At 42.8% G+C, this 45210-nt stretch carries 36 protein-coding genes, 2 pseudogenes and 1 other annotated feature; of the genes and pseudogenes, 7 read left to right on the forward strand and 31 right to left on the reverse strand.

The window, feature by feature from the left end; translation table 11 throughout:
- The first annotated feature begins 171 nt into the window (after positions 1-171).
- Together tnpA and AC075J_RS14360 are read left to right on the forward strand one after the other, a co-directional pair.
- Entirely contained in the window at positions 172-582 is a 411-nt protein-coding gene (gene tnpA / locus AC075J_RS14355; RefSeq protein WP_025580237.1) for an IS200/IS605 family transposase, read from the forward strand.
- A gap of 18 nt (positions 583-600) precedes the next feature.
- Positions 601-1857, forward strand: coding sequence for an RNA-guided endonuclease InsQ/TnpB family protein (locus tag AC075J_RS14360; RefSeq protein ID WP_476390458.1), 1257 nt, complete (start codon positions 601-603; stop codon positions 1855-1857).
- Between the two features lie 171 nt (positions 1858-2028).
- On the opposite strand, the gene AC075J_RS14365 is transcribed toward AC075J_RS14360, so the two are convergent.
- From AC075J_RS14365 to cysD, 5 genes are all read right to left on the reverse strand, one after another.
- Entirely contained in the window at positions 2029-3546 is a 1518-nt protein-coding gene (locus AC075J_RS14365) for a 4Fe-4S dicluster domain-containing protein (RefSeq protein WP_022380573.1), read from the reverse strand.
- A 265-nt stretch (positions 3547-3811) separates the two neighbouring features.
- Positions 3812-4594 (reverse strand): hypothetical protein, encoded by a 783-nt coding sequence (locus AC075J_RS14370; protein ID WP_055059736.1) that lies wholly within the window; start codon positions 4592-4594, stop codon positions 3812-3814.
- A gap of 78 nt (positions 4595-4672) precedes the next feature.
- Entirely contained in the window at positions 4673-4927 is a 255-nt protein-coding gene (locus AC075J_RS14375; RefSeq protein ID WP_008705184.1) for a hypothetical protein, read from the reverse strand.
- 669 nt (positions 4928-5596) lie between these two features.
- Positions 5597-7237, reverse strand: a complete 1641-nt coding sequence (locus tag AC075J_RS14380) for a sulfate adenylyltransferase subunit 1 (protein ID WP_070102132.1) — start codon at positions 7235-7237, stop codon at positions 5597-5599.
- Between the two features lies 1 nt (position 7238).
- The gene (cysD, locus tag AC075J_RS14385) at positions 7239-8138 is read right to left on the reverse strand and encodes a sulfate adenylyltransferase subunit CysD (protein WP_026649863.1); all 900 of its coding nucleotides are present in this window, start codon (positions 8136-8138) and stop codon (positions 7239-7241) included.
- Positions 8139-8183: 45 nt separating this feature from the next.
- Here cysD and AC075J_RS14390 point away from each other — a divergent pair.
- Positions 8184-8276, forward strand: a pseudogene (locus AC075J_RS14390) (DUF6783 domain-containing protein); the annotation flags it as partial.
- Here the strand turns inward: AC075J_RS14390 and AC075J_RS14395 are convergent.
- From AC075J_RS14395 to AC075J_RS14470, 16 genes and pseudogenes are all read right to left on the reverse strand, one after another.
- Positions 8244-8330 (reverse strand): annotated as a pseudogene (locus AC075J_RS14395) (DUF6783 domain-containing protein); the annotation flags it as partial. The pseudogenes AC075J_RS14390 and AC075J_RS14395 sit on opposite strands and share 33 nt — an antisense overlap.
- A gap of 57 nt (positions 8331-8387) precedes the next feature.
- Positions 8388-8702, reverse strand: coding sequence for a 4Fe-4S dicluster domain-containing protein (locus AC075J_RS14400; protein WP_008705189.1), 315 nt, complete (start codon positions 8700-8702; stop codon positions 8388-8390).
- Positions 8699-10444, reverse strand: coding sequence for an adenylyl-sulfate reductase subunit alpha (locus tag AC075J_RS14405; RefSeq protein ID WP_055200945.1), 1746 nt, complete (start codon positions 10442-10444; stop codon positions 8699-8701). Before AC075J_RS14405 ends, AC075J_RS14400 begins: the two co-directional genes overlap by 4 nt.
- Positions 10445-10555: 111 nt before the next feature.
- Complete coding sequence (locus AC075J_RS14410) at positions 10556-11614, reverse strand: sulfate/molybdate ABC transporter ATP-binding protein (protein WP_055200943.1); 1059 nt, start codon at positions 11612-11614, stop codon at positions 10556-10558.
- Position 11615: 1 nt separating this feature from the next.
- Positions 11616-12440, reverse strand: a complete 825-nt coding sequence (gene cysW / locus AC075J_RS14415) for a sulfate ABC transporter permease subunit CysW (RefSeq protein WP_055200941.1) — start codon at positions 12438-12440, stop codon at positions 11616-11618.
- A complete protein-coding gene (gene cysT / locus AC075J_RS14420) occupies positions 12440-13276 on the reverse strand; it encodes a sulfate ABC transporter permease subunit CysT (protein WP_055200949.1) in 837 nt (278 codons plus the stop codon). Before cysT ends, cysW begins: the two co-directional genes overlap by 1 nt.
- 70 nt (positions 13277-13346) lie before the next feature.
- Positions 13347-14345 carry a sulfate ABC transporter substrate-binding protein gene (locus AC075J_RS14425; RefSeq protein WP_055200940.1) on the reverse strand — a complete coding sequence of 333 codons (999 nt, stop codon included), beginning with the start codon at positions 14343-14345 and terminating at the stop codon, positions 13347-13349.
- A gap of 353 nt (positions 14346-14698) precedes the next feature.
- On the reverse strand, positions 14699-15187 hold the full coding sequence (locus tag AC075J_RS14430) for a DUF2798 domain-containing protein (protein WP_008705200.1): 489 nt from the start codon (positions 15185-15187) through the stop codon (positions 14699-14701).
- 160 nt (positions 15188-15347) lie between these two features.
- Positions 15348-16064 (reverse strand): microcompartment protein PduB, encoded by a 717-nt coding sequence (gene pduB / locus AC075J_RS14435; protein WP_055153329.1) that lies wholly within the window; start codon positions 16062-16064, stop codon positions 15348-15350.
- Between the two features lie 235 nt (positions 16065-16299).
- Entirely contained in the window at positions 16300-17259 is a 960-nt protein-coding gene (locus AC075J_RS14440; protein ID WP_055058631.1) for an ABC transporter permease, read from the reverse strand.
- A gap of 12 nt (positions 17260-17271) precedes the next feature.
- Complete coding sequence (locus tag AC075J_RS14445) at positions 17272-18768, reverse strand: sugar ABC transporter ATP-binding protein (RefSeq protein WP_055059728.1); 1497 nt, start codon at positions 18766-18768, stop codon at positions 17272-17274.
- An 11-nt stretch (positions 18769-18779) separates the two neighbouring features.
- Positions 18780-19718, reverse strand: a complete 939-nt coding sequence (locus tag AC075J_RS14450; protein WP_055059727.1) for an ABC transporter permease — start codon at positions 19716-19718, stop codon at positions 18780-18782.
- A 158-nt stretch (positions 19719-19876) separates the two neighbouring features.
- Positions 19877-21019, reverse strand: coding sequence for a sugar ABC transporter substrate-binding protein (locus AC075J_RS14455; RefSeq protein ID WP_008705211.1), 1143 nt, complete (start codon positions 21017-21019; stop codon positions 19877-19879).
- 430 nt (positions 21020-21449) lie between these two features.
- Positions 21450-23093: an AraC family transcriptional regulator gene (locus AC075J_RS14460; RefSeq protein WP_476390459.1), complete on the reverse strand. Its 1644-nt coding sequence runs from the start codon at positions 23091-23093 to the stop codon at positions 21450-21452.
- 172 nt (positions 23094-23265) lie between these two features.
- Entirely contained in the window at positions 23266-25071 is a 1806-nt protein-coding gene (locus tag AC075J_RS14465; RefSeq protein ID WP_476390460.1) for a sensor histidine kinase, read from the reverse strand.
- A 413-nt stretch (positions 25072-25484) separates the two neighbouring features.
- Positions 25485-26723, reverse strand: coding sequence for a galactokinase (locus AC075J_RS14470; RefSeq protein WP_022380972.1), 1239 nt, complete (start codon positions 26721-26723; stop codon positions 25485-25487).
- 403 nt (positions 26724-27126) lie between these two features.
- On the opposite strand from AC075J_RS14470, the gene AC075J_RS14475 reads away from it, so the two are divergent.
- The gene (locus AC075J_RS14475; protein ID WP_022380973.1) at positions 27127-28026 is read left to right on the forward strand and encodes an AraC family transcriptional regulator; all 900 of its coding nucleotides are present in this window, start codon (positions 27127-27129) and stop codon (positions 28024-28026) included.
- Positions 28027-28044: 18 nt separating this feature from the next.
- On the opposite strand, the gene AC075J_RS14480 is transcribed toward AC075J_RS14475, so the two are convergent.
- The 3 genes from AC075J_RS14480 to AC075J_RS14490 form a co-directional block, all read right to left on the reverse strand.
- Positions 28045-28980, reverse strand: coding sequence for a LysR family transcriptional regulator (locus AC075J_RS14480; RefSeq protein ID WP_022380974.1), 936 nt, complete (start codon positions 28978-28980; stop codon positions 28045-28047).
- 188 nt (positions 28981-29168) lie between these two features.
- Positions 29169-30290 (reverse strand): glycerate kinase family protein, encoded by a 1122-nt coding sequence (locus tag AC075J_RS14485; protein ID WP_476390461.1) that lies wholly within the window; start codon positions 30288-30290, stop codon positions 29169-29171.
- Between the two features lie 28 nt (positions 30291-30318).
- A complete protein-coding gene (locus AC075J_RS14490; RefSeq protein ID WP_055200934.1) occupies positions 30319-30702 on the reverse strand; it encodes a DUF3783 domain-containing protein in 384 nt (127 codons plus the stop codon).
- Between the two features lie 517 nt (positions 30703-31219).
- Between AC075J_RS14490 and AC075J_RS14495 the strand changes: the two genes are divergently transcribed.
- Complete coding sequence (locus AC075J_RS14495) at positions 31220-32443, forward strand: dicarboxylate/amino acid:cation symporter (RefSeq protein WP_055059720.1); 1224 nt, start codon at positions 31220-31222, stop codon at positions 32441-32443.
- Between the two features lie 166 nt (positions 32444-32609).
- Here AC075J_RS14495 and AC075J_RS14500 read toward each other — a convergent pair whose 3' ends face one another.
- From AC075J_RS14500 to AC075J_RS14530, 7 genes are all read right to left on the reverse strand, one after another.
- Positions 32610-34001, reverse strand: a complete 1392-nt coding sequence (locus AC075J_RS14500) for a GH32 C-terminal domain-containing protein (RefSeq protein WP_025580901.1) — start codon at positions 33999-34001, stop codon at positions 32610-32612.
- A 118-nt stretch (positions 34002-34119) separates the two neighbouring features.
- On the reverse strand, positions 34120-34959 hold the full coding sequence (locus AC075J_RS14505) for a carbohydrate ABC transporter permease (protein ID WP_008705243.1): 840 nt from the start codon (positions 34957-34959) through the stop codon (positions 34120-34122).
- Entirely contained in the window at positions 34956-35840 is an 885-nt protein-coding gene (locus AC075J_RS14510; RefSeq protein WP_025580898.1) for a carbohydrate ABC transporter permease, read from the reverse strand. The genes AC075J_RS14505 and AC075J_RS14510 overlap by 4 nt, the downstream gene beginning before the upstream one ends.
- Positions 35841-35914: 74 nt before the next feature.
- Complete coding sequence (locus AC075J_RS14515; RefSeq protein WP_055057832.1) at positions 35915-37213, reverse strand: ABC transporter substrate-binding protein; 1299 nt, start codon at positions 37211-37213, stop codon at positions 35915-35917.
- Between the two features lie 227 nt (positions 37214-37440).
- Positions 37441-39054: a response regulator transcription factor gene (locus AC075J_RS14520; protein ID WP_008705249.1), complete on the reverse strand. Its 1614-nt coding sequence runs from the start codon at positions 39052-39054 to the stop codon at positions 37441-37443.
- Complete coding sequence (locus tag AC075J_RS14525; protein WP_476390462.1) at positions 39054-40886, reverse strand: cache domain-containing sensor histidine kinase; 1833 nt, start codon at positions 40884-40886, stop codon at positions 39054-39056. The genes AC075J_RS14520 and AC075J_RS14525 overlap by 1 nt, the downstream gene beginning before the upstream one ends.
- A 154-nt stretch (positions 40887-41040) precedes the next feature.
- Positions 41041-41433 carry a VOC family protein gene (locus tag AC075J_RS14530; protein ID WP_055059749.1) on the reverse strand — a complete coding sequence of 131 codons (393 nt, stop codon included), beginning with the start codon at positions 41431-41433 and terminating at the stop codon, positions 41041-41043.
- Positions 41434-41962: 529 nt separating this feature from the next.
- Positions 41963-42234 (forward strand) — a binding site (T-box leader).
- 262 nt (positions 42235-42496) lie between these two features.
- On the opposite strand from AC075J_RS14530, the gene AC075J_RS14535 reads away from it, so the two are divergent.
- Positions 42497-43051: a TRAP transporter small permease gene (locus AC075J_RS14535; RefSeq protein ID WP_008705255.1), complete on the forward strand. Its 555-nt coding sequence runs from the start codon at positions 42497-42499 to the stop codon at positions 43049-43051.
- The coding region (locus AC075J_RS14540; RefSeq protein WP_476390463.1) for a TRAP transporter large permease subunit at positions 43052-45210 on the forward strand (2159 nt) is incomplete at its 3' end.

Here is a 45210-nt window from a genome sequence, read left to right on the forward strand (position 1 = left end):
GAAAGCGCAAACTGTGCATATCTGCACTCATAATAAATAAAAATAACAAAATGATTTTCATTCAATTTCTCCCTTCTCCTCCCTATAAAAAGCTGTATCCAGCATTATAAAAAAAGAAAATATGTTCGATATTTTATTGCGAAATTTTTGATATCATGGTATACTATATGCATGAAAGAAAATCTTATACATTACCGCACTTGTGTGTGTAATATTAATTACCATATGGTATGGTCAGTGAAATACCGGCGGAAGATATTAAATGCGGAGGTCGAGGCATATCTGCAGGAACTGGTGCAGGAGATCGCAGAAGATAAGGGCTTTACGATCCATCTGTTTGAATGTGGGGAAGGAGACCATGTACACTGTTTTGTGTCAGCCCCTCCGAAATTATCCATAACTGCGATCGTGAAATACCTGAAGGGGATCTCCGGCAGGAAGCTTTTCGAACGTTTTCCGGAAATAAGAAACCAGCTTTGGAAAGGGGAGCTGTGGAACCATTCCTATTATGTGGAAACGGTCGGATCTGTATCGGAAGAAAATATCCGCAGGTATATCGAACATCAGAGCAAAGCTTACTGATACGATGGAGGAGAGGAAATGCTGCTGTCAAAGAAAACATCCATAAAGGTCAGCCGGGAATATGCGAACCTCATCGGGCATATGTGCTATGCAGCATCCAAGCTCTGGAATGTCTGTAATTACGAGCGTCAGCATTACAAAGAAACAGGGATGGAGCAGTATCCTGACTGGTACTATCAGAAAAAAGCCCATAAAGAGGATCTGTGGTATAAACAGCTCCCGTCCCAGACTGCCCAGGAAGTCTGCAGGCTGCTGGACAAGGCATGGAAGTCTTTCTATGCCCTGAAAAGATCCGGGGGGATCGAGACTCCCAGACCGCCGCGGTTTAAGCAGGAAAGTATCCCCATTACCTATATGCAGATGGGGATCGTGCATGAGCGGGATACGGACAGAGTCCGCCTGTCCCTTCCAAAGACATTAAAAAAATATATGGAAGAAACATATCAGATCCATGAAAACTTTCTTTACCTTGAAAATAAGATTTTCAGGGGCATGGACCAGATCAAACAGCTGCGGATCTATCCGCCGGAGAAGGGAAGCTGTAAAATTATTGTTGTTTATGAGGTCCCTGACCAGGAAGAACTTCCACAGAACGGACATGAACTGTCTATTGATCTGGGGCTTCACAACCTTATGACGTGTTATGATTCTGAAAATGGGAAGACGTTTATCCTGGGCAGGAAGTACCTTGAATTGGAAAGATATTTCCATAAAAAGATTGCAAGGGTGCAGGCCCAGTGGTATGGGCAGCAGTCCGGAAAGGGAGTAAAGCATCCGGTCACATCAAAACATATCAGGAAGTTATATAAGAGAAAACAAGACTCAGTAACGGACTATCTGCACAAGATCACAAGATATCTTGCAGAATACTGCCGGGAACAGGAGATCACCTGTGTCGTTACAGGGGATATCCGGAACATCCGGAGAGAAAAAGACCTGGGACACAGGACAAACCAGAAGCTTCACAGCCTGCCGTATAACAGGATCTACATCATGCTGGAATATAAGCTGAAAAGATATGGGATCCGTTTTGTAAAACAGGAAGAAAGTTATACCAGCCAGTGCAGCCCACTGTCACCGGAAGTAGGGAAAAGATATGCAGAGCCGTCCAAACGGAAAGAGAGAGGGTTGTACAGAGATGGAAACAGAACCTATAACGCAGATGCCGTAGGCGCATATAATATCCTGAGAAAATATCACTCCGTATCCGGAGTAAAAAGAGAACTGTCCGTAACCGGACTGAAAACACCGGAAATAATAAAAGTAGCTGTATAACTCTAAAGAGCAAACAGTAGTGGTGTCATGGATGCACCCTGAAAAAAGGCGGTATCCCGCCTTAATTCAGATGCTCTGGTAACTCAGTTGCCGAGTAATTCACTCTGCTATATACTGATTGCATTCAAACACTTGCAATCCATATAGGATTTCACTGATTCAGTCAGAATCTCACTCCACATCAAATTTCTCCAGGCTTTCCAGTCTTGCTCTGTATTTGGAGTCATAGGCATCTGTAAACGAAGCCTCTTTCTTCATTTTTTCGAGAGCTGCTGCTGCTTTTTTAACTGTCTGGATAGTACCGGCACCTGCTACACAGCCGCCCGGACATGCCATTCCTTCCAAAAGATATCCATTATATTTACCAATCTTGGCCATCTGGAGCATCTTCTTACAGTTCTGCAGACCTTCTGCATTCATTACCTTTACTTCCCGATCAGGATCAATACGCTTCACCGCATGGACAACCGCTTCTGCCACACCACCGCTGACTGCGAAACCTCTTCCGTCAGCACTGGCATGAAACAGTGGTTCTCCTTCCGGAATATCTTTCCAGTCCACGCCTTTGGCATCAAACATTCCTGCTACTTCCTCGAAGGTCAGCACAAAATCCACATAGCTGCGGATACTCTTACGGCTGGCTTCCAGCTTCTTGGCTGCACAGGGACCTACGAAAACGATCTTACAATCTGGTTCCTTCTGCTTGATCAGCCTTGCAGTGAGAACCATAGGTGTCAGTGCCATAGAGATACATTTCGCCTGTTCCGGGAATAATTTCTTAGCCATCATAGACCAGGACGGACAACAGGATGTAGCCATGAAAGGAAGTTTCTCAGGAACTTCTTCCAAAAAGTCCTTTGCCTCCTCCACTGTGCACAGATCTGCACCGACGGCAACCTCTCTTACATCTGTAAAGCCAAGTGCCTGAAATGCTCCCCGTATCTTATTATTCTCCATACCCGGAAACTGGCCTGCAATGGCAGGCGCCACGATTGCATACACCGGTGTTTCACTTTTTAATGCCATAATAGTCTGGAAAATCTGTCCTTTGTCTACAATAGCACTGAACGGACAACTTACCAGACATTGTCCGCAGGATACACATTTATCCTGATCAATCTCTGCTCTTCCATATTCATCAGAGCCAATAGCATTCATACCACATGCCTTTGAACATGGACGTTCCTGTTTGATGATTGCATTATACGGACAGGCTTCCAGACACTTTCCGCATTTGATACAGGCATCTTCATCAATATGGGATCTGCCGCCTTCCATATGCACTGCTTTCTTTGGACAGACTTCCACACAGGGATGCTCCAGGCACCCCTGACAGCCCTCTGTGATCATTACCCTTTTTTCAGGGCAGGAATTACAGGCAAACTTGATCACATTGATAAGCGGCGGTTCATAATACTTTTCCTCAATAACGCTGGCCTCCACACCTTTGGAAATTGGCGCATGCTCTGTAACCTTTCTCAGTGACATCCCCATTGCAACGCGAAGTCTCTCACCAACTACCGCTCTTTCCAGAAAAATACTGTCACGATAAGTCGCAATTTCACCGGGTACGATCTTGTAGGGAAGCTCTTCCAGCATCTCCGGAGACTGGCCTTCATATGCCATCCTCGCAATTTCTGTAAAAATTTTGTGTCTGATTTCTGTTTTGGATGAATACAGTCCTCTCATTTTTTCCTCCTGATTTTCGATTCGGATAACTGTACGGCAATCCAATGCAGGGACACCGAACAATTTCCATTTATAATTTCATCACTGCTGCAATCAGCACACTCATTTTTCCTCCTGCTGAACTTTCAGCCACTTCACAGAGAAACGAAATTCCGCTCATTTCCGTTTCCTTATCTGCATATCATATCACCAAATGCTTCCAGGCTCAACACAACATCAGAATTTTCGCTGAATTGTCGCCCCCGAAGTTGCTGTTCATATGTTGTTATCCCCAGATTCCACTCATCTGTTCCTCCAGATGGTCCAAGATATAATTATAAATATCTACGGACACACTGTCCGGATAGTGGGTTCCGTCTACGGTGGAAAATCCCTCAGATACCAGATGGGAATATACGTCTATGTAGGTAACTCCACTCAGGCTTGCCTGCATTGCCGCGTTAAAACTTTCAATCTCCGCATTACTGCAATAGGGATCATTCTGCACCGGACCTACAGACACGAAATAAGTCTGCGCTCCTCTGTTCCCCCATTCAGCAGCTTTGGAATTAATATAACTGATGTAGTCATTGACATGATAAAGATCATTAACACCCATCAGGATAATAACCGCTGTATTGTCCTCAATCTGATCTTCTACCTGCGGCACTCCTGTAGATACCATCCAGTCATATCCCATAGAAGAAAGACAGGACCAAATGCTGTCATCGTTTACCGCATCCCTCAATCCCTCTGTTCTGGAATCTCCGATAAATACCAGTTTATCTGCGGAGATAGTGTCCGGATGGTCTGGCTTGCTTAAAGTTCCCTGGTCTGCCGGATTCTGTTTATCTGTCTCAGTTTCCTGCTCCGGTGTTGGAGTAGATGCAGGTATTGGTGTTGCTTCAGGCATTGGTGTTGCTTCAGGTTTTTGTGTCAGTGCCGATTTGGATTTCGGTGCCGGCGGACCTGCCACTTCTGCCCCATGGACATCTGAAAACATACAGACAGCTGCAATACATGCGGTTAATACGATTTGTCCGGTTCTATATTTTTTCGTAAATATCATTCCCTTCTGCAGTAATACTTACGTTACTTTTCACATATCTCAACTCCCTGGAGTGTGTTGCTGTGAACAGTAACATACTTACATCCCAGGCAGCATATCCGGCCATGAGAGGATTTCTCCGGAAATAATTTCCTCGTAATCTCCCTCAATATCCTGGCTTCTGCCTGCTTCGAACACGTTTGTCTCCGCTCCCCAGACACGATCTTCATATTCCCATATATGGAATCTCAGACCGCGAAACATAAAGTCGATGCTTCCGCATCCGTTTTCCTCTGTATATTCATAATGAATTTTCTTTGTTTTTAACGCTTCCTGTACTTTTTCCAAACGCATAAAATACCTCCTGATTATCTGTACAGTACCCTCTGTAATATAATACAGATAACTTTCACTGTAAAAAAATGTTCTCGTGTACACCCATCAAAAGTCAAACAGATATTCGCAATCCGCTTCGCTACACAGCTCTACATATGCTCTTAATCCTGACGCCATTATACAAAACAAATTATATCATACTCTGCTGCATAATATGTAATCTGAATGCCACTTCACAATTGCCGTTACTGTTCACTCCGTTCACAGTAACTTAGCCAAAATTCATTTCAGATTGCCTGTGTCAATGGAATTTTGGCTTGTATGTCTCGGGATTTTGGCATATTCATGCCAAAACACCTCGCGGGATAGTGGTGTGTGAACAGTAACCAATTGCCCATTCTACATTCTGATCGATATTCACTCATCTTTATTTCTGTCTTTTCTTCGTTGGTATCGCCAGGATGATGATCGTAGCAATTACAAACAAAGTTCCAAGCATCATCTCTTTTTTTGGTTTTGTTTACTTTCATTGTTCGTTTGCATATTTCTGTTATCTTTCCTGTCTGTATTATTATGGATTCTGAATATTTGAAAATAAGTATAATCCGCTGTAACGACACTTGTCAAGAAAACAAAATACCGCAGAGACTTTCTTTGTCTCTGCGGCGATTTATAGCCCTGTTATAATCAGATATAATTTCCATCATGTACACTCTGCACTGTAAATGCAGATTTCTTTTTCACGAAATCAATCGCATCTTTCACAGTGATTCCGTCAATCTGCCAGTTCGCATAGAAACCATCCAGAGTCTTTAATGTCTCGTCTTTTGCTGTATTTTCATCAAGAACAAGAAGTACGATCAGACCTGCTGCCTTAAGATGGCGGACAGTTTCTGCATAGTTTTCACTCGCTGCCGGATGATACAGATAGGTATGTTTTCCAAGTACAGTCAGTCCCTTTTCTACCTGTTCTGCAAAATCAAGAGTGATTCCTTCTTTACCGATCGGGAATTCCACTACTACCGGTGTCTGACCTTTCAGTCCTGCACGAACCTGCTCGTCCACTTTTCCGATCTGGGATCTATCCTGAGAAACAAAGGTTTTTCTCACAACACCGCAGGCAGAAGTCATATTTGTGACACGATCTATCAGAATCAGCTCACCCAGTGTTCTGTGCCTGTCAAATTCGTCTACAACGATCTTCTCCGAGAATTCCAGAGTACAGGAAGCAATCTCATTTTTCTTTAAGGTATATGCGCTTTTCTTTTCACCTGTATTAACATCCACAGAATAATTGATCTTTGTAACCAGGCCGGGGATCATCTTTGTACCGATTTTTACAAAGAAGTTTTTGCCATCCGTAAGAGCATTGTCATCCATCCAGAGGATATCTGCTTCCACAGAGTCTGTAAGAACTGCGCCGGAATCAATGGTAAGTACACATCCGCGGGAAACATCTACTTCTCTGTCAAGCTGGATGGTAACAGGCTGTCCCTGTACAGCTTCCTGAACTTCTTTATCGCCAACAAGAATACTCTTTACATGAGCTTCTTCTTTACTGGGAAGAGTAGTCACAAGGTCGCCTGCCCTGATGGCACCATTTTCAATCTGTCCCTGGAATCCGCGAAACTCATGATTTGGTCTGCAGACTCTCTGTACAGGCATATAGAAGCCCTTCTCTGTATCTTCCTTAATGTCTACGGTTTCCAGATGGGAAAGAAGCGCCTCACCTTTATACCATGGCATATTGTCAGATTTGGTTGTAACGTTATCACCTTCTGTGGCAGATACCGGAATAATAGTTACATTGGCAAGTTTCAGTTCTTCTATCAGTGCTGCGATCTGACTCTCAATGTCGCGGAAACGTTTTTCATCATATTCAATAAGATCCATTTTGTTTACTGCAAATACAAAGTAACGGATTCCCATCAATGCGCAGATTCTTGCATGACGTCTTGTCTGTACCAGTACTCCCTGTGAAGCATCCACCAGGATAACTGCCAGATCTGCAAAGGACGCACCCACTGCCATGTTTCTTGTATATTCTTCATGTCCGGGTGTATCTGCAACAATGAAGCTTCTGTTATCTGTTGTAAAATAACGGTATGCAACATCAATGGTGATTCCCTGCTCACGCTCTGCCATAAGACCGTCCAGAAGAAGCGAATAATCAATGGCACCGCCTCTGCTTCCTACTTTGGAATCCAGCTCCAGGGCTTTCTCCTGATCTGCATAGAGAAGCTTTGCATCATAAAGAATATGTCCGATCAGAGTGGATTTTCCATCATCCACACTTCCGCATGTAATAAATTTCAATAATCCTTTCATTCTAGAAATACCCCTCTCTCTTTCTTCTCTCCATGCTGCCTGCTGCCTCGTGGTCGATCACCCTGCTGGTACGTTCAGAAGAAACAGCACTTAACGTCTCATCAATAATCTCATCCAGAGTATCTGCTTCAGATTCAATACCTCCAGTAAGCGGATAGCATCCAAGAGTACGGAATCTGACTTTTTTGTTTTCAATCTTTTCACCCGGACGGAGTTTTAATCTGTCATCATCCACCATAATGATATTTCCGTCTCTGTAGATGACCGGTCTTTCTTTCGCAAAATATAACGGTACAATTTCGATATTTTCACGCTGAATGTACTGCCAGATATCCTTTTCTGTCCAGTTGGAAATTGGGAATACTCGCATACTCTCTCCCTTCTGGATCTTAGTGTTATAAAGCTTCCACATCTCCGGTCTCTGGTTTTTCGGATCCCATGCCTGAGCTGAATTACGGAAAGAAAAGATTCTCTCTTTTGCTCTGGATTTCTCCTCGTCACGGCGGCCGCCTCCAAATGCCGCTGTAAATCCATATTTGGTCAGAGCCTGTTTTAACGCCTGTGTTTTCATGATATCTGTATATGCAGAACCATTGTCAAATGGATTGATTCCTGCCTTTACACCCTCTTCATTGGTGTAAACCAGCATATCAATTCCGTTTTCCTTTGCGATTCTGTCGCGGAATTCAATCATCTCATGGAATTTCCATGTAGTATCAATGTGAAGGAACGGGAATGGCGGTTTCTCCGGGTAAAATGCCTTCATCGCCAGATGGAGCATAACGGAGCTGTCCTTTCCTATAGAATAGAGCATAACCGGCTTTTCACACTCGGCTGCTACTTCTCGCATAATATAAATCGCCTCTGCCTCAAGCGCATCAAGATGAGATAAGTTACTCATTGCATTATCCTCCTCTGTTTGTTTATACTCGGAATCTTTTCGTACTTGAGCAAATACACTAGAGCGTGTCTGAAAAATCATTCCCGCAATCTGCACGCCCCACTTTGCGGTATATTTTGTCCGAATTCGGTTGTCGTAGCCCGCTACGACGCCCTCATCCGAACAAAATCTCCCATAAATTGTGACGCACATCTTGCGTAAAGCATTTTTCAAACACACTCTAAAGACTCTGAGAGTACATACTTATGTTTAATATTTATTAGCGTCTTTCTTATTAACCTGAATAGTGATTTTAGTGCCATCCGGCTTCTCCACTGTCCATGTGGAAATATCCGGTTTCTCTGATACAACCATACTTGCACCTCTGCCTCCCACATCAGCTCCAAGGAAGAAGCGGATGGCATCATGCCTGCATTCCTTAATACAGGAAGTACATCCCCAGCAGTCTCTTACCTGACGGATAAAGGCTTTGTTCTCTTTATCCTTTTTGATCAGATTTCCGGGACAGGCTTCGATACATCTGCCGCATCCTGCACATTTACTTTTCTGAATCCGAATGCTCATCTCTCACCTGCTCCTTTCTCTGCTGTATTCAAACCTGTATTTTCCTTTGTGATCAGGTCACGATATAAGATCTTAATCTCGCCGTTTTCCATACGGGAGTTTACATATTTCATCCACTCTTCGCTCTGCTGCGGGTAGTCTGTATTCTCTCCGAAACTATGCCATCTGGTTTCCTTTCTGGCTGCCAGATGTGCGATCACTGCCTGGCACACGATCAGTCGTTCGCGAAGTTCATAAATCTGCATCAGTTCATAAGTATCTGTTGCTGCCAGAGTGTCAACTACTGGCAACAATGCTGCAATCTTTTCATCTGCCTTTGCAAGACTCATCCCGCTGTATCTGTAGTCTGTACCGATTCCTCCTGCGTACTGATCCATGATCTTCTGCATGGCTTCCTCAAGCTGCTCTGCATTCATCAAAGAACGGGAAGCATTCAAATGTGATTCGTATTCTGCCTTCTTAACTATTGCAGTTTGAGACAGCTCCTGTTCTCCGCCACGCTCTAAAGCCTCTTCCTTATTTTCCGCTGCGATCCGGTCATCATCTTTGCCATTCAGATATTCCAAAATCGCCTCTGCTGCAATCTCACCTTCTGCCAGTGCGCCGGTTACATATTTCTGCGGACATCCTCCTGCTACATCTCCGGCTGCATATAAACCTTCAATAGTTGTAGCTCTGTTATTATCTACCCAGTAACCGCTGGCTGTATGTCCGCCTACAATATATGGCTCTGTGCCCTCAATCTCTACATTCTCTTCGGATGGTCCTTTTCCGGCTTCCATCCATTTCAGAGTCTGGGACGGTGCCATATTCAGGTAAGCTTTGTAAAGGTCCTGCTCCTGTTCTTTGGAAATACCTTCCGTTCTGAGATAACATGGACCGTTTCCTTCTCTGTTCTCCATGACTGTACCGTAAACTCGCTGGGAAGTTGTCAGACCATATTTTGTTTCATAAATATCACCATGTGCATTGACCTGTCTGGCCCCAACACCCTGAGCAATAGTTCCTGTAGGAGCAATCGTGTCCTTACATCTCAATGCAATGAAACGCATCTCAAAGGTTGTCATCTCCGCACCGGAAAGAAGTCCCATTGCATATCCTGCACCTGTGTTAAACGGAGGATACCACATCTTATGTCTGGAAAATCCCGGATTATTCGGTCTGTAAAGTCCCGCTGCACCACCTGTGGCACAAAGAACTGCTTTCGCATCAATGTCATAGAAAATATCCTCATTAACGCTAAATCCAACTGCGCCTGTGACTTTTTTGTTTTCTGTTTTATAATCTGTAATATTTACATGATTGAGAACCGTAACATTCTCCTGTTCAGCTGCCGCCTTTGCAAGGATTGGCTTCATATTTTCGCCATTGATCTTGATGTTTCGATTTCCTCTGGCAACATATTTTCCGTTTTCGTCCTTCAGGATGACCAGCCCCAGATCTTCCATCACCTTTGTCACATGATTCAGTCTCTCTGACATGGTAAGAAGAAGGTCTTCTCTTACGATTCCATGGGCATCCTTTTTGGCATAATCCACATAATCCTGTGGCACTCTGCCTTCTGTAATATATGCATTCAATGCATTCACGCCCGCCGCCAGACATCCGCTTCGCTTAATATTCGCTTTCTCTGCGATCAGAACTTTTCTGCCGCTTTTTTTGCCGATCACATAGGCTGCAAAGCATCCTGCCGTACCGCCGCCGATGATCAGCACATCTGTCCTGATTCTCTCTGTTCTCATTCTCTCTTACCCTTTCCTCCATACCAGTGTGCCAACAAGTTGATTTCCCGATCAGTCTTGCGTCTGAATTTCTTATTTCTTCATTGTCGTCAGTCGCCGCAGCCACCGCTGTCAGATAATTACAAAGTCATCCCTTACAGCCTCATTTTCGATCAGCTGTACACTGTCGCCTCTCAGTGCAAAAATCCTGTAAAGGAATACATTCACAGTCTCACCTTCCCGGATATCTGCTTTCTCCAGGCTTCTTCTGGCAGTTACTACGGAATTGTTGACTCTCACCTGAAGTTCCAGATTATCTCCCCTGAAAGAAACCCGTTCAACCACTCCCCGGGATACGGAAGTTTTGAACTTCTCCACCTCATCCAGTTTGGAGATTTTTACAAATTCCGGGCGGACAATAATCTTGTCTGCTCCTTCTGCCTGAGCAAAGGTATGGAAATCATCCGCATTTTTCAACACAGATGGCTGTCCGAAGAAGGACGCTGTAAAAGCTGTCTCAGGATTTCTGTAAACCCCTATGGGAGTTCCTTTCTGTTCGATCCGTCCTGCATTAGTGATAATAATCTCATCTGCTACTTCAATGGCCTCATCCTGATCATGAGTAACGAAAATACTGGTAATTCCCAGCTTTCCGATCATCTCTTTTAACCAGCTTCGCAGTTCCTGACGGATTTTTGCATCAATGGCTGCAAAGGGCTCATCCAGAAGCAGCACCTGGGGATTTGGAGCAAGGGCTCTGGCAAATGCCACCCTTTGCCTCTGGCCGCCAGATAACTGGCTTGGATATCTTTTTTCCAGTCCTTCCAGCCCCACCAGTTTGATCAGCTCTCTGACTCTGGCATCAATTTTCTTCTTATCAGCCTTCTGAACCTTCAAACCAAATGCAACGTTGTCATAAACTGTCATATAGCGAAACAACGCATAATTCTGAAATACAAATCCAATCCCACGCTGACTGGACGGAACATCATTTACCACTTTTCCATCAATAATGACCTCTCCGCTGTCCGGGGTTTCCAGGCCTGCGATCATTCGAAGAATAGTTGTTTTTCCGCTTCCGCTTGGTCCCAGCAGACCAATCAGTTTACCTTTCTCAATTCCGAAATTCACATTCCTTGATGCCTGGTAAGAACCATATGTCTTATTGATATTTTTTAACTCTACATACATATCAGGCTTCCTTCTTTCCTTTATATTCAATCAGGCTTCTGACTACCAGAATGATAACCGCCATGATCACAAGCAGTGAAGATACGGCAAACGCCGGAACATACTGAAACTCATTAAACAAAATCTCTACATGAAGAGGAAGTGTATTGGTCTTTCCTCTTAAATGTCCGGAAAGTACAGATACCGCTCCAAACTCTCCCATTGCTCTTGCCGTACAGAGCACAACTCCGTACAGTAATGCCCATTTAATATGAGGGAATGTGATCTTCCAGAAAATGGTCCATCCACCTGCTCCCATCAGGGCTGCCGCTTCCTCCTCATCGCTTCCTTCTGCTTCCAGAACCGGAATCAGTTCTCTGGAAATAAAAGGAAAGGTTACAAATACAGTTGCAATAATGATTCCCGGTACAGAGAATACAACTTTAATCCCTAACTTCATGAGAAAAAAGTAAACAGGACTCTGTCGTCCGAAAATCAGAAGAAAGATCAGACCTGCAATAACAGGGGAAATAGTAACCGGAAGGCCGATCAGTGTGGTAAGAAGCTTTTTACCCCTGAACTGAAACTTCGTCAGTGCCCAGGCTGCAAAAACACCAAAAACAGTGTTAAAAACAACTGCAAAGAGTGTTGCCTTCACTGTAAGAAGAAGTGCTTTGATGGTGTACTCATCTGTCACTGCAGCTGCATAGACCTTCCATCCGCTCCGCAATGCTTCTGTGATCACAGTGATCAGAGGAAGAAGGAGCATGATTGCCAGAAACAGAACACTGATCACGACAAGCAGCCATTTTGTAATTTTCTCCGAAGTCTTTTCATTGTTGTCCATCAGGCATTTCCTCCTCTTAAAATTCTTGCATTTCTCTGCTGTATCATACTGTTAAGGAACAGAATAAAAAATGAAACTGCCAACATCACAAGTGCGATTGCCGTTGCACTTGAATAATCAAATTCCTGAAGCTTTGACATAATAACCAGCGGTGTGATTTCTGTATAATAGGGTTTATTTCCTGCGATAAATACAACACTTCCATATTCACCCAGACATCTTCCGAACGCAAGTCCGATCCCTGCAAAGATCGCAGGCTTCAGTTCCGGAAAAATGACCTTCCAGAAGATAGTTGTTTTCTTTGCTCCCAGCACTCCTGCTGCCTCGCTGTAAGAATTATCCATCTTTTCCAGAACCGACTGTACACTTCGCACAACGAACGGTATTCCTACAAATATCATAGCCACTGTAATACCTATTCTTGTGTATGCGATCTTGATACCGAATCCTGCAAAAAAGCTGCCGACAATTCCCGAATCTGAGGTCAGGGATGTCAGTGCAATACCTGCTACCGCTGTGGGAAGAGCAAAGGGAAGTTCGATCACCCCATCCATAAGTCTCTTGCCCGGAAAATCATATTTCACAAGCACCCACGCAAGAATAGTTCCCATAATTCCATTTATTACTGCTGCTGCAAAAGCACATACAAAACTGGTATAAAAGGATGCCAGCACTCTGGCCCTTGTGATGGTTTCGATAAAATCTTTAAAACTCAGCTTCGCTGTGTAGACCACCAGGCTTGCCAGGGGGATCAGAACTACCAGACTCAATATGGAAATGGTAATTCCCATGGAGAGCCCAAACCCTGGAATCACCGGTTTATTTCTTTTTTTCATAATCAATTACCACCTCTCCTGTCTCATATATTCTGTCTGTGCTTATGCTCTTGCTTCATCTTGTCTTCCTTTATCTCTCATAAATCTGATCGAAAATTCCGCCATCTGTGAAATGTTTCTCCTGCACTTTATCCCATCCGCCATAATCACTGATATTTGCCAGATTTATATTCAGATCAAACGTATCACTGTGCTTCTTCAGGATTTTCTCATTGGTGGGGCGGAAATAATTCTCTGCTGCGATCTCCTGTGCTTCGTCGGAATACAGATAATTCAAATACTCTGTTGCCACATCTCTTGTATCTCTGTAATCCACCACTTCATCTACCACCGCCACAGAAGGCTGTGCCAGAATACTTACGCTTGGAGTAACAATCTCATACTCATCCGGATAATCCCGCATGGATAGATAAGCTTCATTTTCCCACGCAACCAGCACATCTCCTTGTCCGTTCTCCACGAAAGAGGTCGTTGCACCTCTTGCGCCTGAGTCAAGAACCACCACATTCCGGTAAAGTTTCTTAATAAATTCCTTCATCTGCGCTTCATCGCCACCATACTTTTTATCTGCGTAAGCCCACGCTGCCATGTAGTTCCATCTGGCACCGCCGGAGGTTTTCGGATTTGGTGTTACTACTCCCACTCCTTTTTTCGTCAGATCGTCCCAGTCTTTGATATCCCTGGGATTTCCTTTCTTCACCAGAAATACGATAGTGGATGTATAAGGAGAACTGTCATTGTCAAATTTATCTTTCCATCCTGCCTTGATCAGCCCTGCATTTTCAATAGACTCAATATCATATTCCAGTGCCAGGGTTACCACATCTGCATCCAGACCATTGGCTACCTCCAGTGCCTGTTTCCCTGAACCGCCATGGGACTGTATCACTTCCACATCTTCCCCGGTCTTCTCCTTCCAGTGGTCTTCAAATATTTTATTATACTGTTCAAACATCTCTCTGGTAGGATCATAGGAAACGTTAGTGATAGACACCGTTTTTCCAAAAGTCTGTACCGGCATCAGTGCCAGTACAACTGCAAGACCAAAGGCAAATAATTTTCTGATCATGTTTTATCTCCTTTAAAGTACCAGTAGTTTTTTGCATTCTCTACTTTTCATAGTTATTCGATATGTTTTATATGATATTACAAGAAATGACAGAATTTGTCAATAGTGTATTAAAATAAGTACAATTTACGTTGTATAGATGTTACTGTTCACACATCACTATCCCGCGAGGTGTTTTGGCATGAATATGCCAAAATCCCGAGACATACAAGCCAAAATTCCATTGCCGCAGGCAATCTGGAATGAATTTTGGCTACGTTACTGAGAACGGAGTGAACAGTAACGTATAGATAAGAACACAAAAAAAGCAGCATCCTGAAATACAGAATGCTGCAGTCAAAATTACATATTTTTTATTCGGCAGAAGCTGCTGCCTTTTCTTTCTCCGGGAAAAGCTTTCCGAAAATAAATCTTACGAATGGTCCGGCATAAAAGATCTGCCAGAAGAATGCCATCGGAAAGTTCATTGCTGTTGTCTGGAGCCATGTGGGAATGATCTGACTTGCCGGTGCATGTTTGATCAGCACAGTTGCCGCAAAGCTCATACATGGACACATAAATGCAACGGATACTGCTGAGATTGCAAGTACAAGGTGGAACGGATTATCTCTTCTCATATCCACAATACCAAATGCAATCTTCTTTGCAAGACCACCGATGATAAAGAAATCAAGAATAAATGCAATCGGTCCCATGAATGTTAATTCATGAAAAGCTAACAGAAATGTCTCATTTGTCATTGTCCCTGTATTCAGTACAATGTTGTAGCAGATCATGGCATAAACCATTACAAACACCATGATAATTGTAAAAATAACTTCCTGAAACTTGTTTTTAGGCATAAAAAATCCTCCTTAGATAGTATGAATAACATCAATTAGAGATTTGTGTTGTTCATAACCATCCAGGAGGATGTACCGTTTCCAATAATACCAAATATCTGTTTCTTAAATTTACCGTTGATTATTATATGGATTCCGGATGCAAAAGTCAAGATTTTTTTTATAAATATGGTACCCCCGGGGTCTCCGGATAGCTGCCCATTGCGATCAGAAGTTCCAGACCGATCTGTCTTGCATTCAGTACCGCTGTTTTCGCAGCACTGGCATCACCTGCAACTGCCAGAATCACTTCATTGGAATGACTGGTTCCCTTATCAGGTGTCATATATTTTGCAATAGAAAGAGAGGCAGACTTCATCGCTGTATCTGCCATTACCAGTCCGATTGCAGCAGGAGAGCCAGCCATAAATCCGAATGCTTCTCCCATTGGTACTCCGAAAGCCTTATTCAGTACCTGTCCTGCACTGGCTGAATAGGCAAACTCCAGATGACCACTTTCACTGATATATACCTCTCCTGCATTTTTATTGGTAAGCTCCAGTGCCATAGATATGGCATGGCGCACATCTGAGACATCAGTTCCTCCAAGAACAATATAATTACCGTGACCGCCCCAGCCCTTTGTATCCCTTGGCAGTTCTATGGAAAGAACCTCTGTGTTGGTTGCTTTTACTGCATCATCAAGAGCAGTCAGCTGCCCTGCTGCCCCTGTACGGGAACTGAATAATCCCAGACAATGATACTTCGTTCCTATGTTCATCTCCTTGAGCAAAGTATCATCAATTCCGGAAATCACAAGTCCTATCGTATCCAGCACTGCTTTACCTACAAATTCACTGCGCGTACAGTGTGTGCTGATATTTTTTATATCTATCATTTGTTACGCCCTCCTGTATATATTACCCCATAATACCAGATTTTATATGTTTAGCTTATCATGCCCTGACAGGATAGGCAACAGAAATATACTATGGTGATCAATGTGACGAGAACACAAAAACGACAAAAATCCCCAACTCCCGCAGACCAATTCTGCGGGAGCCGGGGATTTTATGTAGGTATGAACATAATACACGAATACGCCAGTTATATAATCGATATTATACAATTAATTACTTCACGATCATACCAGTCTTCCTGTCACTGAAGATTGCTACCTCGATCAGGAAGATGATACCAAGGATCAGCTGCTGTAACTGTGTCGGCATCATCAGCATTACCAGACCACTGGAAAGTACTTTGTATGTCATAACACCAAGAATGATGTTATAGAATCTTACTTTAGCACCGCCGTTTACAGGCATTCCGCCAAGTACCAGAGCGATCATGATCTGTGTTTCCAGCTGGTTACCTGCTGTAGATGTAACGGAACCTACTTTGATAGCATTTACAAATGCTGCAAGTCCTGTGATACATCCTGCTGCCACGAATACAAGGATCTTTGTAGTCTCTACACGGATACCTGCGAATCTTGCTGCTGTTTCACCTGCACCGATTGCTTTCAGTCTGGAGCCCAGACCTGTGTAAGTAAATACAAGATATGCCACTACGAAGATGATCACTGTGAAAGTAAGCATAAATGGCAGTGTGTTGTATTTGGAAATATCACTTACTGCGTAAACAGGTGAGTTAGTTGTTGCATATGCACAAACTCCACGGAACAGATACATGGTACAGATTGTAACAATGAAGCTTGTGATTTTTCTCTTAACATTGAAGTAACCATTGATCAAACCGATGAGACCACCTGTTACCACACCACCGAGTGCTGCCAGAACCATATTGTAGTGGGAAAGGTAGCATACTACGATGGAAGCAACACCAAGCATGGAGCCCTGGGAGAAATCCAGACCACCCATTGTCATGACCATGAACACGCCGATGGATGAGATCAGCAGCATGTATGACTGGCTCAGAAGCAGTGATATATTTTTCGGCTGAAACAGTCTGCCGTCTGTGAGGATTGCAAATAATACACAGATGATCACGAATCCTGCAATAGGAAGGATCGTACGCACAATGGGACGTTCCAGAAATGGTACTTGCTCAGTTGATTTTTTTGTTGTACTCATTTTTTTACCCCCTTAAATCATATTGTCAATCAGATCTGTGTCTTTCAGATCCGGAGAGCGAAGGAATTCACCATTGATCTTACCGTCCTTCATGATCAGGATACGGTCTGCCATACCCAGAAGCTCCATGATTTCCTCAGAGATCATAATAATGGATTTTCCTCTTTTTCTCATATCGTCCATCATGGCGTAGATATCAGCTTTAACTTTGACATCAATACCACGTGTAGGGGAGTCAAGGATGATCAGGTCGGAGTCCTTACCAACCCAGCGTGCAAGAACGACTTTCTGTTTGTTACCGCCGGAAAGAGCGGATACAAACTGGTCAACGCCTGTCATTTTTGTACTCATCTGTTTTGCAAATTTATTGGCAAATTCATTCATTGTCTTTGCACGAAGGAATCCATGAGTCTTCAGATCCTCCAGAGATGGAAGACAGATGTTATCGCCAATTGTATCATTGATGACCAGAGATTCATTGTCTCTGTCTTTGGAAGCATAGGCAATACTGTGTTTGATGGCATCCGGAATGGAATTGATCGGTGTGCCGTCTCCCAGAGTTACACTTCCCTGGCGGAAATAGGAAGCTCCGAAGAGTGCCTTTCCAACCTCATGCATACCGCATTCGGAAAGTCCTCCGATACCAAGGATCTCACCTTTGTGAAGATCAAGGTTCAGGTTCTCGATCTGCCCTTTTACTGTCACGTTCTTTGCAGAAAGAACAACTTCGTCAGATACTTTTTCACCGTAGTCTGTACGATAGTAGCTGTCACCGATCTCACGGCCTACCATTAAGGCTTTCAGTCTGTCAGGTGTAGCTTCTTCCTTTGTGATGGAACCGATCTTCACACCATCTCGAAGTACACTGATATTATCAGACTGCTCGATAACCTCCTCAAGGTCATGGGAAATAAAGATTACGCAGTTTCCTGTGTCACGAACCTTGTGCATTACCTTGAAAAGCTCTTCACGGCCTTTCTGTCCAAGTGCTGTTGTTGTCTCGTCTACAACCAGAACCTTCGGATTAAAGTAGGTAGATTTTACGATCTCTACCAGCTTACGATCCTCGAAGTTGTAATCATCGATCACCTTAGTTGCATCAATATAGTTGAATCCGTAACTGTCCAGATATTCCTGGGCTTTCTTGTTCATTGCTGCGGTATTTTTGATACCACATTTAGTAAACTGATCCTCGTTTCCAAGGAAAATATTCTCTGCTACAGTCAGTCCGGAAAGTGTTCCGATCTCCTGTACGATAATGGCTACACCCTGATGGTTGGCTTCAACCTGGTTGGTTGCGGTGATCTCTTTTCCTTCAAGGATAAACTTGCCGGAATCTTTCTGGTAAATACCTGTCAGGCAGGATGTTAATGTAGATTTACCGGAACCGTTTTCACCGATCAGTGCGTGGATCTCACCTTTATTAAAGGTAAAGGAAACGTTGTCCAGGGCGTGTGTGATGCCAAAATGTTTATCAATATTTTCTGCTCTTAATAATATTTCACCCATAATCGTTCTCCTTATTTTACTACAAGACCTTTAACCGGTTTAGTTGTCAGTGCAACGATAACCAGCAGAGCAACACCTGTTACTACGTTCTGGATCGTAGTCGGAGCTCCCAGTGCAACGAAACCGTTGAACATAAGCTGAATGATCATTTCACCGATTACAATAGCGATAACCGGATGGCCATATTTCTTAAATGCCAGTCCAAAGAATGTTCCCATCAGAGGAGTAAAGTTACGGCTCATAGAGGAAAGGTTGGAAGCTGATGTCATGGAAGTACCAAAACTGATTGTCAGGATTGCCTGAAGTCCGAAGAAAAATCCTGCAAGAGTAAATGCTACGATCTTATATTTCGGAACATTTACACCCATGTTCTTGGCTACAACTTCGTTACTTCCGATGGCGTAAGTATAAGTACCGATTTTTGTATATTTCAAAATGAATGCGCAAAGCAGATATGCGATCAGTGCCAGGATCAGGTTGACCGGATAATCACCAAATGCTCTGTAGTCTGCTGAAAGTATTACGTTCTTTCCGTTTGTGGCGTATACACTGAACGCCTCGTATATCAGGGACAGGGCACATGTAACGATCAGGGAAGAGATATGTAATTTAATATAAACAATACCATTGATGAGACCAATGATCGTACCACAGATCAGCGGTGCAATGATAAGACCGGCATAACCGAATTTCTCACTTGCATTGCAGGCGATAATGGATGAAAGTACGATATTGGCACCAACGCTCATATCGAAAGGTCCCATTACGCAGATAAAGTAGAGGCCACATCCGCCAACTGCGTAAATTAATGCTGATTTCATGTAAGTGGCCAGTTTCTCCGGGGAACCGAAAGTAGTCGGTGCAAGTACTTTAAATACTGCCCAGAAAACTACAAGCATAAGAACCAGAAGGCCGATTCCATAATACTGGCTTTGTTTGAGTTTTTTCATAACCATTCTCCTTATCCAATTCATCGCCCGCCAAAAGCAGGAGGTCACACGCTTCATCAGGGTTTGGCCTTTTGCTTCGAGCGGGCACTGACAATTACCTCTTAAAAGTTTCTCCACTGCCCTTTGGAGAAAAGGCAGTGGAGCATAAGTTCATCATATTAGTTGCTGTGACGGGAAATAACATCCTCAATAGAAAGTGATGTAGCTGCTTTGTTCAGATCATCAAAGCTGTATCCTGCTAATTCCACAAGCTCTTCATCTGTGTATGGATCGTCATCTACAAAGTATTTCTTGTAGTTTTCATAGTCTTCGGAAGAAGATACATACAGGTATGGGAACTGGATTTCGTATCCGAAGGATCCTTCATCTTTTACATAGTTGCCTTTGATTGCGTTATATGTGATAAGGAATGCATATAACGGGTCGCAGAAGTGTCCGCCTGATTCAGCAAACATTCCGCCTGATTCAAGCTGCTCGCCAAGGTCATCAAGGAAGTCTGTGGAAACAACGTCGATCTTTCCTGTAAGTCCTTCGTTTGCCAGAGCACCGATAGAACCAACAAGTGGGTCACCGCCGCCGCCCGCAACGATCAGAGCGTCCATATCAGGGTTGGAGTTGTAAAGGGAAAGAGCTGCTGCTGCACCTTCTTCGGAAGATGTGTTAGCATATACAGGCTCTGTGATTGTTGCCTGATCATCCGGGTTAGCTTCATTCCATTCGTCAACTGCCTGTTTGTAACCTTTCCATCTCTGCTGGAAGGTAGCATCACCAACTGTCCATGCCTCAAGGCCGATGTTTCTGTCACCGTTCTCAAGAAGCAGGTTAACCAGTGTATATCCGTTTGTTACTTCGTCTTCATGAACTGCACCAAGATAATACTGTGAGTTGCATGCTGTCTGATATACTTCAGGGCTGTTCTCTTCGGAGATAATACGGTAGAACTGTGTAAGGTAAACCTGATTTGCATCACATGTCTGGATGGCAGATGTCATTTCGGAGTCTGCAGAGTTACAGATTACGATACCGTTACATCCTGCTGCGCAAAGCTGTTCAACAGAAGCTGTAACCTGCTCAGATACGTGGCCCTGGTCAACATACATTACATTAACACCAAGAGCATCTGCTGCTTTGTCAATGATTTTTTTACTCTGGCTTCCAAGTACGTCTGTGGAGCTCCAGATTGATACGCCGATTGTGATGTCGTCATCGGCTGCCTGTGCTGTAACTGCACCTGCCGGTAAAGAACCAACCATTGCTGCTGTTGCTGCGATAGCGACTGCTTTTCTCATTCTTTTTTTCATGTTGTAAAACCCTCCTTGAAAAATCTTAGTTTCTTATTTTTTTGAACGGAAGTTTTTCCGGGCTTTCCGTTCCTCTGTGATTATATTAAACCATACTTTGCCTTTGGTCAGTTAGGACATATTTGGAAAATTTTGTTGCACATTTTTGACCAGTTTATATATAAAAGTTGGATAAAATATGAACAAGTCAGGCAAAATGCCAGTAACTTGTATGTTTTCTCTATTGATTATAGCAATTCCATAAAATAATGCAATCAAGACAGTTCAGCAGAGTGCGAAGGACAAAGAAGATACCTGCAGGCGTGCTGACGCACGGCAAAGATATCTTCCCAAAAAGTCCTCTGTATCCATTCGATTCGATAAGAACCGCCATACAGAGGACTTCCGCTTTCGTTACTGTCCACTCAATTCTACCTGAGTTTCTTCCATATTATAATTGTGTAAACTTATTCCGATACTCCCTCGGGCTGCATCCCACCTTCTTTCGGAACACTCTGCTGAAGTAGTTATAATCATCATATCCCACCAGAAACGAAATCGTCTCCAGCTTCTTGTCCTGATCTTTCATAAGCTCTGCCGCTTTCTCCATCCGGATTCTGGTAAGAAATGCAATAATCGTCTCACCGTATTTCTGACTGAAAATCCTGGAGAGATAGCTTGCATCCATATGATACTGTTCTGCTAGAGCAGTGAGTGTAATATTCTCATGATAGGAACGCTCAATATATTTATGGATCTGCTCTACCTGCTGCATAATAGAACCTGCATCAGAGCTTTTATCTTCTCCGCTCTCCCATAAGCTGTCCAGCAGGATTTTCAGGGAGGCGAGCAGAGACGGCGCATTGAGACATTTCATATAATAATCAATGTTATCCATGGCTTCCTCTGCCTGTGCGGTAAGCTCCGGACATTTCTCCTGAACATAACGGTAAAGGATTCCTGTAATCCTGCCCGCATACTGTTTCACATCCAGGTAAGTCCAGTTTCCATCATCACACTGTCTGAAATTACAGGTCTTAAAGATCAGCTTCTCTGCCTCTGCCTTCTGTCCCGTTGTCAACAGATGGTACAACTCCGTCTCCATATGTGCAGGTGCTGATTTCCCAACCATCTGCGTTTCGCTGTTTCTTGGCAGCTCTCCGGTTTTCTCTTCCGGACAGGAAAGGATACTGTGTTCCCTGTTAAACGGACGGGTAATCAGTGTTGAGATCAGTTCTCTGTAAACTGTACCGATATCATCCAGTGAACTTGTCTGCTCATGGAGTACAACAGAAACAGGGCCGTATTCTTCCAGCGGAAACTCCTTCAGAATATTTTCCGCCAGTGCTCTGAATTCCTTTGCATCAGCAGTCTTTACAATAAGAAATTCACTCATCTTATTGCTGTTGTTAAAAATAATCGCATTCTCCTCCAGACCGGTCAATTCTCTCAATCTGGACTTGATATTCCAGGACATCTGCAGATTATCATGTTCAAACTGCTCCGCAATCTCTGTAATATTGTAAAATTTAACCATCAGTGTGGCTACTTCCGAAAATGTATTCGTGCTGGATACATGAGTCTGGGATGCTGACTGCCCGTACAGTTTTCCGGAAAGCAGTGCCGAGTATTCACTGTCTTCCAGAAATGATGACAGCTTATGTTTCTGAAGCTTGCTGGTCTCATCCTGCTTTTTTGTATTCTCCCGCTCTTCCAGAAGTCCCAGTGCCTTGGTAAGAACCTTTACCATCTCTTCTTTTCCCACAGGCTTCAGAAGATAATCCAGGCCGCCGGAAACAAATACACCCTTTACCTTATCAAAGTCATCATAGCCACTGATGGCAATGGTAATGATTTCAGGGTATTCATTCTGCAAACGCTGCAGCAATTCCAGACCGCTCAGAAATGGCATATTAATATCTGTGAGAATAATATCCGGTTTTTCTTCGGCAATCCTCTCTATAACCTCTTCCCCGTCACATGCAGGCTCCAGAAATTCCAGGGAATACTCCTCCCATGGTATCAGGTTCCGGATATTTTCCCTGCTCCAGAATTCATCATCTGCAGCAAGAACCTTATATTTCATATTTTTCATTGTCTCTCTCCTTGCTCATTTTTGAACATTTTCGTAACTATTCAGTAGTCTACTATCCCGCGAGGTGTTTTGGCACGTAAGTACCAAAATCCCGAGACATACAAGCCAAAATGCCATCACCGCAGGTGATTTTTAATGCATTTTGGCTCGTAACTGTGAAGGTACTGAACAGTTACACATTTTCCATATCACCGGAATTCTCCGTAGAAACAGCCGGGACTGTGATCGTCACAGTTGTCCCCTCGCCTGCTGTACTTTCAATATGCAGTCCGTATTTCTCTCCGAAAAGCCTCTTCAGACGCGCATTAACATTCAGGATTCCAATGGAAATGCCGGATTCCACACGTTTCATATCATTCTGATCCAGCAGACGGTTCATAGATTCCGCATCCATTCCCGCACCATTATCCTGAACTGTGATCACCAGATTCTCATTCACATGTTCTGAACGGATCAGAAGCTTTTTGTCCTTACGGCGGACGTTTCTGAGACCATGTGTAAGTGCATTCTCCACAACCGGCTGGATGCAGATACGCGGCATCTGATCTGCCAGTGTATCGCTGTCAATCTGATAATCGTAAGCTATCGTTGAGCCATTTCTCACATCCATAACATAGAGATAATTTCTCACATGCGCCATCTCATTCTGCACAGTGGAAAGCTCATCTGTCATATTCAGGCTGTAGCGGAAAATTGCAGACAGTGAATGACACATACCGCTTACCATCGGACAGTTCTGAGCATTGGCAATCCCGCTCATGGTATCCAGTGTATTATAGAGGAAATGGGGATTGATCTGCGCCTGCAGCATTTTGTATTCCGTACGCTCTACCAGCATTTTATGCTGCAGTTCTTCCTGCGCCATGACCTGCATACGGTCAAGCATTTCATTAAATTCCGTACCCAGCGTAGTCAGCTCCTGGGACCATCCTACGGGCTGCACCCGAAGCTGGGTTTCTCCGTCCTTGATCCGCGTGATAGTGCTGCTCATCTCTTCTACAGGCTTTGTCATCCACTGAGACACAAACAATACGATCACCATAATTGCAAGGATCATGGCTCCCATTATAATAAGAAGTGTTCGGATCAGTGTCTTCTGCGTTGCAGTGAGAAGAGACTGTGAGACAAGCACAAATGCCTCCAGATTATAATTCTCCTGAGACACCTGGATCAGATAATTCCCATCATACTCCTGTTCCAGTTCACCGGATTTATAATGACTTTGTACAACCTTTGCAAGCTGTTTCTGGATTCTGCACTGACTCTCTGAAGCCTCCCCGGTCATTGCGATCACCCGGTCATTTAATGGCTGCAGCCACAGACATACCTGCTCTACATCTACATATTTAGCCATAATAGAAGTAAGTGCCGCACTGTTAATATCACAGACCAGATACCCCAGGGCATTCCTGTCTGCATCATAATTATGCAGTTTCAGCACAAATCGCACAATATCTTTCTTTGCGGCAGAATTGTGATATCCGGAAATCATCAGATCTGTACGTTTTCCATGCACATAATCATAAACCCGTTCTGAATTATCATCATACTCTGCCCTGTAAATATCTTTGGGATATGTAACTGAATTGTAGCGGTAGCTACTGATCAGATGATCCTTTGTATCATAAAGATACATGGCAAGAAGCTGATCCTCCTTTGTAAAACGCTTCCTTGCAAAATACCAGCTTCTCCAGTAATAATCCTTCATGTCTGTATCTTTTTCCGCAGCTTCACGCATAGCTGCGATAAGATCCTGCTCACTGTAGATCGTAAGCATTTCCCCTCGTATTGTGTGGATAAAATTAGACAGATCTGTCTGCATTTTATTCAGAGAAATCTCATGATCTGAAATGCTCTCTGCCCGAATCTGTCTGCGCAGGGACTGATGAAACAGAAATGTCTGCAGAAGAAGTGCGAACACTACACTTGCAATGCACAGAACAAGCAGTGCCCTCCGCATTGTCCACCTTTTTTTCATTATTCCTTCCCCCTCATGTCAAGCGGATAAAAATCATCCGCTTTGTTATGCGGCTCTACATCGAATAACTGCTCCGCAGTTTATTCGGTTAGATACCTGATAATTCTGTAGCAATTCCTGTAAATTTCACATTCTGATAAACAGATACAAAATGCATTATCTACAAAAAATCACCATATATTCTTATCATAATTATACATTATCACAATTATAATACAGGAATTTTGCATTGAAAAGCAAAACAGGAAACTTCCATCAAAAAAACAGCAGTACAGTGTATGTCAATCCAATCCACCTTACTGCTGCCTGTTTTTCCTGATAACATCTAACTCAATATTTGTCAAACAGATATTCACAATCCGCTTCGCTGGCTGCTCATAATTTTATGTTCAGTAACACCTTTTGCGGCATATTTACTTTTCAATATGTACTGCACCTACTGCGCGGATATTCATTGGATATACGTTCTCTTTTCCGGCAAATTCAGAAATATAGGAAACATAGTTCTCTGTTTCTTCTTCCGGCACTACGCACATGATAACACCGGCAAATCCGCCTCCATGGATACGGCAGATACCTTTGCCCAGTTTCTCAAGGAAGAGATCTGTAAGAGCAAGCGCAACAGAAATCTTCTGCTCTGTATATGCTTTGATCGGATAGCAGTTCTGAAGTAATTCCCAGGAAGATTTTCCGGATTCACTGAGAAGCTTCAGTACAGTCTCACCATCTTTCTCTTCAACTGCTTTTGCGGCTCTCTCTACACGTTCGTTCTCTTTGAAGAAATGAATCGCTCTTAAGATTGCTCTGTCATTATCGATCTTATCCATATTTGCAAGCACTTTCTCAAGAGTTGTCTCACAGAGAAGCTCTGCTCCTGCTGCCTTGGCTGCTTCTTTCATTTCCATAGGGATCTCAGAGTATTCTTCACTTAAATCAGCATGACCTTTTCCTGTATTAACGATTACAAGATGATGATTATAATCATGGAAAGAGAAGTTTACTTTCTCATATTTTGGATTCTCTCTGTCTGAGAAGTCCAGAAGGATCGGTCCGCCAACAGCACATGCAAGCTGATCCATTAATCCGGAAGCCTTCAGCCAGTAAACATTCTCAGCATACTGTCCTGCTTTTGCATAGTTGATGTATGTCATTGCACCATCATTAAAGAAATAATTAATGATGGAACATACCAGCATTTCGAAAGATGCAGAAGAGCTTACACCTGCTGCGCGGATTACATTTGTGGTCACATAAGCATCAAAACCGGCTACTTTAAAACCGAATTTCTGAATAGCTTCCACCATACCTGCTACCAGAGATACGGTTCCCTGAGCCTTCGGTACGCTGGCAAGATCATTGATGTCTACGACAACTTCCTTATCATATCCTTCACTTGTGATACGGATAACACTGCTGTTGTTCGGGTAAGCTGCACCGATGGTATCCATGTCAATACTGCCTGCGATTACGCGACCGCCATTATGATCTGTATGGTTTCCGATGATCTCTGTTCTTCCCGGTGCTGTAAAAAATTCTGCTATATCATGATGGTAAATTTCTGCGAAATGATCAGCTACAGCCTGAAAACGTGCTGCTGATTTCTCTGCTTCGCCGTAAATACGTGTCAATTCATTTTTATTTGGAATATTCATTGTAAAAATCCTCCGTTCATTTTTCCGGTCTGACCGCTGATACATAGTTTTATGAGTACTATGTACTGACAATTTTCACGGTTTACAGTGGCAGTGCAGGTGTGAAAACCAGCGGCAGACGGGAATATGTGTATGAAAGTTTGGGAGCAGCCTTATCAGCTACACTCTTGGATTAAAGTATACCCTGCTGTGTCATAAAATTCCTTGATAATCTAAGGGGAAAATAGTAAAATCTTGCGTTTATATCTATATAAGTGTACAATATATTATATAAGTCATCAACAGCAATTTCGCATAACGGTCTTTCTCTGATGCAGCAGGTTGTCTGCAATATTTTCCGGAATTGCTATAAGATAGGATAATTAAAGATCATCATATATTCTCAATGGAGGACGCATATATAATGGCAGAGATCATAACCGACGGCTCACAGAAAGAACTGAAGAAACATGGCAGTGATGAATTTCCGCTGCTGGTAAGCTACGAGAAACTTTCCGGCTACAAATCCGGCTCCTTTCTCTGGCACTGGCATCCTGAGATAGAAATCACCCTTGTCCTGGATGGACAGATTCTCTATAAAGTAAACCAGTGTACTTACCACATGAAAGCAGGAGATATCCTTCTGGGAAATGCCAATGTACTCCACGCAGGCTTCATGGAAGATATGAAAGACGGCAAATATGTTTCCATCACTTTTCTACCAAAGATTATCTATGGTTCCTACGGAAGTATCCTGCGCAGGAAATATGTGGAGCCATTTTTACACAATTTCTCCCTTCCTGCAGTCTACATTGACTATTCGCAGCCCTGGCATGAAATTTTTTCCGAATATGTGAGAGAAATCATAACTCTGTATGAAGAGAAAAAGGAATTTTACGAACTGGATATCACCGGAACTCTGCAAAAGCTGTGGCGCTGTATGCTGCAGAATCTTCCGGAGAACCTCCCCTATACGGAACACAGCAAACTGGAACGCAACCGTATGCGTGAGATCATGGATTATCTGGAACACAATTACATGAATAAAATCCAGATGAAAGATATCGCAGAGGAAATCCACCTCTGCGAGAGCGAATGCAGCCGGTTATTCAAGAGATACATGAACGTATCCCTGTTTACATTTCTGCAGGAATACCGGGTGGAACGGAGCCTTGAATTTCTCCTCAGCTCCGATGACAGCATTATGGAAGTCGCCCAGAAATCCGGCTTCACAGACTCCAACTACTATGCCAAGGTATTCTCCAGAGTAAAGGGCTGCAGCCCGCAGAAATACAGGAAGCAGAATATACGGAAAGATATGTGAGATTATATACAGGTTATATTACTCCACAGAAACAGTATTCTGCTCCAGGTATTTCTTCAATGAAGAGACATACAGATTCCCCACCTTACTGAGGATTGAATTCTTTCTGGTAATATAGCCAATCTCCATGTCGCTGTTCTGGTTCTGCTCATCCCCTTCGAAGGGAATTGCCAGATAATCACTGCCATTCAGCTCCTCACAGATAATCCCTGAACACAGGGTATAGCCATTAAGTCCTACCATCAGATTCAGCATAGTTGCACGATCTGAAGCCTTAACTGTTCTGGAATATTCATTGGTAGACAGAATCTCCTCTGACAAATAAAAACTGCTCTTATCTCCCTGTTCGAAGGACAAGCAGGGGTATTTTGCCAACTGGCTGTAGCTGATGGATTTCTCATTTGCCAGTGGATGATTTTTCCACAAATATACATATGCCTGACAGTCAATCAAATGATGAAACTCCAGATTCGCAGAGTGGAGAAGCTTTAGCAGTGCCTTTCTGTTGAAATCACTGAGATAAAGTACTCCCACCTCGCTTTTCATGGTGCTGACGTCACTGATCACATCTGCAGTCTTTGTCTCCCTGATGGCAAATTCATATTCCGACACATCAAACTTCTGCACCATATCCACGAATGCTTTCACTGCAAAAGAATAATGCTGGGTGGAAACGCCAAATTTCTTCTTATAGGAACCACCCTCACTGTATTTCTCAACCACACTTTCATACTGTCCGTATATCTGACGGGCATACATCAGAAATTCTGTCCCGTCATTGGTCAGTGTCACACCACGACCGCTGCGGTTGAATATAATGATTCCAAGCTCCTTCTCCAGTTCCTTCACTGCATTGGTCAGAGAAGGCTGGGAAATATACAACGCCTCCGCAGCTTTATTTAATGAACCAGTTTCGGAAATTGTGATGATATAATTCATCTGTGTTAGTGTCATGTTGTCTCTCCCTTACATATCCTTAGATCTTTTAATCAACTTTTTTCAAAGTATTTTCTCTGGCTGTAATAATTTTACTATATCATCTGAAGTTTCTCAACATTGCAATTTCTGCAAACAAAAATCTCCTGTGCAGACATATCAAATCGATTTCCTATCTGCTTCAGAAGATTTTTTATGAAAAATAATTACAACAGTCTGAATACCTGCTCTGCAGCTGCAGCCATATTTGCTTTTGCAGTGTCCGGATCCATTGCTTCTTCCAGCGTGGAAATTCCGCGTACAATTGGAAAGAAAGCATCTATTCCTGCTTCATTGCAGGCAACTGCCTCCTTCGTAACACTTCCTGCAAATGCAATGGTTTTTGCGCCATATTTCCTGCCAAGCTTCGCAACGCCCACCGGGGCTTTTCCCATGGCAGTCTGATGATCCAGACGACCTTCCCCTGTCACAACCACATCTGCATCCTTCATCTCATCCTCTATATGGACAGCATTCAGAATAAGCTGTATTCCTGGCGTCAGCTCTCCATCCAGATAATTCAGAAATGCAAATCCAAGTCCGCCTGCCGCACCTGCACCTGTCGCATTCTGATTGTCTTTGCCGATCACTTTGGCAGTAACCTCTGCATAATTTTTCATGCCTGCATCCAGAACCGGAAGCATATCGGGGGTAACTCCTTTCTGCGGTCCATAGATATAGGTAGCTCCCTGAGAGCCGCAGAGAGGATTAGTCACATCACAGGCAATCCTGAAATTACACTGGGAAAGAAGTTCCTTTTTGTCTGAAATTTCTACAGATGCAATCCTGGCAAGTGCCTGTCCGCCTTCTCCGGCGTTCTCTCCCTTTTCATCCAGAAATCTGTAGCCAAGTGCTTTCAGCATACCCACTCCGCCGTCATTAGTGGCACTTCCGCCAATACCGATAATGAAGTTGCGGATACCCCTGCTGATCGCATGAAGGATCAGCTCTCCCACACCACAGGTGGTAGCTGTCATAGGATCCTTCTTATCTGAAAGTGTGATACCTGCTGCTGTTGCCATTTCCATAACTGCGGTATTACTTTCCCTGAGATATCCATAATATGCCTGAACCGGCTCATGATAAGGACCTGTAACTGTCACATCCACACGCTCTCCCTTCAGGCCTTCGATCAGCGCATCCGTAGTTCCCTCTCCACCATCAGCCAACGGCTTTACGACCACTTCTGCGTCCTTCTTTGCTGCAAGAATACCCTCTTTGACAGCCATTCCTGCTTCCATGGAAGTCATACTTCCCTTAAATGAATCAACTGCAACTACAACCTTCATAACTTAAGCCTCCAACTATCCATGTTATTTAAGACGGATGATACATATTATGTTCTTTCTCCAGTTCTTTATAAAGCTGCATACAGTTCCAGTTCTGATTATGCTCCGTCAGAACTGCCTTGTAATCCACAGGTGTACCTGCTTTCCGCAGAGTGTAAAGCACCTGGTCAAACAGATTCCCCGTGATTCCTGCAAGAATCAGCATTTCCTTCTCCATCTGCTCCTGAGGGATCAGCGCTGATGGAATCTGTACCTGAGAAATCTCTTTCACTCCTGCCAGATATCCGATTGGCTGACTATAGTCCTGGGGTTCTATGGTTTTAATCCGAAGCTTAAAAGGCAGCAACGCCATCTTTAACTTGCGAAGCTTCTGCTGATCCTGAAAATTTATTAATAAAATAGTTGGTTTCATATAAACACTCCTTCTGATACAAGTAAATCCCCACCCACTACTTATTGCTCTTTACAATTGAAGCAGGGACTTCCTTGATTTGGTTAAATAATTACAACTATTATACCCTCTTCACCCGCACCTGACAATCATAATAGCCTGCATAGGACTTTTTATGTCACAGGAATATTATAAAATAATTTCCGGCAACGCAGAAAAACAGGCTTCGATATCTGTATCATCGATGCCTGTTTTTCTGTGTTACAATTTGGAGCGGCATGGCTTTATCAATTACAAACTATTTCGCAGGATGTTCCTTGAGCATTTCGGAAACACTCCCACTCAAATAAGAAAACAGCGGGAAATATTGTAATTCACACATTATTGTGGTAAAGTAGTGTCGTGCTATTTTTCCTGAACCCGGTATCTTATCACAGTTATAGGCCGCAGAAATTTTACCAGATTTGCGCATCACTCAATCCGTCTGCCAATATAGTCCTTCGGGTATCAGGAAATGAAAATAAAGAGGAGGGAACAAATGAAAAAATTCTATTCGTGGTATAAAAAACATATTACCGCAGCAATCTTTACCGGTCTGATCCTTGGTATCATTACCGGACTGTTTCTGGCAAACCGTTTCGAACCGGTTCTTACCGTCACAAGTCTCATAGGAAGCATTTACATGAATGCCCTGAACATGATGATCTTTCCACTGGTCTTCTGTTCCATTATCATGGGTATCTCCAGTATCGGAAATGCCCGCACAACCGGCAAGATTACAGCCGGTGCCATGATCTTTTTCCTGTGCACCACAGCACTTGCCAGCCTGGCAGGACTGATCATCCCGCGGCTGATTCATCTCGGTGAGGGTGTTAAATTCGAGATGGCAACTTCCGACATTCAGGCAACTGAGATGACCAGTATTCTGGACACCATCAAAAACCTGATCCCATCCAATCCGGTTGCAGCTTTCGCAAACGGAAATATGCTTCAGGTACTTGTATTCGCAGTCATCGTAGGCTTCACACTTATCGCCATCGGCGAAAAGGGTACTGCACTTCTGAAAGTCATCGATTCCTGTAACGAAGTCTGTCTGAAAGTCATCAGCACAGTTATGTACTTCACACCTATCGGTGTATTCTGTACTATCGTTCCTGTTGTAGAAGCCAACGGTACAGAAACCATCATTTCACTGGCAACTCAGCTGATCATCCTGTATGTGGCATTCTTCGGATTTGCCCTGGTCATTTACGGCGGCTCCGTGAAATTCATCGGCAAAGAAAGCCCTGTGAAATTCTTCAAAGCAATGCTTCCTGCAGCTCTGAACGCATTCGGAACCTGTTCCAGTTCAGCGACCATTCCGATCAGTAAACAGCGTATGGAAGACGAAATGGGCGTATCCAACAAGATCACAAGTATTGCCATTCCTCTTGGCGCTACTGTAAACATGGATGCCGTATCCATCCTGATGTCATTCATGATCATGTTCTTCGCCAATGCATGCGGAATTAACGTAAGCATTTCCATGATGATCATAATCCTTCTGGCAAACGTACTCCTGTCAGTAGGAACCCCGGGAATCCCTGGCGGTGCCATCGCATCCTTCGCAGCCCTGGCAACCATGGCAGGTCTGCCTGCAGGAGTTATGGGCGTTTACATCAGCATCAATACACTCTGCGACATGGGCGCAACCTGCGTCAATGTTATCGGAGACATGGCAGGATGTGTGGTTCTTAAGGAGAAGATTAAATTAGAAGATTAAGCAACCCCTAAATCTGTTGTTTCCAATCGACTTAACGCAAAAAAGCTGCTGTGCATTTCTATAACTGAAACGCACAGCAACTTTTTTATTTACAGCAATTTCTTCATCACGTTACTCTACACCGAATCACTGCTCCGCGGTTTATCGATTAAATTGCTGTCTGTCTCTATTTCTTTAATCCGGTTGTAACCTTGCAGTTAGTTACTTTCAGGCTTCCTTCAGAAGCAAAGAGTGACAGACTTTCTCCCGGACGTTTATATGCTCTTGCATTTAATGCAACACCGTCTACATAGATTGTAGCAATTGTATCATCTACGATCATTTTAATATTGTACTTTTTACCAGGTACCAGCTCCAGCGGTCTTTCCAGTCCGATATTCTGGTTTGCAGGCCATGGCCAGTTTGGTTTTTTCTCAAATACATATCTGTCTTCTGTTACATTAAATACGAACTGATAAGACTCAGCCTTATCCTCATCTTCATAGAATCTCACACCGAAAGTTCTGGTTCCTTCTGTAAATTCCACATCTGCTTCGAATTTGAAGATATCTCCTGTGTCTTTTGCAACTACTTTTTCTGTACTCTTAGTTGGAGTATCAATTACAAAATCTTCTGTTTTTTCTTCTTTATCAAATGCATTCCATACAGTTTCCGGAATTCTTACACCAAGAGTTCCATCTTCTCTCTGGTAAACCTCATGTGCCATAAATGTTCCTGCCCAGATGAAGTTATTGTCATCATCATCCTGATCCTTGGTAGCAACCCAGCCAAAGAGGATTCTCTGTCCGTTCAGTTCAAAAGTACGTCCTGCATAATAAGATCTGCCGTCAAATGCATCATCTTTCGGTGCGATCCATGGACCTTCCAGACTCTTGCTCATACGGTATACCATTTTGCTTCTGTCACTGTATTCTGTCACAATATGATACCACCAGTCACCAATCTTAAATAAGTCTGGCATCTCATGCATAGTATAAAGATCCGGTGCCCAGAAATCTCCTTCAAACTTCCAGTTTTTCAGATCTTTAGATGTGAATTTAACAGTTCTTCCTGTCTGTCTTGTCTTTGGTCCCTGTAATCTTGCACCAAGGATCAGCAGATACTGATCATTTTCCTCATCGCGGATCACCCATGGATCTCTCCAGTCATCCGGGTCATAGCCTTCCTGTGGAGTGAAGGTAAGTGCATCCTGAGTTTTGTGCCATGTTACAAGATCATCGCTGTATGCATGCATCAGAACCTGAGATGGTTTTCCAAGTGCCGGATAATCACGGTTATAACCTGTATAGAAAATATGATACTGTCCTTCTGCCTCGAAAACACTTCCTGCAAAGATAAACTGATCCTGCTCTTCATCTGTTCCTCTCGGAATTGCCACACCTTTATCTTCGTAATGTACAAAATCAGAAGTTGTTGCCAGATCCCAGCCAAATGGTTCTCCAAATGGTCCCGGTTTTCTGGTATCTCTCTGATGATATAAATAGAATTTATCTCCATGTCCAAATGGCATGCAATCGCCAAACCATGTTCCCGGGAACTGATAGTATAATTTCTGCATAGTCTTAATCTCCTTTTTTATACTTTATTTCACTTTACAGGCCTGCTTGTACTTTTCCGGCAAGCCTGTTATTTACTCATAAATCAAACTACTGTTATCAGGTAATTCTTGCATATTATCAACCTTTTACTGCACCTGCTGTCATACCTGCCAGCATCTTCTTGCTGCTGAAGAAGTAGAAAATAAATACCGGAAGTACTGTTACAGTGATGGCTGCAAATGTACCACCCCAGTCTGTCAGTCCCATGCTTCCTACGAAGTCATTTAAACCAAGTGTAATGGTTTTCATATCTGTAGATCTGGTAAATGTATAAGCATTAATATACTCATTCCAGCAGAATACTGCCTGCATGGTTGCTACTGTGATAATAGAGTTCAGTGACATCGGAACCACCATCTTAAAGAAACATCCTATCGGTGAACATCCATCAATGATCGCTGCTTCCAGCATTTCTTCAGGGAAGAATTTGCTGAATGAATAAAACAACTGAATGGAATAAGACAGTGAAAAAGCAATCTGTGGCAAAATAATTGCCGGGTATGTATTGATCAGTCCCATCTTATTAAAAATAGTAAACAATGGAATCAGTGCAACCTGCATAGGAAGCATCAATCCAAGAAGGAAATAATTAAGGACAAATTTTCTGCCTTTGAATTTGATTTTGCTTAATGCAAATCCAGCCATCAATGCAAATAAAAGCAGAGGAATCAATACACCGATCAAAACAATGATACTGTTTTTAAAATAAGTCAGCATATGGCTTTTTGTAAAAACATTGATAAAGTTTGTCAGCACCCATTTTGACGGGAGTGCATATGCCGGTAACTGTCTGAAATCATCCAGTGACTTAAAGCTTGAAGTAAATACATAGAAGAAAGGATAAACCTGCATCACAACAAGGATTAATGCTATAACCCATTTAATGATGCTCGGAATGGTTGGTTTTTTCTTTTTCATTCGTCATCCCCTCCTCCTGTGAATTTACGGAATAACATTCCAACTACCATACAGATGATTACGATCATGATCGCTACAGAACTTCCGTAACCATATTTCATACTGCTGAACGCCTGTTTATACATATAAGTTGTCATAAGTTCAGAAGCATTTCCCGGTCCTCCATGTGTTAACAGATAAGAGAACTCGAAAGATCTCAGGGAACCATTCAGTACCAGCAGACAGTTTGCAATGATAACCGGTTTAATATAAGGAATTCTTACATAAAGATATTCCTGCCATGTTGATGCTCCATCGATCAGTGCTGCTTCTCCCAGTTCATCCGGAACACCGATCAGTGCTGCATAAAAGATAACCATATACAGTCCCAGGTATTTATATGCTTCTACAAAAGCTGTTACATACAGTGAAATCTGAGGATTGGAAATCCACTCCATCAGTTTCAGAGATGGATCAATGAATGATAATACCTGATTCACAATACCGGTTGGAGTTACTGATAATAACTTTGTAAAAATCTGGCAAATCGCTACAGAAGAGATAACTACCGGAATATAATACAGAGTCTGTAAAGCAACTCTTCCTTTTTTAATACGACTGAGGAGAATCGCAAATAATAATCCTCCAAATACCTGAATTGCCACATTAATTACAGTATAAACAAGAGTATGCCCTATTGTAGCTCTGAAAACTTCATCCTGCGTAACAAGTTCTATATAGTTTTTTAATCCTACAAATACTTTCTCTCCAACACCACCCCAGTCAAAAAAGCTATAATAACCAGCCCATATGATGGAAACAATTACAAATGCTGTATAAATAAGAAATGCTGGAAAGATGAATAAAAGGATGACTGACTTTTTTCCAAATGCTTTCTGCACAGTTCTTCCTCCTCTCTTTCTCTGAAAGAGACTGACAAGGCAGCTGTCAGTCTCTGTTTATTATTATTGAAAAATCACTTACTTTTTACAAAAGAATCACAGGTTTCGATAAATTCATCCGGAGTGGTAATTCCCTGAGCCAGTTTCTGCTGTTCATCTGCAATTTGGGTCAGATTTTCTGAATCAAGCTTATCATCCCATGAGGTCCATGCTGTTTCAGCATTTTCAAATAACGGCTGAAGATCATAGAAAAGCTGTGGAAGTCCTTCTGGAATATCATCGTTAAACGGTGAGAAAATATTTCCTTTGTTGTAACAAGCCTCTGAATAATGTTCACATGCATAATCAAAGAATTCCTGCATAGTGTCGTCATATGTAGCCTTATTATATCCAATACCAAATCCTGCGTGAATTGGAATATTTGTCTCCATATTATCCATTTCTTCTGTGTCAGGCACAGGGAAAAATCCTATCTGACCTGCATCATACATATCCTCAGCAAGATTGATCTGACCTGAACCACTGTAGAAAATTCCACCAGTGCCACCATAGAATAAGTTTGTGGCTGAAGTGTAATCTACACTTGCAAATCCTGGTTCAAAATATCCTTTTGTTCCAAGATCATAAACCAGATTTACACCATATTTGGCAGCTTCATTTTTGGCAAAAGAGTCTGTTCCAGCCTGATATCCAGTGATAAATTCCGGACCTGTTACTCTCCATGGAGAGAATGAAAGATATCTCATAATCTGCCATACATCTGAACCACCGATAATAACCGGAATTTCTCCTATATCCGCAAGTTTCTGACAGTCTTCTTCAAATTCTTTCCATGTTGTCGGAGTTTCTTTAATACCGGCTTTTTCAAAGAGATCCTTCCTATACATAAAGAATTCACAATATAATCCCTGTGGGAAAAGATACAAATTACCATCATCTGCATCTGTAAGGAAATCTCGTACCGCACCATTCATCTTATCCGCATATCCATTTCGATCTAACTCAGCACCTAAATCCACTAATGCATCAATGTCTTTACATGCTTTAGAAAGTGTTCCATTGGGGCATCCGAAGATATCTGGTAATGTATCACTATTGATATACATCTGTAATTTCGTAAAATAATCTTGTTTATCATTAACCATTTCTATTTCATAGTCAATGCCTTTCTCATCACAGAAATTTTTCAACAAATAGTCATAAACCTGATACTGTTCTGTCGATTCTGTTGAATTTAATAAAGCAGTAATCTTCGTTCTTTTTCCATCGTCCGATTTCTTCGCAGAAGCTGTAACTGCTCCCATGCCTGTCAGAAGACTGGCTGTCATAGCTGCCGTCATGGCAAGTGATAACACTTTTTTCATTTTCCTCATTTACTTGTTTCCTCCTTTTAATTTGTGTTTCCTCGTTCTTGATGATTTTATTTTAGTCTTTTTGCCTTTTATAAACAATTGGAAATAAAAGTAAAAATAGGAGATTTGTGCACAAATTTTATACTGTGCACAAATCTCCTGTTCTATCGTCAGGTAGATAAAATCATCCGCCTCGCTACTTGCCTGATTCGATTAAATGACTTACCTGATACAGTTAACCTCGCTGTTTATATATATTTCCTGAATTCATTGGGTGTAATACCGTAACGCTTTTTGAATACTTTTATGTAATATCCAAAGTCTTTGTATCCTACCATTTCTGCGATTTCATATTGTTTATATTTATTATCTGCAATCAGTTTCTCCACCTGTTGGAACCGGACATCTGTCAGATATTCCAGAAAACTCTTTCCGGCATATTTCTTAAGAAGGCGGCTGATATAGGTTCTGCTTACATGGAATTTCTCAGTCAGATCATCCATAGATAAATCTCCTGAATAATTCTTCTCAATGTAAGAAAGAACACTCTGAACCAGTTTCCGGTTCCGTTCATCAGTTCCTTCTGTATTCTGTTTAATCAGCGTTCCAAACAGATTCAGCAGACAATTCAACACCTCTTCTGTGTTCTCGCACTGACAGATTCTTTTTATTCCATCCTGAAGCACAGAAAGATTCCAGTTTTTATTATGAATTTCACTGTCAACTGCACAGATATATGGAAATTTCATACATCCCAAAAGTAAATCCATTGCTGCAAATTTCACCGGAGATACATCTTCCGGTGCGTTTCGAAATATCTGATGAAGTTCATCCTCCGCTTTCTCAAAACTGTCCTGAAACAAAGTCATCATAAAATGTGTTTTTTCACCGGAAGTAATCACAAAGTCTGTCTGTTTTTTATATTGCAGATCTTCGTATCTGAGTATGATATTCGTACCCAGATAAACACATTGCCTGCATGCTGTCTGTGCCTTACGGTACTGTGCATTTGCCTGATATTCGTCCACTTCCACATCGCTCAATCCAAAATTCATATGTGCTTTCAGATACCGTTCTACTTCTACCTGTATCTTACTGCATGCCTGCAATGCTTTTTCCATACATACTGCGTTTTCTTCTTCCTTTTCAAACAAAAGAATAAAATTATATTCTGCAGTTGCTGTATTATAATCGCTCAAAACATGAATTCCAAAATCATTAAAAATTTCCTCAAAAATATTGATGCATGCAAATTCCTCTATCCATTTATCTCCTGTATGGATTTTATTTTCTCCAACAACTTTTCGCCCTACACACACAATATATTTCTCTATTGTCAGATTCAGAGATTCTGCCTGCTCTTTTACAACTCCTTTTCCCTGGATTCTTCCATACAGAAGATTTCCCGCAAATTTGGATCTCAGCTGCGGAACTGACCTGTTGAAATATTTCTTCAGATCCCGGATTTCCTGCTGTTTTTCCTTCCTTGCATGAATTTCCCCTGCAATCCGGGCAGCCATTGCCTTTAACTCATCATAGTCCACAGGTTTGAGAAGATATTCTTCCACACCAATGCTGATTGCTTTCTGAGCGTAGGCAAAACTGTCATATCCTGTCAGTATCACTATAACCGCATTGGGATAAATCTCATGTGCTTTTTCTGCAAAATCCAGTCCATCCATTCCCGGCATCTTCACATCTGTAAGGATCAAATCCGGTTTCGCCTGCTCCAGTTTCTCCAGCCCTTCCAATCCGTTCCTTGCAGTTGCGGATATACGGTATCCATAATCGCTCCATGGAAACGAACATAAACCATCCAGAATAATATATTCATCATCTAATATCATTACCTGCAATTCCATTATCTCTCGTCTCCCCTTTTTTTGTTATTTTCATTAACAGGTTCATCACATTTCCTGTAGGTAACTCCGACATTACCGTTCATCGGGATTTCCAGTATTACCTGTGTTCCCTTCCCCGGTTCTGATGTAATGCTCATCCTTGCCTTGTTCTGATATACATAATCCAGTCTCTTTCTCACCGCATACACTCCCAGATGAGTATGTGTCCGCTCTGCTTCATGATCTGGCTCTTCCTCTGTCCCCATCAGTTTCTCCAACTGCTCCTGTGACATTCCAACTCCATCATCCTTTACTGTAAATACTGCCATTCCATCTGTAATTTCTCCTGAAACATAAAGGAAACAGTCCCATGTCGCATTTTCCACACCATGAACTACCGCATTTTCCACCAGTGTCTGAATAGTCATCTTCGGAATCTCTAATTCATTTAATCTCTCATCCACTTCAATATAAGATGTAAATTTATCTCCATATCTGGTTTCCTGTATGTAAAGATAATCCTGTACATATTTTATTTCCTCACGAATATAAACCATACTTCTTTTATTACTGATACTTGCACGCATCAGACTGCTGATAGAAGTAACCATATGACAAATATTATCCTCGCCCTTCTTTCGCGCCATCCAGTTGATCGTATCCAGTACATTATAAAGAAAATGCGGATTGATCTGTGCCTGTAAAGCCTGGAATTCAATATCTTTGTTAACTGTTTCCATCTCCACAACCTGTTTTATCAGCTGCTCTATTTTCTCTATCGTCTGGTTGAAAACAGAATTCATGGCTCCAATCTCATCACGTCTTCCTTCCGGAAGACGGACAGAAAAGTCACCCTCCGCAAACTGCTGCATTGCTTTACTTGTACGCTTGATCGGACCAGCGATTCCCTTTGCCAGAATATTAGCAAGAAAAATACACAACATCAAACTTGCCAGAATAAGCATGATTGTCGTTTTCTGTAATCCTCTGGCTGTTTTCTGCAAGAAACTCATAGGAATCATTCCTACAACTGTAAGTCCTGTGTCAGAACTTCTCTGATATACACAGTCATAACCCTGTCCATCTGCAGTAAACAGAAATTCTCCTGTGTTGCCTGATATTTTTTCTATCCAGCTTCTGTCACTGATTGTCGCATCATTCTCTGCACTCTCTATCAGAACATTTTTGTCATTGTCCAGAAGAAAAATATGTGCAGCCAAAGAATCTCTGGCTGTGATCGTCATTTTTTTCAGATAGCTCAGCTTAATAGATGCTCTCAATATTCCCACTGGCTTCATAGTCAGAGAATCTTTGATCTGCTTTGCCATATACATCAGACCTTCCTCAGAAGCATTATAATAAATACAGCGTCCTTTTGCCTGCTCCGCCAGTTCACAGGATGTCTGAGCGGTATTTTCATGAATCTCATGATTATTTGCCAGCAGATGATTTGCTCCGTTATAACCATACAGCTGGATATCATTCATATAAATACTTGTATATCCCTGCAAAAGCAGCCTTCTGATCTGCCCTGATCTTGAATAATAGGAATACAGCTCTGTGCCATCCGATTTATATGGTTCATCAGACTCCAATTCCTCCTGAACCGTATTGTTATTTGCAATATACTCAAATGAATTTCTCACCATATCAAAATAATGATCCAAATTCACCGACAACTCATTCACCACTCCCGCAGACTGCTTCCTTGTCTGTTCTGTCACAATTGAAAATGCAGACATATACTGCGAAACACTGGAAGCCAGCAAAACAACCAATGCTACCCCTAATGTACAATACAGAATTTTTCTCTGTATTGACAGATTAATATACCACTTCTTTAAATTTTTCATCTCTCTTTTCCCTTTAATGCCCCTTTATTTTTCCCTTTTTTCACTGCTGCGGTCTATTCCGGACAGCCAAAAAGCCGACACACTGCTTCCAGTCAATGTATCGGCTTTACTGCTTCATTTTATTATACAGATATATTCCGTAACTTTTTCTGTTTTACAGATACTGACTGAATTCCACTTTCTCCTTGTTCGGACCCTCAATGGTAAAAAACTTCACACCATTTTCCCAGAATGGCAGGAAATGAATGGTATCCTGTGTGGAGTTTAAACCAGCTTCATTAATATACCGGAAAATCTCCTCAATATCTCTTACATCAAGTGCAACATGATCGATCGCTCCATGCTCCATCTTCGCCGCATGATTCTCATAAGTCTCCACTACCAGAGTTCCCAGTTTCAGAAACACAACCTTCTCATTCGCTTCCTCATTTACGGTCTCAAATGCAGTCTCAAAACCAAGTTTATGATAAAACTCCACAGTTTTATCAATGTCATTTGTCGGAATCCCGATATGCTGTACTCCTGTTGAATAATTCTTTAAATCCATGATCTTTACCTCTTTCTGCTCATCTTTGTAGCTTTTACTCATTATTTTACTTATCCAATATTTAATATTTTATTTTTTACAATATACGCAGAAAATCATTCGATTGTCAAGAGTAACAACTGATTCTTTTCACTTAACCCCTCCGCTCCCACCACCTCATCCATTTTCTCTTACACAGCCAATAGCCAGCGTGAAGCAGCATCTCTCTGCAGGTGAATTTGGAGGGGGCTTAGTAACTCTTAGGTGGGGGAAATCCGCGTTATGAAGAAAAATAGCAACCTGTCTGAGCGGAGTCTGCGACGGAGCGAGTTTTGCATTTTTCTTCATGCTTTTAGCGAATTTCCCCCACCTTAGAGTTACTTAGCCCGGAACTGAACCTGCAGAGAGATGCTGCTTCGCGCGTCCCCTCTTGCGCTGTGTACGCCCCACACCAACAAACTTCCCCCAAATACTTACAAAAACCTCTTGACTTTCAAAACAAACAGCGTTAAAATTGCTTTAGCTTTTTAAACAGCTAAACCTATAACGCATAAATTCAACGAAGGGAACCAGTAAAAACAGTCCCCCTGTCCTCAGAGAACTGCAGTCCGGTGAAATGCAGTGACAGACCTGTTTCGAATATCATCCCCGAGAAGGAAAGCCGAACCCTTGAATACAGCCATCACAGATATTGCCGTATTCACAGTAAGCTTCCCCGGCCGCCCCCGTTACAGGAGCCGCGTATATCGGTACGTTGCAGAATCGTACTTGTTTCAAAGGTGAAACAGGGTGGTTACGGAATATCATATGTCCGTCCCTGCATGGGGCGGACTTTTTTTATGTTATAGGAAATTACTCCATAATATTCCTATAACATAAAAAAGCCCTGACACACGAGACATACTTTCTTTTCCAGGCTGTCGATCTGAAACCGAAACACTACTTCTGTTTTTCGCAGACAACAGAATTCACCACAGATGAAAAATGTAACTAATTACATATTATAACCATTACATTCCATCTGCCTTGAATCTGCTCCAAATTCCGAAAAACAGCAGCAAATTTTTTGAGAGGAGTAGAGAGCATGAAAATCTACAAAAAAATCATGAACGCACTGGCTGCAGTAGAAAAGATCGTCCTTGTGATCTCCACACTGCTGATCCTGGTGCTGACTGTGGGAAACGTATTTTCCCGTAAAGTCATCCACCGTTCCTGGTCCTTCACAGAAGAACTTGTAGTAGCGGTATTCGTACTCATCACCCTGCTGGCAGCCGCACTGGCCTGCCGCGAAGGAGAACTGGTCAGCCTGACACTGGTCACAGACCGCCTTCCAAAGAAACTGAAGAAACCATCCGTGATTCTGATCACAGTCCTGAGCATCATCTTCAGCGTCATCCTTTTCAAATACGGAATGGACAAAGTAATCACTCAGCTTCAGAATGGAAAAAGAACCTTCGTATTAAACTGGCCTGAATGGATCTTCTGGTCCTTCGTACCCATCGGTGCAGGATGCATGATTCTTCACTTCATTGAATTCTGTCTGGACTTCTGCTGCAAAACCGACAGTGCCAAAAATACCGACAACAGCACAAAAAGTAACATGAACACAATCACAACAGACAAAAAGGAGGCCAAATAAATGATCAGTGCAATCTTATTTATCTCCTTCTTCATATTCCTGATCCTGGGTGTACCCATCGGAATCTGCCTCGGACTTTCCTCCGTATGCGCAATCCTCTACTCCGGTACATCCCTGACGATCGTAGCAACCAACATGTACTCAGGAATCAGCAAATTCCTGCTCCTGGCAATCCCATTCTTCGTACTGTCAGGAAACATCATGGCAAAAGCCGGTATCTCCAAACGACTGATCAAATTCGTTGATACCTGCGTAGGCCACAAAAAAGGCGGTATCGCCATCGTATGTGTTATCGTAGCCTGCTTCTTCGGCGCCATCTCCGGTTCCGGCCCTGCAACTGTTGCAGCTCTTGGCGCCGTACTGATCCCTGCAATGGTAGAACAAGGCGGTTTCTCCGCACCATTCTCCACAGCACTGATGGCAACCTCAAGCTCCATCGCCATTGTCATCCCGCCAAGTATCGCCTTCGTTGTATATGCCTCCATCACAGGCACATCCATCGCAGATATGTTCATGGCAGGTATCGTACCAGGTCTTCTTATGGGCGTGGCACTGGTAATCGTAGTAATGCTGGAAGCAAAGAAACACAACATCAAACCATCCAGAGAAAAAGCCTCAGGCAAAGAACGCTGGGACGCTTTTAAAGATGCTTTCTGGGGATTCCTGATGCCGGTCATCATTCTGGGCGGTATCTACGGCGGTATCTTCACACCAACAGAAGCAGCAGCCGTATCCGTTGTATACGGACTCTTCGTAGGTATGGTCATCTACCGCGAAGTTTCCTTCCGCGATATGTTTGACATTCTGGTAGACTCAGCAAAGACAACCGGCGGTATCATGCTCATCGTAGCAAGTGCCTCTCTGTTCTCCTTTGTATGTACCAAATTCGGTATTGCAGATGCCGCCTCCAATTTACTTGGAAGCATCGCACATAACCAGTTTACCTTCCTGCTGATCGTAAATATCATCTTCCTGATCGCAGGATGCTTCATCGATGCAAACTCCGCTATGTACATCTTCATCCCGATCATGCTTCCTGTATGTAAGGCTCTTGGATACGATATAGTAGCATTCGGTGTTATGGCAACTGTAAACCTTGCAATCGGACAGGTAACTCCTCCTGTAGGCGTAAACCTTTTCGTAGCAATCAGCATCAAGATCAAAAAAGGTCTGGAAGTTACTCTGCAGGAGATCTCAAGGGCAGTTGTGCCAATGATCGCAGCCTGCGTTGCAGTTCTTCTGATCGTTACATACATCCCGATCACCTCCACTTTCCTTCCAAAAGCTCTTGCAAAAGAAGGCTCCTACACAGGTGATCAGTCCTCCGCTTCCTCTGACACAGCTTCCAAGGAGGCAGGAGACGGCAATAACTCCTTTGACACAATCGCAGATTACAGCGACCTTGACTGGCCGGAAATGACCTGGAACTTCGCATGCTCCACTACTGAGACAAGTACATGGGCTGATGGCGGACGTAAGTTCGGTGAACTGATGGAAAAAGCCACAGGTGGCAAAGTCAAAGTCAACATTTACGCTGCTGACCAGCTTACAAACGGCAACCAGTCCGAAGGTATTCAGGCTCTGATGAATGGGGACCCGGTTCAGATCTCCATGCACTCCAACCTGATCTACTCTGCATTTGACCCACGTTTCAACGTTGTTTCTCTTCCGTTCGTCTATGATTCTTACGACGATGCAGATGCGAAATTCGACGGCGAAGCAGGTGCAAAGCTGAAGGAAATCCTCAGTGAATACGGACTCCACTGCATGGGTATTGCAGAGAACGGTTTCCGTGAAATCACAAACAGCAAACATGAGATTAAATCTGTAGACGATATGAAGAACCTGAAGGTTCGTGTAGCAGGTTCCAACCTTCTGATGGAATGCTACAAGAGATGGGGTGCTGATGCCACAAACATGAACTGGTCTGAAACCTACACAGCACTTCAGCAGAACACTGTTGAAGGTCAGGAGAATCCACTTCCCGCTATCGACGCAGCAAGTGTTCAGGAGGTTCAGCCTTACTGCTCTATGTGGGATGCAATTTATGACTGTCTGTTCTTCTGTATCAACGAAGACATCTACAACAGCCTCACACCAGAACAGCAGGAAGTTGTTGACGAGGCAGGACAGAAAGCAGTTGAATATGAGCGTTACAT

It is taken from the genome of Blautia sp. ZXY-1-C6 (assembly GCF_056339875.1).

Bases quoted from the DNA above. Each gene is read 5' to 3' on its own strand.
- AC075J_RS14535 (WP_008705255.1), top strand. From the start codon at position 42,497: ATGAAAATCTACAAAAAAATCATGAACGCACTGGCTGCAGTAGAAAAG.
- AC075J_RS14470 (WP_022380972.1), bottom strand. From the start codon at position 26,723: ATGAATATTCCAAATAAAAATGAATTGACACGTATTTACGGCGAAGCA.
- AC075J_RS14380 (WP_070102132.1), bottom strand. From the start codon at position 7,237: ATGAAAGGATTATTGAAATTTATTACATGCGGAAGTGTGGATGATGGA.
- AC075J_RS14480 (WP_022380974.1), bottom strand. From the start codon at position 28,980: ATGACACTAACACAGATGAATTATATCATCACAATTTCCGAAACTGGT.
- AC075J_RS14440 (WP_055058631.1), bottom strand. From the start codon at position 17,259: ATGAGTACAACAAAAAAATCAACTGAGCAAGTACCATTTCTGGAACGT.
- AC075J_RS14410 (WP_055200943.1), bottom strand. From the start codon at position 11,614: ATGTATGTAGAGTTAAAAAATATCAATAAGACATATGGTTCTTACCAG.
- AC075J_RS14455 (WP_008705211.1), bottom strand. From the start codon at position 21,019: ATGAAAAAAAGAATGAGAAAAGCAGTCGCTATCGCAGCAACAGCAGCA.
- cysT (WP_055200949.1), bottom strand. From the start codon at position 13,276: ATGAAAAAAAGAAATAAACCGGTGATTCCAGGGTTTGGGCTCTCCATG.
- AC075J_RS14405 (WP_055200945.1), bottom strand. From the start codon at position 10,444: ATGAGAACAGAGAGAATCAGGACAGATGTGCTGATCATCGGCGGCGGT.
- AC075J_RS14490 (WP_055200934.1), bottom strand. From the start codon at position 30,702: ATGAAACCAACTATTTTATTAATAAATTTTCAGGATCAGCAGAAGCTT.
- AC075J_RS14515 (WP_055057832.1), bottom strand. From the start codon at position 37,213: ATGAGGAAAATGAAAAAAGTGTTATCACTTGCCATGACGGCAGCTATG.
- AC075J_RS14445 (WP_055059728.1), bottom strand. From the start codon at position 18,768: ATGGGTGAAATATTATTAAGAGCAGAAAATATTGATAAACATTTTGGC.
- AC075J_RS14485 (WP_476390461.1), bottom strand. From the start codon at position 30,290: ATGAAGGTTGTAGTTGCAGTTGATTCATTTAAGGGAAGTATGACTTCC.
- AC075J_RS14530 (WP_055059749.1), bottom strand. From the start codon at position 41,433: ATGGATTTAAAGAATTATTCAACAGGAGTACAGCATATCGGGATTCCG.
- AC075J_RS14460 (WP_476390459.1), bottom strand. From the start codon at position 23,093: ATGAAAAATATGAAATATAAGGTTCTTGCTGCAGATGATGAATTCTGG.
- AC075J_RS14495 (WP_055059720.1), top strand. From the start codon at position 31,220: ATGAAAAAATTCTATTCGTGGTATAAAAAACATATTACCGCAGCAATC.
- AC075J_RS14525 (WP_476390462.1), bottom strand. From the start codon at position 40,886: ATGAAAAATTTAAAGAAGTGGTATATTAATCTGTCAATACAGAGAAAA.
- AC075J_RS14370 (WP_055059736.1), bottom strand. From the start codon at position 4,594: ATGATATTTACGAAAAAATATAGAACCGGACAAATCGTATTAACCGCA.
- AC075J_RS14360 (WP_476390458.1), top strand. From the start codon at position 601: ATGCTGCTGTCAAAGAAAACATCCATAAAGGTCAGCCGGGAATATGCG.
- AC075J_RS14475 (WP_022380973.1), top strand. From the start codon at position 27,127: ATGGCAGAGATCATAACCGACGGCTCACAGAAAGAACTGAAGAAACAT.
- AC075J_RS14430 (WP_008705200.1), bottom strand. From the start codon at position 15,187: ATGCCTAAAAACAAGTTTCAGGAAGTTATTTTTACAATTATCATGGTG.
- cysW (WP_055200941.1), bottom strand. From the start codon at position 12,440: ATGGACAACAATGAAAAGACTTCGGAGAAAATTACAAAATGGCTGCTT.
- AC075J_RS14425 (WP_055200940.1), bottom strand. From the start codon at position 14,345: ATGATCAGAAAATTATTTGCCTTTGGTCTTGCAGTTGTACTGGCACTG.
- AC075J_RS14465 (WP_476390460.1), bottom strand. From the start codon at position 25,071: ATGAAAAAAAGGTGGACAATGCGGAGGGCACTGCTTGTTCTGTGCATT.
- AC075J_RS14375 (WP_008705184.1), bottom strand. From the start codon at position 4,927: ATGCGTTTGGAAAAAGTACAGGAAGCGTTAAAAACAAAGAAAATTCAT.
- cysD (WP_026649863.1), bottom strand. From the start codon at position 8,138: ATGAGTAACTTATCTCATCTTGATGCGCTTGAGGCAGAGGCGATTTAT.
- AC075J_RS14505 (WP_008705243.1), bottom strand. From the start codon at position 34,959: ATGAAAAAGAAAAAACCAACCATTCCGAGCATCATTAAATGGGTTATA.
- AC075J_RS14400 (WP_008705189.1), bottom strand. From the start codon at position 8,702: ATGAGCATTCGGATTCAGAAAAGTAAATGTGCAGGATGCGGCAGATGT.
- AC075J_RS14500 (WP_025580901.1), bottom strand. From the start codon at position 34,001: ATGCAGAAATTATACTATCAGTTCCCGGGAACATGGTTTGGCGATTGC.
- AC075J_RS14450 (WP_055059727.1), bottom strand. From the start codon at position 19,718: ATGAAAAAACTCAAACAAAGCCAGTATTATGGAATCGGCCTTCTGGTT.
- AC075J_RS14365 (WP_022380573.1), bottom strand. From the start codon at position 3,546: ATGAGAGGACTGTATTCATCCAAAACAGAAATCAGACACAAAATTTTT.
- AC075J_RS14520 (WP_008705249.1), bottom strand. From the start codon at position 39,054: ATGGAATTGCAGGTAATGATATTAGATGATGAATATATTATTCTGGAT.
- pduB (WP_055153329.1), bottom strand. From the start codon at position 16,064: ATGATAGATATAAAAAATATCAGCACACACTGTACGCGCAGTGAATTT.
- tnpA (WP_025580237.1), top strand. From the start codon at position 172: ATGAAAGAAAATCTTATACATTACCGCACTTGTGTGTGTAATATTAAT.